This is a genomic window from Pseudoalteromonas sp. SCSIO_11900, assembly GCF_000576475.1.
Classification (GTDB): Bacteria; Pseudomonadota; Gammaproteobacteria; order Enterobacterales; family Alteromonadaceae; genus Pseudoalteromonas; species Pseudoalteromonas tetraodonis.
Genome location: NZ_KK070023.1, coordinates 578592 through 625920 on the forward strand (window position 1 = coordinate 578592; position 47329 = coordinate 625920).

Annotated in this window: 37 protein-coding genes, 5 rRNA genes and 1 pseudogene (2 of these 43 only partly in view); 17 read left to right on the plus strand and 26 right to left on the minus strand. The window is 43.5% G+C overall.

From position 1 onward, the window contains the following. The 5 genes from accC to cutA form a co-directional block, all read right to left on the minus strand. Positions 1-81 carry the start of an acetyl-CoA carboxylase biotin carboxylase subunit gene (accC, locus tag BG00_RS02665; RefSeq protein ID WP_010391679.1) on the minus strand. 1260 nt of this gene lie to the left of the window's left edge, so 81 of the gene's 1341 nt are visible here — the first part of the coding sequence; the start codon lies at positions 79-81; its stop codon lies beyond the left edge, outside the window. A gap of 26 nt (positions 82-107) precedes the next feature. After that, positions 108-578 (minus strand): acetyl-CoA carboxylase biotin carboxyl carrier protein, encoded by a 471-nt coding sequence (gene accB / locus BG00_RS02670; RefSeq protein ID WP_036980374.1) that lies wholly within the window; start codon positions 576-578, stop codon positions 108-110. A 33-nt stretch (positions 579-611) separates the two neighbouring features. Then, on the minus strand, positions 612-1064 hold the full coding sequence (aroQ, locus tag BG00_RS02675; protein ID WP_036980376.1) for a type II 3-dehydroquinate dehydratase: 453 nt from the start codon (positions 1062-1064) through the stop codon (positions 612-614). A 229-nt stretch (positions 1065-1293) separates the two neighbouring features. Then, positions 1294-3099, minus strand: coding sequence for a protein-disulfide reductase DsbD (locus BG00_RS02680; protein ID WP_036980379.1), 1806 nt, complete (start codon positions 3097-3099; stop codon positions 1294-1296). After that, complete coding sequence (cutA, locus tag BG00_RS02685; RefSeq protein WP_036980381.1) at positions 3099-3419, minus strand: divalent-cation tolerance protein CutA; 321 nt, start codon at positions 3417-3419, stop codon at positions 3099-3101. Before cutA ends, BG00_RS02680 begins: the two co-directional genes overlap by 1 nt. A gap of 240 nt (positions 3420-3659) precedes the next feature. On the opposite strand from cutA, the gene BG00_RS02690 reads away from it, so the two are divergent. The 4 genes from BG00_RS02690 (at position 3660) to rnk (ending at position 6826) form a co-directional block, all read left to right on the plus strand. Continuing rightward, positions 3660-4139 carry an FxsA family protein gene (locus tag BG00_RS02690; protein WP_036980385.1) on the plus strand — a complete coding sequence of 160 codons (480 nt, stop codon included), beginning with the start codon at positions 3660-3662 and terminating at the stop codon, positions 4137-4139. A gap of 109 nt (positions 4140-4248) precedes the next feature. Further along, positions 4249-4536 carry a co-chaperone GroES gene (locus tag BG00_RS02695; RefSeq protein WP_036980388.1) on the plus strand — a complete coding sequence of 96 codons (288 nt, stop codon included), beginning with the start codon at positions 4249-4251 and terminating at the stop codon, positions 4534-4536. 48 nt (positions 4537-4584) lie between these two features. Further along, positions 4585-6234, plus strand: a complete 1650-nt coding sequence (gene groL / locus BG00_RS02700; protein WP_036980391.1) for a chaperonin GroEL — start codon at positions 4585-4587, stop codon at positions 6232-6234. Between the two features lie 178 nt (positions 6235-6412). Then, positions 6413-6826, plus strand: a complete 414-nt coding sequence (rnk, locus tag BG00_RS02705; RefSeq protein ID WP_036980394.1) for a nucleoside diphosphate kinase regulator — start codon at positions 6413-6415, stop codon at positions 6824-6826. Positions 6827-6907: 81 nt separating this feature from the next. Here rnk and BG00_RS02710 read toward each other — a convergent pair whose 3' ends face one another. From BG00_RS02710 to rph, 10 genes and pseudogenes are all read right to left on the minus strand, one after another. Next, positions 6908-8173, minus strand: a complete 1266-nt coding sequence (locus tag BG00_RS02710; protein WP_445322873.1) for a methyl-accepting chemotaxis protein — start codon at positions 8171-8173, stop codon at positions 6908-6910. Positions 8174-8290: 117 nt separating this feature from the next. Next, a pseudogene (locus tag BG00_RS18520) lies at positions 8291-8437 on the minus strand (PDC sensor domain-containing protein); the annotation flags it as partial. Between the two features lie 173 nt (positions 8438-8610). Then, positions 8611-8820: a hypothetical protein gene (locus BG00_RS17955; RefSeq protein WP_253861348.1), complete on the minus strand. Its 210-nt coding sequence runs from the start codon at positions 8818-8820 to the stop codon at positions 8611-8613. Between the two features lie 118 nt (positions 8821-8938). Beyond that, complete coding sequence (locus tag BG00_RS02715) at positions 8939-10441, minus strand: bifunctional ADP-dependent NAD(P)H-hydrate dehydratase/NAD(P)H-hydrate epimerase (RefSeq protein WP_036980397.1); 1503 nt, start codon at positions 10439-10441, stop codon at positions 8939-8941. Between the two features lie 416 nt (positions 10442-10857). Beyond that, positions 10858-10972, minus strand: a 5S ribosomal RNA gene (gene rrf / locus BG00_RS02720). A 132-nt stretch (positions 10973-11104) separates the two neighbouring features. Then, a 23S ribosomal RNA gene (locus tag BG00_RS02725) occupies positions 11105-13991 on the minus strand. Positions 13992-14285: 294 nt separating this feature from the next. Further along, positions 14286-15819 (minus strand): 16S ribosomal RNA (locus BG00_RS02730). Together the 16S, 23S and 5S rRNA genes form the textbook arrangement of a ribosomal RNA operon. 592 nt (positions 15820-16411) lie before the next feature. Continuing rightward, positions 16412-16543 (minus strand): diacylglycerol kinase, encoded by a 132-nt coding sequence (locus BG00_RS18400; protein WP_138687202.1) that lies wholly within the window; start codon positions 16541-16543, stop codon positions 16412-16414. Between the two features lie 106 nt (positions 16544-16649). Further along, a complete protein-coding gene (gene pyrE, locus BG00_RS02735) occupies positions 16650-17294 on the minus strand; it encodes an orotate phosphoribosyltransferase (protein ID WP_036980400.1) in 645 nt (214 codons plus the stop codon). Positions 17295-17308: 14 nt separating this feature from the next. Further along, on the minus strand, positions 17309-18022 hold the full coding sequence (gene rph / locus BG00_RS02740) for a ribonuclease PH (RefSeq protein WP_036980403.1): 714 nt from the start codon (positions 18020-18022) through the stop codon (positions 17309-17311). Between the two features lie 178 nt (positions 18023-18200). On the opposite strand from rph, the gene BG00_RS02745 reads away from it, so the two are divergent. From BG00_RS02745 to BG00_RS02755, 3 genes are all read left to right on the plus strand, one after another. After that, on the plus strand, positions 18201-19061 hold the full coding sequence (locus BG00_RS02745) for a YicC/YloC family endoribonuclease (RefSeq protein ID WP_036980406.1): 861 nt from the start codon (positions 18201-18203) through the stop codon (positions 19059-19061). A gap of 315 nt (positions 19062-19376) precedes the next feature. Continuing rightward, positions 19377-20627, plus strand: a complete 1251-nt coding sequence (locus BG00_RS02750; protein ID WP_036188597.1) for a tyrosine-type recombinase/integrase — start codon at positions 19377-19379, stop codon at positions 20625-20627. Further along, positions 20590-20973, plus strand: coding sequence for a hypothetical protein (locus BG00_RS02755; protein ID WP_253861349.1), 384 nt, complete (start codon positions 20590-20592; stop codon positions 20971-20973). The genes BG00_RS02750 and BG00_RS02755 overlap by 38 nt, the downstream gene beginning before the upstream one ends. Before the next feature lie 132 nt (positions 20974-21105). Here BG00_RS02755 and BG00_RS02760 read toward each other — a convergent pair whose 3' ends face one another. Together BG00_RS02760 and BG00_RS02765 are read right to left on the minus strand one after the other, a co-directional pair. Further along, positions 21106-21585 (minus strand): PIN domain-containing protein, encoded by a 480-nt coding sequence (locus BG00_RS02760; RefSeq protein ID WP_036188602.1) that lies wholly within the window; start codon positions 21583-21585, stop codon positions 21106-21108. After that, a complete protein-coding gene (locus BG00_RS02765) occupies positions 21586-22638 on the minus strand; it encodes a helix-turn-helix domain-containing protein (RefSeq protein ID WP_036188605.1) in 1053 nt (350 codons plus the stop codon). A gap of 543 nt (positions 22639-23181) precedes the next feature. Between BG00_RS02765 and BG00_RS02770 the strand changes: the two genes are divergently transcribed. Then, positions 23182-23880 (plus strand): hypothetical protein, encoded by a 699-nt coding sequence (locus tag BG00_RS02770; protein ID WP_445322850.1) that lies wholly within the window; start codon positions 23182-23184, stop codon positions 23878-23880. A gap of 138 nt (positions 23881-24018) precedes the next feature. Here BG00_RS02770 and BG00_RS02775 read toward each other — a convergent pair whose 3' ends face one another. The 6 genes from BG00_RS02775 to BG00_RS02800 all read right to left on the minus strand — a co-directional run bounded on the left by BG00_RS02775 (position 24019) and on the right by BG00_RS02800 (position 32244). Continuing rightward, complete coding sequence (locus tag BG00_RS02775; RefSeq protein WP_051498221.1) at positions 24019-24231, minus strand: hypothetical protein; 213 nt, start codon at positions 24229-24231, stop codon at positions 24019-24021. A gap of 84 nt (positions 24232-24315) precedes the next feature. Further along, on the minus strand, positions 24316-26952 hold the full coding sequence (locus BG00_RS02780; protein WP_036188608.1) for a restriction endonuclease-like protein: 2637 nt from the start codon (positions 26950-26952) through the stop codon (positions 24316-24318). 85 nt (positions 26953-27037) lie between these two features. Further along, positions 27038-28882, minus strand: coding sequence for an McrB family protein (locus BG00_RS02785; RefSeq protein WP_197027531.1), 1845 nt, complete (start codon positions 28880-28882; stop codon positions 27038-27040). 7 nt (positions 28883-28889) lie between these two features. After that, the gene (gene dcm, locus BG00_RS02790) at positions 28890-30194 is read right to left on the minus strand and encodes a DNA (cytosine-5-)-methyltransferase (protein ID WP_051498222.1); all 1305 of its coding nucleotides are present in this window, start codon (positions 30192-30194) and stop codon (positions 28890-28892) included. A gap of 78 nt (positions 30195-30272) precedes the next feature. Further along, positions 30273-32015 (minus strand): DUF927 domain-containing protein, encoded by a 1743-nt coding sequence (locus BG00_RS02795; protein ID WP_036188609.1) that lies wholly within the window; start codon positions 32013-32015, stop codon positions 30273-30275. After that, the gene (locus BG00_RS02800) at positions 32002-32244 is read right to left on the minus strand and encodes a helix-turn-helix transcriptional regulator (RefSeq protein ID WP_031214901.1); all 243 of its coding nucleotides are present in this window, start codon (positions 32242-32244) and stop codon (positions 32002-32004) included. The genes BG00_RS02795 and BG00_RS02800 overlap by 14 nt, the downstream gene beginning before the upstream one ends. Positions 32245-32637: 393 nt before the next feature. On the opposite strand from BG00_RS02800, the gene BG00_RS02805 reads away from it, so the two are divergent. From BG00_RS02805 to BG00_RS02830, 6 genes are all read left to right on the plus strand, one after another. Beyond that, positions 32638-33951: an ATP-binding protein gene (locus BG00_RS02805; RefSeq protein WP_036188612.1), complete on the plus strand. Its 1314-nt coding sequence runs from the start codon at positions 32638-32640 to the stop codon at positions 33949-33951. Positions 33952-34535: 584 nt separating this feature from the next. Further along, the gene (gmk, locus tag BG00_RS02810) at positions 34536-35156 is read left to right on the plus strand and encodes a guanylate kinase (RefSeq protein WP_036980411.1); all 621 of its coding nucleotides are present in this window, start codon (positions 34536-34538) and stop codon (positions 35154-35156) included. 125 nt (positions 35157-35281) lie between these two features. Further along, the gene (gene rpoZ / locus BG00_RS02815) at positions 35282-35557 is read left to right on the plus strand and encodes a DNA-directed RNA polymerase subunit omega (RefSeq protein WP_008108220.1); all 276 of its coding nucleotides are present in this window, start codon (positions 35282-35284) and stop codon (positions 35555-35557) included. 127 nt (positions 35558-35684) lie between these two features. Beyond that, positions 35685-37790 carry a bifunctional GTP diphosphokinase/guanosine-3',5'-bis pyrophosphate 3'-pyrophosphohydrolase gene (gene spoT / locus BG00_RS02820; RefSeq protein ID WP_036980413.1) on the plus strand — a complete coding sequence of 702 codons (2106 nt, stop codon included), beginning with the start codon at positions 35685-35687 and terminating at the stop codon, positions 37788-37790. A gap of 12 nt (positions 37791-37802) precedes the next feature. Beyond that, complete coding sequence (locus BG00_RS02825) at positions 37803-38195, plus strand: RidA family protein (RefSeq protein ID WP_013466064.1); 393 nt, start codon at positions 37803-37805, stop codon at positions 38193-38195. A gap of 147 nt (positions 38196-38342) precedes the next feature. Further along, positions 38343-39947 carry a DUF342 domain-containing protein gene (locus tag BG00_RS02830; RefSeq protein ID WP_036980415.1) on the plus strand — a complete coding sequence of 535 codons (1605 nt, stop codon included), beginning with the start codon at positions 38343-38345 and terminating at the stop codon, positions 39945-39947. Positions 39948-39980: 33 nt separating this feature from the next. Here BG00_RS02830 and asnA read toward each other — a convergent pair whose 3' ends face one another. Further along, positions 39981-40976 carry an aspartate--ammonia ligase gene (gene asnA, locus BG00_RS02835; protein WP_036980417.1) on the minus strand — a complete coding sequence of 332 codons (996 nt, stop codon included), beginning with the start codon at positions 40974-40976 and terminating at the stop codon, positions 39981-39983. Between the two features lie 185 nt (positions 40977-41161). Here asnA and asnC point away from each other — a divergent pair, with 185 nt between their 5' ends. Genes asnC through recG form a run of 3 tightly spaced genes read left to right on the plus strand, consistent with a single transcriptional unit; the run spans position 41162 to position 44487 of the window. Beyond that, positions 41162-41620, plus strand: a complete 459-nt coding sequence (gene asnC, locus BG00_RS02840; RefSeq protein WP_024601823.1) for a transcriptional regulator AsnC — start codon at positions 41162-41164, stop codon at positions 41618-41620. A 41-nt stretch (positions 41621-41661) separates the two neighbouring features. Continuing rightward, on the plus strand, positions 41662-42348 hold the full coding sequence (gene trmH, locus BG00_RS02845) for a tRNA (guanosine(18)-2'-O)-methyltransferase TrmH (RefSeq protein WP_036980419.1): 687 nt from the start codon (positions 41662-41664) through the stop codon (positions 42346-42348). A gap of 57 nt (positions 42349-42405) precedes the next feature. After that, positions 42406-44487: an ATP-dependent DNA helicase RecG gene (recG, locus tag BG00_RS02850; RefSeq protein ID WP_036980421.1), complete on the plus strand. Its 2082-nt coding sequence runs from the start codon at positions 42406-42408 to the stop codon at positions 44485-44487. A 615-nt stretch (positions 44488-45102) separates the two neighbouring features. Here the strand turns inward: recG and rrf (BG00_RS02855) are convergent. Next, positions 45103-45217 (minus strand): 5S ribosomal RNA (rrf, locus tag BG00_RS02855). A gap of 131 nt (positions 45218-45348) precedes the next feature. Continuing rightward, a 23S ribosomal RNA gene (locus BG00_RS02860) occupies positions 45349-47329 on the minus strand (it continues 905 nt past the right edge of the window).

Consider the following 47329-nt stretch of genomic DNA (forward strand, 5'->3'; position numbering starts at 1 on the left):
TTTGATCCCAAGCTCTTTGCAGGCGCGCAATATACGAAGTGCAATTTCACCTCGGTTTGCAATGACTACTTTATCTAACATGAGAGTTGGCCTTTTACGTTGCGCTATTATTCAATGATGAATAAAGGTTGATCAAATTCTACTGGCTCGCCGTTTTCTACTAAAATAGCTTTTACTGTACCGGCTTTATCTGACTCAATTTGGTTCATCATTTTCATTGCTTCAACGATACACAATGTGTCGCCAACTTTAACCTGTGAACCGACTTCAACATATGCTGGCGCTTCTGGAGAAGCTGCTGCGTAAAAAGAACCTACCATAGGAGATTTAACTTGGTGTCCTGTAGGACCTGCCGCTGGTGCTTCAGACTCTGCTACAGGTGCTGCTGGTGCTGCTGGTGCAGCCGCAGGAGCGGGTGTTGGAGCATATTGCTGTGGAGCAAATTGCGCGTACGCAGGACCGGCACTCATGTTGTTACGGTTAATACGTACTGATTCTTCACCTTCAGTGATTTCTAGTTCTGCAATACCTGATTCTTCTACTAATTCAATTAGTTTTTTGATCTTGCGAATATCCATAAACGACCCGCCTATTAGTTTGTTAGTTTAAATTTAGTTTGAGTTTTGCAATCGGCTCACCGCTGCATGTAAAGCAGCGTGATAGCCCATTGCACCTAATCCACAAATAACGCCTTGCGCCACATCAGAAAAATAAGAATGATGGCGAAACGTTTCACGTGCATGCACATTACTTAAGTGCACTTCAAAAAACGGAATATCAACGCTTAGCAATGCATCACGTAATGCGACGCTTGTGTGCGTAAATGCTGCAGGGTTAATAATGATGTAATCAACCGCTTGCCAAGCATCATGAATGCGTTCAATGAGCGCTTGCTCACTATTACTTTGAAAATGCGTTAGCGTCACATCTAAACTATTAGCAGCATTGTTTAAATCGCTCATAATATGCTCTAAAGAGTGTGAACCGTACTTATCGGGCTCACGCTTTCCTAGCATGTTTAAATTTGGGCCATTTATAACTAAAATCTTTAATTTTGCAGCCATAATACGCGATATATCCTATAAGTAATGAGTTAAGCGGTTACTAGCTAAGTTTTCACTAAAAAGTAAGCTGAAAAAAGTAAGATAGCAACAATTTCTCACGTTAACCAACTATTATAGTGATTTCGAAGTAAATAGCAGCAAAATACTGGTCTAATCTCTATTTCGGGAACAAATCTTGAGGGGTAATAATGGCACAACATTAACAATCATGTTGTGCCATATAGAATGGTCATTCAGCGCTGGCACGCACTGCAGCAAGGTGCTTAGCGAAATCACCCGCATTTAAAAAGCCAGTGACACGTTGTGCACTTAGCTCTTCACCTTGAGTATTAAAGAATAAAATACTCGGTAAACCAAACACTGAATATGCTTCCATTAGCTCAATTGTTTCATTATCGCTTTGAGTTAAGTCAATTTGCATCAGTTGATAATGGCTAAACTCACTTTGTACTTGCGGGTCGGGAAAGGTGTAATGCTCAAACTCTTTACACGCTACACACCAGTCGGCGTATAAGTCCACCATAACCATGCGCCCTTCGCTATTTGCTTGTGATACGGCTTGTTTAAGCTCGGCTAAATTGGCAACCTGTTTAAACTCATTGTTTTGCGAGGTTGTTTGTAAACTCACGGCTTGTGTTGGCCAAAAATAGTTTTTGGTTAAATTAAAGCCAGTAAGCAGCAATAAAACAGCCATAAACCACAATAAGGTTTTTAATTTACCTTGTGCTTGAGCGCTTTGCCAATAATGGAAATAAAGCGCTGTGGCGATAGCTAATAAGCCTGCCATAAGCATAATAATTTCAATATCTATAATGCGCTCTAGCAAAATAAGTGGCACAACTAACATAATAAAACCAAATAAGGTTTTGACTTGTTCCATCCAGCCGCCAGCTTTCGGTAATAGCTTACCTCCCGATGTACCTAATAATAATAGCGGTAGCCCCATACCTAAACTCAGTACGTAAAGTGTTAGCCCGCCTACTAGGTAATCGCCGCTTTGTGCCACAAATAATAATGCGGCTGATAAAGGCGCTGTAGTACAAGGAGATGCAATAAGCCCTGATAAAACCCCCATCAAGAACACCCCAATATAGTTACCGCCTTTTTGGTTGTTGCTCACTTGGGTTAGCTTGTTCATCATGCGGCTGGGTAACTTTATTTCGTACCAACCAAACATCGACATAGCCAGCAGTACAAACAATAAGCTAAAGCTAATTAATACATATGGATGCTGTAAATAGCCTTGCACTTGTCCGCCTAACGCAGCAACCACAAGCCCTAATGCTGCATAGGTAACCGCCATGCCTTGAATATAAACAAATGATAGGGCAAATGCTTTTTTAGTAGACAGGTTCTTTTGACCCGCAATTAAGCTAGATAAAATAGGGAACATCGGAAATACACACGGTGTAAATGCCAGACCCACACCCACGGCAAAGAAAATAGCTAAGTTAACCATTAAGCTTTGGCTAGCTAACTGCTCTGTAAATGTGAGCTCTTTATCAGGTGTTGATGCAGTTGCTGGTTTTTCTGCAGATTGGCTAAGTGCTGCAAATGCACTGCTTGCTGCGGTATTGTCATTAGTATCAGTTTCACTTGCCAGTACACTTAATGGAATGCTGATGATTTCAGGTGGATAACACAGCCCTGCTTTTGCACAGCCTTGATAACGCACCTTCACAACGCCATCTTCACTTACATTACTTAGTTTGCTGATAACGCTAAGAGAATTAAAAAACACCTCAGTTTTGCCAAAAAATTCATCTTCAATTATTTCACCAGCGCCCAACTCAGGCACGTCAATGCTGGCACCTTTGGCAATAATTTCTATTTTATCTTTATATAGGTAATAGTCATTAGCGATATCCCAACCAACAAATAACGTACTTCCTTGCTGGTCAAAATCAAATACAAACGCTTCATTTACCGGTAAAAATGTGTGCTGAGTCGGTTTTAGAAAATCATCAAGGGTATTTTGTGCCGCCCAAGCAGGCGCCATTAATACGCTTAATAAAAAAAATAAAATAAAGCGCATTAATGAAGCACCTCGTCCATCCAATTAAAGTAAGCCAAGTTACCCGTTGCTACATCAACAACTTGTATTTCTGGTACTTCGTAGCTGTGAAGATCTTTTAAGGTTAAAAATACATCGTTCATTTTGTCAGCCTTAGTTTTAATTAGCAGCTTTACTTCTGTTGCTTCAGCTACTTCACCTTCCCATATGTAAATAGAAGTCATGGCCGGTAAAATATTTACACAAGCGGCTAGTTTCTTTTCAATTAGCGCCATAGCCAATAAACGGGCTTCATCGTTATTTTTGCAAGTGGTAAAAATAAGTTTAAATTGCGTTGTCATAGTGAACCTTTACTTGTTTACGGGGGTCTAGCCCCATAGTAGCTGATAGCGGGTACAATGTGTAGACACGAACTCTGTCTACATTTTGGGTCTTTGCAGTAAATTGATTTAAACCCGCTACCGTTAACTCAACTAACATTAAAGTTTATTACTTACTCTTATTAGCTTGAAAATAGACCCGACAACCCTCACTTATATTTCATTAGCACCTTAATAAGTGTCATTTTTTTAGAGAGTCTTATGTTTAGAATTTTATTTTTGCTGTTTATCATCATCCCAATTATTGAAATTGCCTTGCTAATTCAGGTTAGTGACGTGATAGGTGGCTTCGCAACAATCGCTTTAGTGGTACTAACCGCGATTGTGGGTGCGAAAATGGTGAAACAGCAAGGAATGGGCGCACTACAAAACGTACAAGTGCAAATGGCTCAAGGACAAATGCCTGCTAAAGAATTATTTACCGGTATTTGCGTAATTATTGCAGGGGTACTTTTATTAACACCCGGCATTATGACAGATGTATTTGGCTTACTACTCCTTACCCCTGCTATTCGTAACAAATTAGCTGCAGGACTTGCTAGTCAAGCAACTGTAAGAATGAGCGCTAGCATGCATCAAACTGGCACTTCAGGGTTTTCACAAACTCACCAATCAATGTATCACGAGCAAAATGAAAACCGCCCTAAAACCATAGATGGTGAATACGAGCGAAAAGATTAAAAATTTATCATTTTTTCTCTTGGAATTTTTCACTCCACCCCCATTAATGAATGCAAATTAGAAAAGCTTTTTTCTGTACTGTTCAGAAACTGTTAGGAGAACTAAAAACATGAACATTCGTCCTTTACGAGATCGCGTAATCGTTAAGCGTCTAGAAGAAGAAACCAAGTCTGCTGGCGGTATTGTATTAACTGGCTCTGCAGCTGAAAAATCAACTCGCGGAGAAGTTATTGCTGTTGGCAATGGTCGCGTTCTAGATAACGGTGACGTTAGAGCTTTAGAAGTAAAAGCCGGTGACACTGTGTTATTTGGCTCATATGTTGAAAAAACTGAAAAGATCGAAGGTCAAGAGTACCTGATCATGCGTGAAGACAACATTTTAGGCATTGTAGGCTAACCCTACTTTTCGTTTAACAAACATTTAAGAATTTAGAGGAAATTAAAGATGGCAGCAAAAGAAGTACTTTTTGCAGGTGATGCACGCGCTAAAATGCTAACAGGCGTAAATATCCTAGCAAACGCAGTAAAAGTTACATTAGGTCCTAAAGGCCGTAACGTAGTACTAGATAAATCATTTGGCTCTCCAGTAATCACTAAAGATGGTGTATCTGTAGCGAAAGAAATCGAACTTGAAGACAAGTTTGAAAACATGGGTGCACAAATGGTAAAAGAAGTTGCATCTAAAGCAAATGATGCAGCGGGTGACGGTACGACTACCGCAACTGTACTTGCACAATCTATTGTAAACGAAGGTCTTAAAGCAGTTGCTGCAGGCATGAACCCAATGGATCTTAAGCGTGGTATTGATAAAGCAATTACCGCTGCAGTAGAAGAACTTAAAACGCTATCTGTACCATGTGCTGATACTAAAGCGATTGCACAAGTAGGTACTATTTCAGCTAACTCTGATAAAGAAATTGGCGATATCATTGCACAAGCAATGGAAAAAGTAGGCCGTAACACAGGTGTTATTACGGTTGAAGAAGGTCAATCACTAGAGAACGAACTAGATGTTGTAGAAGGCATGCAGTTTGACCGTGGTTACCTATCTCCGTACTTTATCAATAACGCTGAAAAAGGCGCGGTTGAGCTAGACAACCCATTCATTTTACTGGTAGATAAAAAAGTATCTAACATTCGTGAGCTACTACCTACATTAGAAGCTGTTGCTAAAGCAAGCAAGCCTCTGCTCATCATCGCAGAAGACCTAGAAGGCGAAGCACTTGCTACTTTAGTAGTTAACAACATGCGCGGTATTGTTAAAGTGTCTGCGGTTAAAGCACCTGGCTTTGGCGACCGTCGTAAAGCAATGCTACAAGATATTGCCGTATTAACTGGCGGTACTGTTATCTCTGAAGAAATCGGCTTAGAGCTTGAAAAAGCAACGATTGAAGACCTAGGTACAGCTAAGCGCGTAGTAATCACTAAAGATGATACAACTATCATTGATGGTGCGGGTGAAGAAGAAGGCATTAACGGCCGTGTTGCTCAAATCAAAGCACAAATTGAAGAAGCGACTTCAGACTACGATAAAGAAAAACTACAAGAGCGTATGGCTAAACTTGCCGGCGGTGTTGCAGTAATTAAAGTAGGTGCAGCGACTGAAATTGAAATGAAAGAGAAAAAAGACCGTGTTGAAGATGCATTACATGCAACTCGTGCAGCGGTTGAAGAAGGCGTAGTACCTGGTGGTGGTGTTGCTCTAGTACGTGCTGCTAGCAAGCTAGCTGAGCTACTTGGCGACAACGAAGACCAAAACCACGGTATTAAAGTTGCACTTCGTGCAATGGAAGCACCACTTCGTCAAATCGTAACTAACGCAGGTGATGAAGCATCTGTTGTTATTAACGCAGTTAAAGGCGGTGAAGGTAACTACGGTTACAACGCAGCCTCTGGCGAATACAATGACATGCTTGAAATGGGTATCCTAGATCCAACGAAAGTAACGCGCTCTGCACTACAATTTGCAGGTTCGATTGCGGGTCTAATGATCACCACCGAAGCAATGGTTGCTGAAATCCCTAAAGAAGAAGCTGCTGGTGCCCCTGATATGGGTGGCATGGGCGGAATGGGTGGTATGGGCGGCATGATGTAAACCGTCCCCTCACACACTTAGCTCAAATAAAAACCCAGCTTCGGCTGGGTTTTTAGCAATAGAGATAAAATAAATTCACTAAGGCACAATAAAATTATCTCAGTGTATTCCAATGCAACTGAGTTCCTGCAAGCTATACCCAGAGTAAATTTTATTTAACATGATTAAGGATATTAAGTTGAATACTAAACCTGAAATAATCATCTCATCACTGGATGCAGATCGATTGTATGCGCTAATGGAATCGTTACCTGCGAACAGTTTTGCGGGTGAAAAAGAACTTGAAGCAGAACTTGGTAGGGCTAACATCGTTGAGCCACACGAAGTTCCCTCAACCGTGGTAACCATGAATTCAACAGTGAACTTTGTTGTTGAATCTACAGGTGAGGAATTTACTTTAACGCTTGTTTACCCGAAGAATATTGACTCAAGTGGCAAAAAAATATCAATTTTAGCCCCTGTTGGTAGTGCATTACTTGGCCTTTCACAGGGAGATCAAATTGAATGGCCAAAGCCAGGCGGTGGGTTAATAACAGTAACTATTAAAGAGGTAACTTATCAACCAGAAAGAGCTGGCGAGCTTCATAGATAGACTTTTAAATCCTCACAATTTTAAATTAATAAACAAATTTATATAAAAAAATCCAAGCCTTGCTTGGATTTTTTTATTGAGTTACTGCTGACTAATGTCGTATAGCCTTTGTGCTTGACTATTAGAGGCTTTACTTACTTCTCTAAAATCTTCGGCATCGGCGGCATTTTGTCCTGATATTTCTCGGATCCGTTCCGCTAGTTTTTTAACATTGACGGTTACTTGAGCCTGTTCTTCAGTGGCTACGGCAATACTTGCTGAGCGCCCTTTAATGTCGTTAAATGCATCAACTATATTTTCATATTGCGTGCGTGTTGTATTTGAACGATCATTGACCACTTCTGAGAACTCTCGGCATTCTTGAATAACACAGACTCCTTTTGCAGCCGCTTGTTGTAACTGACTTATCATGGTTTCAATCTCACCAGCTGATTGTTGTGTTCTTTGTGCCAGTGTTCTAACTTCATCTGCAACGACCGCAAACCCCCTTCCAGAATCACCAGCACGAGCAGCCTCAATAGCAGCATTAAGCGCAAGCAAATTAGTTTGCTCAGAGATATTCATAATCACATCTAATACCGAACCAACCTGCTGTGAATCTTCAGATATTTGTGATATTGCATTGGACGACTCAGTTAGTTTATTGAACAACAGCTGGATAGATTCTGCGTTTTGTTCAATAACATTAAATCCAGAGTTTACAAGATCTGATGACTTAGCGGTAATATCTGCAACGCCACCAATATCTTCTGATGCCGATGAAGCCGCTATCGACATTTCATTGATAGCCGTGGCTAACAATTCATTTTCTTGCATTAGTTCATGTGCGCGTTGCTGACTATTACTACTCAAGTTATCAATAGATTCAGCATTGTTTTTTACTGAGGCCGCCTTTTCTTTAATCAGCCCAAGAATTTTAATAAGATGATCACCGTAATCATTAATAGCTTCGCAAAGATGACTCATTTCATCATCCCCCGATATTGGTAATTTAGAATCAGTTTGCCCTTGCATTAATGACCTAACTTGCGGCGAAGTCTGCTCTATTTGCTCAACTAATCGCTTACCAAAGACTAATAATGCCGATATAAATATAACAATGAGTACAATGAATGAACCATACAAATAGTATGTCAGCGTATTAGCTGCTTTTTTTGCAGTCGCTGTTGGAATTATCACGCCGGAGCGCCACTTTTGCTCCGGCAGTGAGAATGTCACTAGAATTGAGCTATCCCCCTTTATGACACCAGAACTAAACTCTGCTACGAGTCTATCTTCATTTTTCAAGGCGTTAACTAAAGGCTGTAAAGAGCTATCTTTACTCACAACTTGTGAAAAATTTAGCATGGCTAAATTCGTATCTCTAAATGCAGGAATAGAAACAAACTGCTGCGCACTATCAATAATAAAACTGTAGGTACCGGTTGCTTGATTTTCAGCAAGAAGTGACTTTTCAATATGAGAAAGCTCTATATCTAAAGTAGCGACTCCCCAAAACTGATTATTACGCTCAATTTTAACAGAGCAAGTTACCATAGGCACATTCGAGACTGCATCAATATAAGCCTCAGACCAAACACATACGCCTGGTTGAGCGTTAGCAGCACTTCTATACCAGCTTTCTTGTTAATATGGACTGCTATCAGCTTGGTTGTAGTCATCTAATAAAGTGTATTGACCATTATCGCCCTTAGCCCAAAACAAAGATGCCCTTTGTGCTTATGCATCTAACATATTTGGCTCTGGCCATATTCCACCACCGGCAATGCCTGAACCACTAGCAATTAACGGTGCCAAATTTTTAATAAATTGATCTTTATCAAGGGGAAGTGTTTGAGCAACAACAGATAAGCTTTAGTTAATCCTACACTTTTTCCTAAATCCTTAGCAAATGATTCACCTATTACTTTAGCCTGTAACTTAGCTGCAGAAATAGCTTCATTTTTTATAATTGGCGTTATTACCCATTGCATAATTACGGTTAATTCCCGCATACATTTTTTTCTGTATTAACATCTTTAACCTCAGTTACAATCAAACAGCGCTAACTAAGTATAAGAAGGTTAATGGATTTATCAAAAAAAGAACAAAATTAATATGAATGCTTTTATCTTATGGTTTTATAGTATTAATTAACCGCCTCACTATACAAAACAGATCGCTAGGTAGCATACCTCGCTCTCCATTTTTTTGCCCAGCAATATCACCCGCTTTAGCATGCAGTGTAACACCATAGCAAGTTGCCTCAGCACAATCTAACCCTTGAGCAAATAATGCCCCTACAATACCAGTAAGAACATCACCGCTACCGCCAACAGCAAGCGCAGGGCTTCCTTCTTCACAAACCCAAGTATGCTTACCATCGGCTATTAAAGTTCCTGCGCCTTTTAAAACACAAACTGCTGAGTAACGTTTAGCACATTGTTGAACATAGCTGAACCGATCAGACTCTATCTCCGCAGTCGTCACCTTTAATAATCGAGAGGCTTCGCCTGGATGCGGGGTAAGTACACACCGCGTGGGCATTTTCGGTGAAGCTTGTTTAGCGAGTAAATTAAGTGCATCAGCATCAATAACTAAAGGCATATTATTACGTGTACAATACTCAATGACTTGATTAAAGGTATTTTGCGCCCATTCGTCTTGTCCAAGGCCTGGGCCAATAACAGCACAGCTTGCCCACTCCAATGCATGTTGCAAGTTATTACCACTTACCATAAGCTCGGGTCGGCCAAAACTGACTGGCATAATTGAGCCTTCATGGGTATACACTCTGACCATTCCAGCACCAGCTCTAAGCGCTGCCTCGCTTGTTAACCTGATCGCACCTGCCGTTCCTTGATTCCCACCAATACACAGTAATTTTCCATAACTACCTTTATGACTATTCAAAGCACGTGGACCCAAGCCTTTAAAACTATTGATATTAATAAGCTTACCCGAAGGGCTTGCTAATTCTACGAATGACTCGCCAATAGCCAAGTCATCAAAGATAAGTTCACCAACATACTGTTTACCCGCAGCCGTTGTTAACCCTTGTTTTACCCCTACAAAAGTAATTGTTTTAGTGGCTTTAATTGCAATACCTAAAGGTTGGCCTGTATCAGCATTTATACCTGATGGCACATCAATACTGAGTATTGGTTTAGTGCTTTCATTCGCCGCTTTAATTATAGTGGCAACATTATCGCGTACCGTATTTTCAAGACCAGTGCCCAGTAATGCATCAATGATTACATCACACTCATCGAGTGCATCAGCGCTAAAGTTACAAATTTCACCACCGGCATCAATCCAGCGCTTTTGTGCTTTTGCAGCATCGCCGGTTAATTCTTTATTTTCATCTACGACACACACCACGACATGTCTATCGGCTCGCTTAATAAGGCTAGCCGTAATATAGCCATCTCCTGCGTTATTGCCACTCCCTACGAGTACTAGAGTCTGCTGTGCATTGAATGATTTCCAATTTAAAAATGCAGCATGCCCCGCTCTTTCCATTAGGGTAAACAGATCACAACCACTGGCTTTTGCAGCATTACCCTCATACTCTCTTATTTGCTGTGCTAAATATACGAATTGCTTAACGCTGGAAGATGAAGGTAATAACGACATGATAGGCTCTATAAAAATAAGTGTTGATTAAGTAGACTTTGGGCTCATTGGTTTTTTTTCAAGTAAGATCAGAAATGTATCAATCAGAATAAGGGCGCAACCCCCTTATTTGAGTATTTATTACCAATTTATACCAATTCGCTTAATTAAGCGGTCTATTTTGAGGCAGGAAAAACGGGGTAATCTGCAGACGTAAAAAAACCCGCTACATTACTGTAACGGGTTTCTCTTATTTGGAGCTTGGTGATGTCGTAGTGCCCACAGCGGTAGAGAGCCACATAGCAAATGTATAGAGTCGGCATTAGGCGCTTATTATTTTCCTTTTACCTGATGCCTTTTACCTTTCACCTGCGTTTTTACTTTCCTACAGACGTAAAAAAGCCCGACTATTGCTAGTCGGGCTTTCTCAATTTGGAGCCTGGTAATGTCCTACTTTCACATAGCAAATGCTACACTATCATCGGCGCTGTTTCGTTTCACTACTGAGTTCGGCATGGGGTCAGGTGGGTCCAAAACGCTATTGTCACCAAGCAAATATGGTGTAAGTTCGATTTAATCAAGCTTACTAAAATTTGGAATTCTGATAATAAAAGTTTTCAAGTATCTACTTTAGTTATATTAACTTCTTGCTTAAACTGTCGCATAAAACGCGTTTGGCGTTGTATGGTTAAGCCTCACGGGTAATTAGTACAGGTTAGCTTAATGGCTCACACCACTTCCACATCCTGCCTATCAACGTTGTCGTCTTCAACGGCCCTTCAGAGACTTTAAAAGTCTAGTGAGAACTCATCTCGAGGCCTGCTTCGCGCTTAGATGCTTTCAGCGCTTATCAGTTCCGAACGTAGCTACCGGGCAATGCCATTGGCATGACAACCCGAACACCAGCGGTTCGTTCACTCCGGTCCTCTCGTACTAGGAGCAACCCCTCTCAATTCTCAAACGCCCACGGCAGATAGGGACCGAACTGTCTCACGACGTTCTAAACCCAGCTCGCGTACCACTTTAAATGGCGAACAGCCATACCCTTGGGACCGACTTCAGCCCCAGGATGTGATGAGCCGACATCGAGGTGCCAAACACCGCCGTCGATATGAACTCTTGGGCGGTATCAGCCTGTTATCCCCGGAGTACCTTTTATCCGTTGAGCGATGGCCCTTCCATTCAGAACCACCGGATCACTATGACCTACTTTCGTACCTGCTCGACGTGTCTGTCTCGCAGTTAAGCTGGCTTCTACCATTACACTAACCGTACGATGTCCGACCGTACTTAGCCAACCTTCGTGCTCCTCCGTTACTCTTTGGGAGGAGACCGCCCCAGTCAAACTACCCACCAGGCACTGTCCGTAACCCCGATTCAGGGGCCAACGTTAGAACATCAAAACTACAAGGGTGGTATTTCAAGGACGACTCCACAAAAACTAGCGTCTCTGCTTCTAAGTCTCCCACCTATCCTACACATGTAGGTTCAATGTTCAGTGCCAAGCTGTAGTAAAGGTTCACGGGGTCTTTCCGTCTAGCCGCGGGTACACAGCATCTTCACTGCGATTTCAATTTCACTGAGTCTCGGGTGGAGACAGCGTGGCCATGGTTACACCATTCGTGCAGGTCGGAACTTACCCGACAAGGAATTTCGCTACCTTAGGACCGTTATAGTTACGGCCGCCGTTTACCGGGGCTTCGATCAAGAGCTTCTCCGAAGATAACCCCATCAATTAACCTTCCGGCACCGGGCAGGTGTCACACCGTATACGTCATCTTGCGATTTTGCACAGTGCTGTGTTTTTAATAAACAGTCCCAGCCACCTGGTCACTGCGGCTCCCGTCCGCTTAGAGAGCAAGTCTCATCACAGATAGGAGCGTACCTTCTCCCGAAGTTACGGTACGATTTTGCCTAGTTCCTTCACCCGAGTTCTCTCAAGCGCCTTAGTATTCTCTACCTGACCACCTGTGTCGGTTTGGGGTACGATTCGGTATAATCTGAAGCTTAGAGGCTTTTCCTGGAAGTATGGCATCAGCAACTTCATCACCTTGGTGACTCGTCTCGTGTCTCAGCCTAACAGCAACCCGGATTTACCTAAGTCACTAGCCTACACACTTTCACATGGACTACCATCGCCATGCTTGCTTAGCCTGCTCCGTCCCCCCATCGCAATTATACCAAGTACGGAAATATTAATCCGTTTCCCATCGACTACGCCTTTCGGCCTCGCCTTAGGGGTCGACTTACCCTACCCTGATTAACATGGGATAGGAACCCTTGGTCTTCCGGCGTGCGGGTTTTTCACCCGCATTATCGTTACTCATGTCAGCATTCGCACTTCTGATACCTCCAGCATGCCTCCCGGCACACCTTCAACGGCTTACAGAACGCTCCCCTACCACTCAAAATAAATTTTGAATCCGCAGCTTCGGTGCATAGTTTAGCCCCGTTACATCTTCCGCGCAGACCGACTCGACCAGTGAGCTATTACGCTTTCTTTAAAGGATGGCTGCTTCTAAGCCAACCTCCTGGCTGTCTGGGCCTTTCCACATCGTTTCCCACTTAACTATGACTTTGGGACCTTAGCTGGCGGTCTGGGTTGTTTCCCTCTTCACGACGGACGTTAGCACCCGCCGTGTGTCTCCCGGATAGTACTTTACGGTATTCGGAGTTTGCAAAGGGTTGGTAAGTCGGGATGACCCCCTAGCCTTAACAGTGCTCTACCCCCGTAAGTATTCGTCCGAGGCTCTACCTAAATAGATTTCGGGGAGAACCAGCTATCTCCCGGTTTGATTAGCCTTTCACTCCTAACCACAGGTCATCCCCTAACTTTTCAACGTTAGTGGGTTCGGTCCTCCAGTTGATGTTACTCAACCTTCAACCTGCCCATGGCTAGATCACCGGGTTTCGGGTCTATACCTTGCAACTATTCGCCCAGTTAAGACTCGGTTTCCCTACGGCTACCCTAATCGGTTAACCTCGCTACAAAATATAAGTCGCTGACCCATTATACAAAAGGTACGCAGTCACCCAACAAGTCTGCTCCTACTGCTTGTACGTACACGGTTTCAGGTTCTATTTCACTCCCCTCACAGGGGTTCTTTTCGCCTTTCCCTCACGGTACTGGTTCACTATCGGTCAGTTGGGAGTATTTAGCCTTAGATGATGGTCCACCTATATTCAGTCAAAGTTTCACGTGCTCCGACCTACTCGATTTCACTTAGAATGCGTTTTCATGTACGGGACTATCACCCTGTATCGTGGCACTTTCCAGAGCCTTCCATTAACACATAATAAGCTTAAGGGCTGTTCCGATTTCGCTCGCCGCTACTCTCGGAATCTCGGTTGATTTCTTTTCCTACGGGTACTTAGATGTTTCAGTTCTCCGCGTTCGCCTCGTTAACCTATGTATTCAGTTAACGATACCTGCAAGCAGGTGGGTTTCCCCATTCGGAAATCCTAGTCTCAAGTGCTTTTTACTAGCTTGACTAGGCTTATCGCAAGTTAATACGTCCTTCATCGCCTCCAACTGCCAAGGCATCCACCGTGTACGCTTAGTCACTTAACCATACAACCCAAACGGGTCTTTGTTTTGTGACAGTTTAACTTCGCCAGAAGTTAATATTGAATACTAAAGTAGATACCAATCAACAAACGAAACGTTCATTAAATGGCACTGAATGATACTGCTATCATTCTTTTTTACTTTTGAAAACTCTGTACAAATAACATTGTTATTCATACGAATTTTATTATCAGCTTTTCCAAATTTTTAAAGAGCATATTAATTAGTTAAGCCAGTGGCTTAGCTAACTAACAATCATCTGTGTGGACACTACGAACAAATAAGTTCTAAATCGTATAAGGAGGTGATCCAGCCCCAGGTTCCCCTAGGGCTACCTTGTTACGACTTCACCCCAGTCATGAATCACTCCGTGGTAAACGTCCTCCCGAGGGTTAGACTATCTACTTCTGGAGCAACCCACTCCCATGGTGTGACGGGCGGTGTGTACAAGGCCCGGGAACGTATTCACCGCGTCATTCTGATACGCGATTACTAGCGATTCCGACTTCATGGAGTCGAGTTGCAGACTCCAATCCGGACTACGACGCACTTTAAGTGATTCGCTTACTCTCGCGAGTTCGCAGCACTCTGTATGCGCCATTGTAGCACGTGTGTAGCCCTACACGTAAGGGCCATGATGACTTGACGTCGTCCCCACCTTCCTCCGGTTTATCACCGGCAGTCTCCTTAGAGTTCTCAGCATTACCTGCTAGCAACTAAGGATAGGGGTTGCGCTCGTTGCGGGACTTAACCCAACATCTCACAACACGAGCTGACGACAGCCATGCAGCACCTGTATCAGAGTTCCCGAAGGCACCAAACCATCTCTGGTAAGTTCTCTGTATGTCAAGTGTAGGTAAGGTTCTTCGCGTTGCATCGAATTAAACCACATGCTCCACCGCTTGTGCGGGCCCCCGTCAATTCATTTGAGTTTTAACCTTGCGGCCGTACTCCCCAGGCGGTCTACTTAATGCGTTAGCTTTGAAAAACAGAACCGAGGTTCCGAGCTTCTAGTAGACATCGTTTACGGCGTGGACTACCAGGGTATCTAATCCTGTTTGCTCCCCACGCTTTCGTACATGAGCGTCAGTGTTGACCCAGGTGGCTGCCTTCGCCATCGGTATTCCTTCAGATCTCTACGCATTTCACCGCTACACCTGAAATTCTACCACCCTCTATCACACTCTAGTTTGCCAGTTCGAAATGCAGTTCCCAGGTTGAGCCCGGGGCTTTCACATCTCGCTTAACAAACCGCCTGCGTACGCTTTACGCCCAGTAATTCCGATTAACGCTCGCACCCTCCGTATTACCGCGGCTGCTGGCACGGAGTTAGCCGGTGCTTCTTCTGTCAGTAACGTCACAGCTAGCAGGTATTAACTACTAACCTTTCCTCCTGACTGAAAGTGCTTTACAACCCGAAGGCCTTCTTCACACACGCGGCATGGCTGCATCAGGCTTGCGCCCATTGTGCAATATTCCCCACTGCTGCCTCCCGTAGGAGTCTGGGCCGTGTCTCAGTCCCAGTGTGGCTGATCATCCTCTCAAACCAGCTAGGGATCGTCGCCTTGGTGAGCCATTACCTCACCAACTAGCTAATCCCACTTGGGCCAATCTAAAGGCGAGAGCCGAAGCCCCCTTTGGTCCGTAGACATTATGCGGTATTAGCAGTCGTTTCCAACTGTTGTCCCCCACCTCAAGGCATGTTCCCAAGCATTACTCACCCGTCCGCCGCTCGTCATCTTCTAGCAAGCTAGAAATGTTACCGCTCGACTTGCATGTGTTAGGCCTGCCGCCAGCGTTCAATCTGAGCCATGATCAAACTCTTCAATTAAAAAGTTTTATGTCTTTCGACAGCTCAATGAATTCTGAATTTATTTAATATCTTTCGATATTGAATTGACTGTGCTGAATAATTACCAAAGTAACTATTCTGTTGGTCACTCAGTTTCTCTTTCGAGAAATCACATTGAGACTCTAAATTTGTTTGCCTCGTTACTTGCTCAATAAAGAACGAAGTAGCTTGGCTGTTAGAACTCAATCTGTACGAGTGCCCACACAGATGATTGCTTTATATTGTTAAAGAACGTTGCGATTAAAGCGTTTAACTTTATCTCGCTAGGGCTGCGCATATTACGCTTTCCTATTTTTTTGTCAACACTTAATTTTGTTAAACTTGAAAGTTTTTGAAACTAAGTTTTACTCGACTGACTGAGTAGCTCGTGCCTCGCTATGCGTTGGCGTTCCCCGTCTCAGTGGGGTCGCATTATAGGGAGATCCGAAAACAGATCAACCCTTTTTTGAAGAAAACTTAAAATAAATGACTGTTCGCTGGATATTTGAACGATAGATGCTAAAAACACAACATAACTATCAATTTATTAACAATAAACGCGGTATTTAAGCGTTTAACTGTGAGGTAGCCCTTAAATGTGTGAAAGAATGATCATCATGATCACCAATAGGAGAGTAACCGCTGCAGATCTTATATCTTTAGCTTGATCCGATGGAACATTAATCTCTGTACTTATACGATCTGCTAATGCTTTTATGGCTATAGTTGGATTTAATCACTCGACTATGAGAATTAACTCGCTTTAACTATTCGTGCGAGTTCTGCTAAATTTTAAACAAAATAAAGCCCCGCTTTTGCGAGGCTCTTACTTATGCTACACCGTATTGATCTCGGTATGCTTTTACTGCCGCTAAATGCTCATCCATGGTTCCTTGATTTTCAAGGTAACTGATTAGATCAGCCAATTTAACAATAGAAGTTACTTGAGTATTAAAATCACGCTCTACTTCTTGTATTGCTGAAAGCTCAGCTTTACCTTTTTCTTGGCGATCAAGTGCGATTAAAACACCACTTAAATCTGCGCCATTTTCAGCAATAATTTCCATAGATTCGCGAATTGCAGTACCTGCAGTGATCACATCATCAACTAGCATTATCTTACCTTTAAGCTCAGAACCTACTAAGCTGCCACCTTCACCGTGTGCTTTTTTCTCTTTACGGTTAAAGCAGTAAGGCACATCTTTGTTGTAATGATCAGCTAACGCAACTGCGGTAGTTGTTGCAATTGGAATACCTTTATAAGCGGGACCAAATAGTACATCATATTCAATTGCTGCATCTTCAAGTGCCGCTGCATAAAAACGGCCTAAACGCGCTAAATCACGTCCTGTATTAAAAAGGCCTGCATTAAAAAAGTATGGACTTGTTCGGCCAGATTTTAAGGTAAATTCACCAAACTTTAATACCTGCTTTTCTAAAGCAAATTCAATAAACTCTTTTTGATATTCTTTCATCGCTGATTACCTATTTATGCTAGTGCTTGTTTTTGTACATCTATAATTTCACGAATTGAGTGCTTAGCGAGTGTAAGTAGCTCATCAAGTTCGTCAAACGAGAAAGGCTCGCCTTCAGCAGTCCCTTGTACTTCAATAATTTTACCTGTTTCAGTTAAAATTACATTCATATCGGTTTCAGCAGCTGAGTCTTCAAGGTATTCTAAATCGCTAATCGCTTGGCCTTTATATATACCAACTGAAATAGCCGCGATCATATGCTTAAGTGGATTTGAATTAATCATCCCTTTTGCACGCATGTAAGTAAGTGCATCAACGAGTGCGACACATGCACCACTAATTGATGCTGTACGTGTACCGCCATCAGCTTGAATAACATCACAATCGATAGTAATGGTGTTTTCACCTAACGCTTTTAAATCAACCGCGGCACGAAGTGCACGTGCGATTAAGCGTTGAATTTCCATAGTACGACCGCCCTGCTTACCGCGCGATGCTTCACGGCCATTACGAGTATGTGTTGAACGAGGTAACATACCGTATTCAGCCGTAACCCAACCTTTACCTTGGCCTTTCATAAAGCGTGGTACACCAGCTTCAACAGTTGCTGTACACAAAACTTTAGTATTTCCAAACTCTACTAATACTGAACCTTCAGCATGCATAGTGTAATTACGTGTGAATGTAACCGGTCTAATTTGATTAGGTGTTCTTTCGCTTGGACGCATTAACGATCCCCTTAATTCTGAATTTGCCACATTATAAGTCGATGTGGTGCCAGATGCCATGTTCATTTACATAATTAACTGCATCAGAAAAGCACATTTCAGAAAATTTACGCTAGAGGTTAAAAGCTGATTCGGTATAATCAGTCAACTTTGTATTTAAAAATGTAGGAAATCATCCATGATCCACAGCATGACAGCTTATGCGCGCCGCGAAATTAAAGGCGAATGGGGCACTGGCACGTGGGAAATTCGTTCAGTAAACCAACGTTACCTTGAAACATTTATTCGTGCACCAGAGCAATTTCGTGGCATGGAGCCCGTTATTCGCGAGCGTCTGCGTAAGCACTTACAGCGTGGTAAGGTAGAGGTCTTCTTAAAATTTGTCGCAAATCCCGCACATGTTGGTGAATTATCAATTAATCAGTCGCTGGCGGAGCAGTTAATTAATAGTGCTAAGTGGGTTCAGCAACAAAGCAGTGGTGACATTAACCCTGTGGATATTTTACGTTGGCCTGGTGTTATGGAAGCACAAGAAATTGATATGGATAGTGTAAATACGGCACTCATTACTGGCCTTGACCAAGTAATTGAAGACTTTAAATCTGCACGTGGTGATGAAGGTGCAAACCTTGAAGAAATGATAGCTACACGATTAACCGCTATTTTAGAACAAGTTGATATCGTTGAAGCACACATGCCAGAAATTACTAAATGGCAACGTGAAAAGTTAGTACAAAAACTTGAAGATTTAACAACAAATATTGATGAGTCACGCCTTGAGCAAGAACTGATTTACCTTGCACAAAAGCAAGATGTTGCTGAAGAGCTAGATCGTTTAAAGTCGCACGTTAAAGAAACACGCAAAATCCTGAGTAAAGGTGGTGCTTGTGGTCGTCGTTTAGATTTTATGATGCAAGAGTTTAATCGTGAAGCAAACACCCTCGCCTCTAAGTCAATCAACAGTGAAATCACCAATGCAGCGGTAGAGCTAAAAGTATTGATTGAGCAAATGCGTGAGCAAATTCAAAATATCGAATAGTTTTTTCACCCGTCCAAGAATGTCTTAGAAGCCCTGTTATTTGCTTGTAAATACAGGGCTTTTTTATTTTTCCCGTCCAAATCGGTTTATAGATGTCCGTTACCAACTACCTGTTTAGTGGTGGGCAGAATGGTGGGCAGCCCCCTCATTTTTGCTCAATAAGCATTTTGCGGTGAGCAAATTGGTGGGCAGTAAGTTACCCAATTTTCGCATTTAACTCGCCACCACAACAGGTTAGCTGCTGATTCAATAAGCAAATCGGTGGTGGGCAGCCATTATTGCCCCCTCCATTATTTCAGCAACTATGGAGTAAACATGGGAAAACTCACAGCAAAACAGGTTATTGCATACAGCAAAGCCGACCCCAAAAAATATTCAGATGGTGAAGGTCTATATTTTTGCGTCCGCAAACAAGGCTCGCCTTACTGGATGATCCGCTACACCACAGCCAAAGGACGACGAGAAGCAACCTTGGGGCAATTTCCTTTAATGTCGTTGGCAGACGCTCGAATTGCCGCCGCATACTTTCGAAAGGAAGTACGTGACGGCATAGATCCTCTTCTAGAAAAACAGAAAATCGAGTTACCTGACATTGAAACCGTGGATCAACTGTTCCATGACTGGTATCGAACCGATCTTAGTCGACGACTTAAGCATCCCAAGATTCCGTATCGGGTTTACACCAAAGACATAAGCCCAGTCATTGGCATTAAGTGTATTGCTGAGGTGACCGCACGTGACGTGCGGGAGGTGCTAGAGCGCATTCGAGAAAGTAACCGCCCTACCATTGCCAACGATACCTTGATGTACATGAAGCAGCTATTTCGGCATGCGATAAAGCTCGACTTAACGCTGAACAACCCAGCCGCAGCATTTACCGTAGACGATGCCGGTGGCGTGGAGTCCAGTAAAGACAGGATGCTTAGCAAAGAGGAAATTCACTACGCCTTTAGCGTGTTTCATTCCCATATCAATAGCTTTGGCCGCGACAACTACCTCGCTTGCTGCCTGTTTTTGGTATTGGGTGTACGCAAAAGCGAACTGTGCGAAGCCATGTGGCGTGAAATGGATTTAACCACAGGCGTGTGGGATCTGCCCAAAGAACGCAGCAAAACCGGCGTGCCAATCAGCATTCCCTTACCACGCCAAGCCATTGCTTGGTTTAACGAGTTGCAAGTCCGCGCTTGTGGCTCGCCTTATGTTTTCCCAGCCAGACGAGCAAGCCATCGTCCACATATGGGGCCAGATACGCTAAACCGTGCCATTTCTAAACTCTTTGGTCGCGAGCCTGGGCGCAAAAAACAGCCTCCCAATAAAATGGGCAAACTTGAACACTTCACCGTACACGATTTGCGCCGCACCTTTCGCAGCCTTGCCGCCTCTTTGGGTATTGCAGGCAACGTAGCCGAACGCTGTCTTAACCATAAGCTAAAAGGCGTTGAGGGTATCTACGACCGCCACGATTACTTTGAAGAGCGCCGAATTGCCCATCAAACCGTGGCTGATGTGGTTGAACCATTGGTGAACTTTGAGCCCGCTTCACAACACCACACAGGAGGGCGCTAACATGCAATTTATGATGCGACTCGCCCCCATTACCTTTCCAATAGCCATGCTGGCAGGCCTTGGTTGGTGTATTGGCATTGCCTTACTCGAACAACCTCATGGTATAGGCTACGCACTTACTCGGTATTGCCTGATGGTATTCGTAGTACTCGCTCCTTGGCTGACGCTAAAACTCACGTTCTACGTGATTGTCAGTTTAGGACGCAAACTGGGGCTCATCCCGATCCCGCCTGCACGCCCAACGCATAGCCTAGGTTATGAAGAATCACTCTATTGGTTCAGAGTATTGGCCTTCTTCGATGGCAAACGCAGCCGCATGCCGAAAAGGCCTATCAGGCGAAACTAACAAGCCCCCATTTGCTCACTTACCGTGGGCAGTTGGGACAATGGGGCAACACTTGATATGCCGAGCTTTAGAGGGTGAATAAGAGGAATTTGAACCGCCCCAAGGAATGGGGCAATCGGGGCTATGCAAAGTTTATAATTGGGTTAAACGCTGCTTTGCAAGCGCCCAAGGTAAGCGACGACCAGCTTTTGCCATTTTATCGTAGGCAGCTTGAGCTTCTTCAACTGACAATACACCATGGGTGACGAGCTGCTCAACAACCCATAGCGTACCTTGAACTAATATCGCTTCTTTTTCAGCCGCCTTCCTAAGCGCCATATCCCCAGTTAGCAATGGACACTGTTCTTGTTTCGCCAACGCAAGTGCAAAGCAATCGTTCATGCTAGGGCCAGCATACTTTTGCCTCAGTTCAAATGAGTACATCATAGACTCAGGGCTTAACTCTCCCAACAACAACCCTAACTCGAGTAAATAGCCATGTTGATTGCTTAGCTCCTCGTGGAATAACACATCTGGAACTTTGAACTGGTAAGGCAAATTGAAAAAGACGCCTAATAATTGGCCTTCTTCGAGATCAATGAGGATATTGGCATCACTGATCAACAAATACATTTAAACAGCCTCAGCCAACATTTGGCGTTGCTTATGCAATGCCATCACTGACATCTGTAACAGCTCAGCGGCTTTGGATTCACTAACAATTCCCTCTGCCAATGCACGATAAACCAACTGCTCAAACAATAATGTTTGCTCTTGTGGATAAGGATTCCCAGGCTCTTGCTTACGCCAACCGTTTTTTGAGAACTGTATAAATATTTGGCGTTTTTTCTCTTCGGTGATCACACCAAGGTCGGCACTGCGATACAAACAAGCTGCCATGCTTAAGCCATATTCGTGTTTCAGGAAATATAGCTCTTTGGGGTCTACGTTCGAACGTCGCTCTCCTAGATGCTGAAAAAGGCCAACTTCGGGCAGTAAAAACGCAGAAGCAAAGCGGTTGCAGGCCATCTCTTCGTCAAGGGATTCATCGAGTAAGCCATGTAAAACAAGGTGGCCAAGTTCATGCGCCAATGTAAACCGCTGGCGGCAACCAGGCCAATGAGAAGACACAACAACAATTGGCTGCCCTGATATTTTGGCTTGTAACCCATCAAATTTATCGGCTTGGGGTACGTTACTGACAATCACCAAAATACCTTTAGACTCAAGCAAGTCGATTAAGTCTGGCAATGGATTCATACCTAACTGCCAATCAGTACGGACTTTGGCGGCAACCTGCTCTACTGCGTCTAAAGTGCTTACAACAGGAACGTCGGGCTGGTAGTTAAAACTCGCTATCGGGAAGTTTGGCCATACATTTTTAAGTGATAACCAGCGTTCGGCTTGGTCAACCACATCAGACTCAATCTTCTTTAGCAACTTAGCTGAAGCTGAGGCTTTTTTACGATACTCCACCTCACCCAAAGTCACCTGTGCTGGGCGAAAGAAGTATTCAGTACGAACCGACAAAGCCGTCGCCAATTTAAGTAAAACTCCCGACGAAGGCATACTCTGGTCGTGCTCGTATTTTTTAACCATGTTGGCACTAATACCAACTTGCTCACCCAAGGCCTGCATCGACAGGCCAGCGGCTGCACGGGCTCGTTTTATGCGCTCTCCAATCATACAGACCTCTGGTTTATGAAAACTAAAATTATTTTAAAAATATAAACCAAGTTGGCGTTTTTGTCGATTGGTTTTACAGGGCAATCATTCGCGTGTTCGCGCACACACTTCCCCATGCCTTTACCCCCATACGCCAAAACCACTATCCGTTTGGCTTTTGGATCGAAACGCCAAACAGGGAAATTAGCCCATTCACTGTTTGGCTTCTCGATTGAAATCCAACGCTGCTAAGCCTTGCCAGTACTGGCTCAAAGCAAGGTTTGGCACTTTTTGTACCCTAAACCAACCTCGGCATCAAAGTACAAACCGTTTGATTTTTTAAACCCAGAATGCAAACGATCGTTTGGCGTCTCGATTTTTTTGCATGGGCTAAATGCCGTCAAACAGCGCTGTATTGGACTATGTATATCAAACAGTTAGCCGCGCACAGGTCATCATAAAAAACCGATTTGACTGGTTAGTTTGATGGCCATTTCTTTCATCTAATTCACCACTGAGTCTGCACCCGACCACTGAAAATAGACGGCATGACGAACCAACAAGGTGATAAGTGACGTGTTATGGGCAAGTGCTAACGATTGGGATAGAGAATGGATACAGCAGGTGGTCGCTTTACTGGTTGGGCATGGCGCGTTTACCCTCTACCCAGCATTAAGCCAGTGCGATAATGCCGCCGAACGTTTAACCCGCTGGTTGACCTATCAGTTACCGCGCGTTAAACAAGCGCATCCAGGCTGCCCCATTCACCAATGGCTGAATAGCATTGGCGCGCAAGTGATCGTAGAAAAATGGCAGAGCCCCGAGCAATGGCCAAACCTGTATTGGCTACCTTTACCTGAGGTTGAAGGCCACGCGCAAGGCGGGTTGGTTTTGTTACCGGCACATTTGTTACCGGTATATGCGGATTACACGAGCAAAACCAACACATTGAAAGCAAACACACCGGCCAACGCCTGTATCTTTTGGTGCGCTGCACCTTTGTCTAAAACAGGAAAGCGCGCTACCTTGCACCCCAAACAGCAAAACCGCGGCTTTTGCCTGCCCTGCTCGCCAGAGCAAGTGGGCAAATCATGTACGGGGTTATTACTGAGAGGTTTTAGAAAGGAGAGCCAAAAACGAAACGGCAACGTGATCAGCCACAAGATAAACCTAGCTCTACTGCACCACCTTTGTGGGCCGGAGAGTGATGTGTGGTTGAAAGCGAATTTTGGTGCCATAACTCATTACGGTACCAAAAATTAGAAGCCTGAAAAAAGAGTAACCCCTCACAGGGCGCTGATCTAACGGGTAGCGAGAGGGGTGTTGTTGGTGCAATTTTAATATCAAAAGCGCCAAATAGCTCGATATCATTTGATGTCGCTTTTTAATTGGCAGTATGTATCAGACTGTTTTAAACACCTGCTTTTTAAAGGCATTCATGGCGAGCTTGTTAAAACGAGCTTCATCTGCACCTACCTGTTCACTGTTACAATAATCACACATTGAATACTGGCTTTCAATTTGGCCTTGTTGCCCCAAATGCACAACCGTAATCTTTTCAGTATACAGGATGAGTTGACCCATCTCACAAATTGAACAGGTTCGAGTATTCATCACATATCCTCCCACTGCATTGGCTAACAGCTAGAAAACGAGGCTGTCATTCTCTTAACCTTCTGCATAATTAATAACACTCGCTCACACCATTGCCGCTTCGTACACTTTTTCAACCTCGGTAAACTTAGTGACGCTCTCTAGGCGAGTTAAGGTTGTGAGTTTCATCGAGTTTTTCATTGGGCGATGTGGCACATTGGTCACTGGCGTTTGCAGTGATAGCGGTTTGCCAAGCTCAAATAAATAATACAAATCAGCAGAACCTGACTTCTTACCCGCTTGATCTTCGGTAATGGCGTAGCGTGGTAATACGGTGACTCGTTTAACCGGCCAAAGTTTGTCAATTTGCTTGGATGAACTTTGAGTGTCTGAGGTAGACGCCAACGCTAAATAGCGAATTTCCTCGGCAATATGCTGCTTAAATTTCTGTAAAAACGTGCTTTGCGGCAGGTGATACCACCGCGCTGTGCCTTGCTCAAATTGTTCAAAGTAGCCATTATCACGGCCACGCTGCCCACCTAATGCCACTGTCATCGTCAAATCAGGGTACAGTACTTGACGCATGCCGTAATACGGTATGCGTGCGGCTTCTTGTACGTAAAGCCTTTCCGCCATGCCAGCCACAGGATACATGGCCTCATTGCCTTGCCCTGTTTGTGCATTCGGCGCTGTGCCAATTTGCGTTTGCAAAAACTCTAACAACCACTGGTGACCGGAATAACGGCTCTTAGTCTGGGTTGATTCAGTTTGACTAAGTTCGTTTTGGCTAGGCCCATTTTGGCTAGGTAAGAGGGCAAATGCGCCAATACCCACTTCTTCTATCGCAGCTGCGTAGGGGTTGGGTGTTGTGGCTTGATCAAAAAAACCTGGGTATAAAGCAAACGCACCAAAAACTGGGCGGCTTTTTTTAGCAGGTTGTCCTTCGATTTTACTGGATGGTGACTCAGACAAGCGCGGCTCTGATAGACGAATCAAGGCATCCCGATAACGGTGCATTTGGTTAATGGCATCGTCTGGTACGTAATCGGTACTTTCGATATCTTCATTGCTGTCATCAAAGCGGTTTTTCTCGGTTTTAATACGGTACTTGGCATCAAATAGCCAAATAAACTGCTTTTCTTCTGATGAGTCTGCTTTTGTTAAATGGGCGCTTTTGGGCAGTGTCACTTCCAACACAATATCCGGCTTTTGGTTAACCAAATAAGACCGAATTACACCGTCTTTATTGAATACAGGCTCGTGTGCTAGCCTTGCAGTGACACCATCGCTACGTTTAAAACGAAAGGCGCCTTTCAAGCCATCTTCTTTAAATCTGTACTCAAAAAAATCATTTTGTTTTAGCTCTGCCGCCCCGTTTTCAACCAATTCAAAGCCGAGATCCTGCTCTAAAATCTGCTTCAAACACAAAAAGCACCATACTTCGTAAATCTCGGCCACTGATTTCATTGAAATGCTCGACTGATTGCCAAACATATCTAAATAAAATTTCAGCTCCTGCCAAATACGATATACCGCGCTGTAACCGGTTTTTTGCTGTAGCACTAACGACTCACGGTTTAACCCTGTGTATGCACCCACCTCTTTTAAAAAACTTTGGCCCAACACTTTTTGCAGCGGTTGTTGCCAACTATGCAGCTCATTTAAAAATGAATCCGACAACCGTTGCCGCTCTGGTGCTTGGTTACTTTGTCTAAGCTTTTGTTCAAACTCCGCTAATTGCCGCTTGCTTTTACTCACCGCCATTTTAATAAAGCGGTTTTCTGGGGTATCGACACTCAGTTGCTTTTTTTCGACTGCATAGCGCTTATCGTACTGGCCATTCGCAAAGTCTTGCTTAACTTTCTCGGCTAACTTATTTGGCAGGCGGCCTTTTAATTTGGCCGCTTTAATATTGGCTACCGTCGGTTGCAAACGGCTATGAGGGGCTGCACAAATCACTTTTAAGCCTTGCTCAAAACGCTCCCGTAACGCGGCAAAATTAGCCAACCACATCAGTGGAAAATGCCCGCGTTGCTGGCTGGTCGCTGCATCTTGCTCGGTTTTTTCGACCAAACTAAAGCGCCAAAGAGGGTAAACTTTGTCGATGGCTTGGTACATGGCGGGCAAGTCTTGGTGAAGTGCCATTTTGGTTGGCAGCACTTCAAAGGCTATGTGCTGAGTCTGTGTTTTACCATTGTGCTCAAAGGTAAGTGGCAAACGTAACCAGCCCACATCATTACCGGTATTAATGGTGCCGGTTAAACGTGCGGGCACCACGCCCCTTGCGGTTTTTACTTCGGGAGCAAAACGAAATGCCTCATTCACGTTTTGGCTTCGGTGAGTTAGCCGCGCATGGGTTACTTCACTAAAAAATACCCACTCAAACTGGTACTGAGTATTCTCAAAAAACAAGGGAGAATTTAATGTCAGCTCAGCGTGTTTCGCTAAGCCATTGGCAACAAGGTCACTTTCGGCTAAGTCACTTTCATCTAACCCACTTTGTACTAAACTACTTTGTACTAAACTACTTTGTACGAAAGCATCTGCAACAAGCCCTTGCGGTTCAATCGCATTGCTCAGCTGCGCTGCTGGCGCAAAGCGCAATTCGTAGCTAGGTTGTGCATGATTAGCGCTCGCCCTATGCGCCATTGTATTCTGGTACACACGCAACCGCTGGCTAATATCATTCGCCCAGACCGAAAACTCAAAGTCAGGGGTTTGTAATCGTATTAACTCCGGCATTCCCTACCACTCCTTACACCATCACTGTACGGGTTCTGCTTATAGGTTTCATTCATTGCAGAAGGCATCAAACAGCACCGACTCATTAAGGCCAGAAACTGGTAAAGGTCGCACTGGCTAATCGCTCGCTCATCCACTGCAACTTCGCTTTTGAACGGCAAGGTATACGCAGTACTTTTTCCTCTTCAGTAGCACCATCGGCCACGATTTTCTCGCGATACAAGTCAGGGCGTTGATTGGCTTCGTCTGCGTCAGACGCTAACCAAATAGGGGCAAACTGGTCTGCCAACACAGTATCAAGTTCAACCAACAAAGCCTTTCCATCAGATGTAGTCAGTTTGTCGGTATCGCCTTCGATACGCGGCAGAACCTTACACATCATAAAGTCGTCCCATACAGCTTTTAGAGTTAGGTCATCTTGTGGTTGGCTACTAGCAACCGCGAGAAGAAGTTCATTGAGCGCACGAAATGCCAATTCAAACGGGGTATTTTTTAGCACGGCATTAACGGCCGATAAAAACGCAACGGTTTTTGTGCCATCCGCATCAAAGGTATTGTCTAAGTCTGCTTTGCTGGCGTTTGACCAAATAGGATAGCTAAGGCGTTTATTGCAACTTGTCGGAGTTCCAAAATCAGCAAACTCATCAAAGTTATTCGGGAAAAACGCACCAAAATCAAAGCTCAGCGCTCGGTCAATCACTTTGCGCGAAAAGCCGTGAGTGGTTTCATCCATATTCACTGTGCCTGCAACAAGCAGGTTAAACGGAATACCTAAACCATATTGGCAAATATGTGCCCACAGCTCATCGTATTGCGCGTCATCAAAACCTAGCGCTTCGCGCAGCTTTTCTTTATCAGCGACTTCTTTAATGGTGGCGGGTTTTAATAGGGCATCACAACTGTAGGTAAAGCTATTACCTGTCCAACACCATTCGCGGGTTTCCAGTACCGATAAATAATCAGCAAAATATTGCTCAACAGGGGCTAGGTTCATTTCATCCAAACACAGCCAGTAAGGCAGCACCTTATCTAACGCATCACGTTCACCGGCCACAACTAAGCGCTTGCCTTGGTCTTCGTTCTCTTGCACTTCAACGGTTAAGTCGCTATCAGCAATGGCACGCCAAGCTGTGGCGATAAACTGCAATACATCGGTAGTGATGTATTCAGCAGCACCATTTAGGCGTGAAATATAACCCAGCAAATCGCTCGGCTCATGCCAATCGGGGCGTACTGAGGTTAAACAATAGGTTTCAGCAAACTGCTTTGATGTTTTTGCTTGCTCACGCACAAAGCGGGTTTTACCTGTGCCTGAGATACCTGCGAGAAGGAGGAAGGGTTTGGACAATCCCGTTTTAACTAAACTAAAAGGCTGACCAGATTTATTACTCAAATACAGCTTTATTGATATAGGTTTCTGGCTAGGCTTAACGATGAGAGCTGTTACACCATATGATTTTAAAATATCTACGACAGCCCCAAGCTCATCTTGCTGTTTCTCTATACCACCACAAGTCAAAAAAGCAAATCTAGTTTTTCCGCTTCTTCTTTTTCCGAATCGTTTTAAAACTGTTTGCCATTCGTTAATACTTGAACTAGTACACTCAAACTCCTCATTTGAATATGAAATTTTAAAAATACCATTCTCAAGATCTTTTTTGGCACCTAAAACAGAAATATCACTCAACTCAACGAAAACACTAAGCACATCATCTTCTGATATATATCTTTGCTTCTTACTATAATTGTTTAAAACGGTATCCTTGATGTAATTTCTTGAAAGTTTTTCCCCAGCAATTCTAATTAGTTCAGGATCATTTTCCAATTCATCTTGGAATTTACCAGACCTGGCTGAATCAAGCCCCATATAACCAACTTCATCGGCTTTCGAAAAAATATAAGAAAAAACCTCATCCCTATTTCCTTTCATATATTGATCAATCCTGTTTTAATAAAAATTCTTTGATTGATGTTGCCACCTCATATGACAACATAGGTGGGACTGCATTACCTATTTGCATAACATTTGAAGTAGCAGAATGAGGAAAAACAAAAGAGTCGGGGAACGTCTGTAGACGAGCACACTCCCTGATCGTTAGCCTTCTATCTAATTCATAATGAAATTGGACTCTAGACTTAGCGTTTGCCCTAATTGTGTATGATGGTTCATCTGCTTTGCAGTGCTCATCACCTTGCCCATTGCCTTTCTTGGCTTTTGATGCCTTGAAATACTGGCTTTGATTAGGAATGGTCTCATCAATAACTTTTTCCAAATCTTCGATTGCCCATTTTGTTCCGCGATGCATACCAACAAATTTTGGTTCTGGTTTTAGTGGCTCGCCTTCAAGATCATTTCTGGTACAAACAAAAAACAGCCTTCTACGGCTTTGCGGCACACCATAATCCGGAGCAAAAAGATCCCAAACTTGGACTTTATAACCTTGCTCGCTAAAATCATTAACTATAGTTTCTAGCACAGCACCTTTTTGCATTCGAGCTAAATTAGGAACATTTTCAGCGCATACAATTTTAGGTTTGTGATGTTGCATATATTTAACTAGAACTTTGTATAGCTGCCCCCTGTCAGAACTAAGACCTCTTTTAGGGCCACAAGAACTAAAGTCTTGGCATGGAAAACCACCTATTAACACATCAGCACTTGGAAAATCATTAACAAGCTCTTCAGATAACTCCACTTGGCTAATAGGTATATCTAAATTCTTCTTTATTGTTTCTACGCACTTTTCATCTTTCTCATAAGCAGCCAGGGTTGAGAATGGTTGACTTTCAAAGTATTTATCTTTGTATTTAAAGCCTCCTTCAAATCCCATATCTAGCCCACCAACACCTGTAAACATTGAGACCAAAGTAAATTTATTTTCTAACAAATCTTTTTTTCCACCACTAAAACTCAAATCACATAATATATTGAAATTACTATACTTAATCTTCGGCCTAATACTTTTCCCAAAGCTCTCAATATTAATGAGCCCATGTTTCTCCAACGTTTTAATAGTTCGAGAAAGATTACTTACTGCTCGCCCAGTTAATTCAGATAGCTCTGTAATATTTTCTGGTTTTTTATCTGCAATAATCTTTAGCAAATGCTGATTTTCTTCAGATAGAACCGATGCAATTGATTTAAGGGAGTCAAACCAAACATCTACTTGGTTTGTGGAACTTGGAGTTTGACCTTTAATACCAATAATACAGCTAGTCACGTCTATACCCACCTCTGACACAAAACACCCTTAATACTAGATAAATAAACAAATCGTATGTTATCAGTTAATGATAAGACGTCAACTGTAATTCTGGCGCTAATCATCTAAGATACTGCCTTTTACGCAGTACATTCGTGGGCGAGTGTTGTCAGGTAGGCTGACTTTTCGCTGTGGCCGGTTGCCATCGGGGATTAGGTAACCTGCGGCCATCAGTGCTTTGGCGGCGCGATCTGGGCTGAGGCCTTCGGTGGCTTCACGCCAGCCAGTTGGGTAAAACAGGTAGAGGGTTTGTGGGCCGGTGACATCTATCCACCCTGCTCGTTGGCGTACTTGGCTGCTGTAACCAATTTGTTTAGGCGTAAAGCGGCTTTCGCCATGTTGCTCAATAAAGCTGCGCACTTGGCGAATGGCTTGTTGATCTTCATTGGCGGCTACACCACCGCGAGCAAGTATCCATTGGTTAAGCTGGCTTAAACAGGCGGCTTCGACACTTTGGGCTGGCCAATCGAGCACTTTGGCTTGAATGGCTAACAGGCCTGCGCTAGCCAGTAAGGCAAACTTTTCGGCTACTCGGCGCACTTGGCCGTCAGCCTCGGTTGGTAAGCTAGCTAAAAAACGTTGGCGTACGTTTTGAAAAACGGGTCGCACCTGCGCGCTGTGCTGCGTTAAATACCGTAACCAGTCCAAGGCCAAGCAGCCGTAATGTTGGCGACTTTGCTGTTTTAGGTGATCGGCTAAATCGGCGGCGTTGATACCATGACTCTGGTTAAACACGCCCATTTGCGCGCCGGCATCGGCACTGAGATCAATCACTCGCACTTGCTGGCCAGCTTTTACGCGCTTGCCGATACCGGCAAGATGGCTTTCAAGCGTCACTTCGCCAGTGGATAAAAACACCAAGCGCCAACGGGCGGGTAAGCGCATTTCACCGTATTTGCCTGCACGGGTTTTACCTTGGCCATTGGCAAGCATGTAAGCGACATCACCTGCCTCTTTTGGGTCAACTTCGCCCATTTCATCGAGCGCCAGCAAGGCATCGTTATGCGCTAATGCTGTGCCTTCTAAACCGTTGGCCGTGGCACGCCAACTGTGGCGCAGTTGATTAGGTTCGCCCCACACCGATAATGCCGGATACAGCGCTGCGGTTTTACCAGTACTGCTGGCACCATAGAGGTGTAAACCAAAACCATCCACCCCACACAAGTGCAACAAAGGCGCAGCCAGTGCAGCACAAACGCCAACGATTAATAGCGGGTTATCCAGACAATAACGGCCAACGTGCTGCCGCCAACTGTCGCTACTGCCTTGTTGAATAAAGCCTTCTATCGGGTGCATGGTTTGCAGCACCATGCGCGGGTTGTTGCTGTGTTCGCTTGGGTAAAAGGTGAGGCGCGGATGCACATAAGCGTGGTGATGCCAGCCAATACAGTTTACGCTAATGGCCTTTTGCGTGGCCAGCTCGCCCATTTGTTGAATAAACAACGAGAGCAACTGCCGCGCTTTGACACTGTTACTCAGCCGCATGCCTCGGCTGAGTAGGATTCGACGGTACTCGCTGCCGTCTCCGGCTAAGAGTTCTGCGGGCATGGCCCAATAGCGATGGCGATTGTCATCGTCTAACCAGTGCAATAAATAGCCGTAGTTGTCCCCTTGTGGATCGCGGGTGCGGGCAGCCACTTGCAGCCAAGAGCAGATTTTAACTGGGCTATCTTGCCCTGCCGGTTGCATCACCAGCCAGTTTTGCGCGTTATAGGCAAAACCAGCCGGTAACGTTGGCATGTTGTTATTTATCTCATTGGCAGGTAACGGGGTTGATACTGATGGTTTATCCACGGCCATAAGCAGCACCGATACGGCGGGTTTCAATCCACTGGTCGATATCGCTTTCTAACCAGCCCACGGCACGCGCACCAATACGAATGGATCGCGGAAATTCACCGCTGGCCATCAGGGCATAAATGGTACTGCGGCCAAAGCCTGTTTTTGCCTTTACCTCGGGCAAGCGCAAAATCCGCTGCTGACGCGCTGGGTGTACTGAGTTTGTGGGTGATTGTGTGGTTGGGTTCATCGTTTGCTTCCTCACTGATCTGTTAAGTTCAGTTAGGAGTTTGCCAGTACTAAACGGACGCAGTAGGCAGATAAATGCCCGGATCGTGCAGCTTTCTGAGGGTACAAGTAGCTACTTGCCCCAGAATTTACATAATGCCCCAAGTCATAAATACCCTGTGGGCAGGGCTAGTGTGTGCCTAAGTGGCGTGAACTAAGGCTTTGCCCAGACTGCCCCAAAAGCCCAAGGGATGAGTGCCAAAAGCTTTATCAAAAAGGGAGAGTCTTGCTCAATTAGAACGCCACAACACTTTTACGCGCATAAAAATGTAAAATATCACACTTTTCTGCGCGTAAAAGTGTAGACTGAGTTATACTACAGGCAGTTAACAGTCTAAATTGGCGGGAAATGACAATGCAGCGCAACTTACTCAACGCCCTAATAGCATGGAAAAGTCAACCTGTGCGCAAGCCATTATTGATCGATGGCGCAAGACAAACAGGTAAAACCTATCTACTGCAAGAGTTGTTTGGGAATACCTTTGCCAACATCCTTCGTATCGACTTCCTTGAAAACCCAGCATACAAAGAAGCGTTCGATGGCTCGTTGTCACCTGACGAGCTAGTAATGAACATTGAGTTGTTAACCAACCAAGCGTTCAATCCAGACACCGACTTGCTGATATTAGATGAAATTGGCGAATGTGAACGAGCCGTAACTTCGCTGAAGTATTTTGCCGAAAAAGCACCGTCCTATTTTGTCGCAGCCAGCGGTTCAAATATTGGTTTGCTCAACACCTTCCCTGTGGGCAAGGTAGAACAATACAATTTACGACCACTGACCTTCCAAGAATTTATTTACGCATCCAACGAGCAAGCACTGATCAAAGCATTTGATAGTCAAGCAAGCACACCGGCGGTGCACACTAAATTGATGGATAAACTAACCGACTATTTTTTTACCGGTGGTATGCCGGAAGCCGTTTCTGCTTGGTATCAGTTTAAGGATTCAAGCATTCTAGAGCGTGTTGAAAAAGTCACAAAAATTCATGCCGATTTAGTTGAAGGTTATCGCCGCGATTTCGGTAAGTACGCGGGCAAGGTCGATGCCACACTGATTGAATCGGTGTTTAATAGCATTCCAGCCCAGCTATCACTTGTCAGCGATGAGTCAGTTAAACGCTTTAAATTTAAGCATGTGCATGAGCGTAAATCTCGTTATAGCGATTTTGAAACCGCGATCCATTGGCTTAACTGCTGCCGCTTAGCTTTGCCAAACTACCCTATTGAAGGATTACCTAAATCTCCGTTGGCGGCCTATAAAAAAGACAATATGGTTAAACTATTTCTGTTTGATGTGGGCCTGCTCAATCATATGCTGGGCAGCAGTTATAAAGAGATTAAGCAACAAAACTATGAATACAAAGGCTATGTGGCTGAAAACTTTGTGCAACAAGAGCTCACAGCTATTGGCGTTGACCCAAGCTATTCATGGAATGACGCCCGCGCCGAAATCGAATTTATTTTGGCGACCGATGAAGGCGATATCATCCCTGTGGAAGTCAAAAGTGGTAAACGTACAAGAGCAAAATCGTTGGCATCCTACGTTGAAAAATGTACTCCAAATAAAACCTTTAAGTTAACGGGTACACAAGGCTCTTCAGCGTTAGAACAAACCAATATCGTGATGCCTTTGTATTTCACGCAGTATTTACCAAAGAGGTGGTAAAAGCGCGTTGCCTAGCCCCGAAGGTCTACACAAAGTTACCTTAGGGATAACAATTTGTAGACCTGATGCTTACCATTCGACACTCAGTCTTATCTCTCTTGGATACCATAGTATCCATATTGAGCTTATTTCTATTAAAATGGACATCATAATGTCCATTTCAGGCTAAGTGAGCTTTCTGCTGACTCATTACTATCGCGTAGAACTAGTGAAAAAATGGCAAAGCTATGTTGACGGAAATCGTGCTCGATAAAGCCCTTCAAAACTGCTATGTTTTAGCTCTAACAGCAGCATAAAAACGACACTGTTTTTCCATTGCTAACCACTAAGATTTAGTAAAAGCCATAGGCAAGTGGTGGGCAGTTTGGTGGGCAAACAGGCATTTTTGAACGGTTTCTTTTCGGTAACTTATTGATTTTTTGAGGGTCTAGACCGCTACTCAATGAGCAAATTCAGAACATTGAGTAACTTTTTTTGGCTTTACCACTCACTTGAGCATAATTAGCTAAATAAAGTACAATATAATAATTGAAGGCTTGAGCTGTTTATAGTTCGAGCCTGTTTATTTTTAGATAGAGAAAATAATGGCACACTCTCGCGGAAACTTATTTATTTTATCTGCGCCTTCTGGGGCGGGTAAATCGAGCTTAATAAATGCATTACTAAAAAAGCATGCTGATATGAAAGTATCGGTATCGCACACTACCCGCGCACCGCGCCCTGGTGAAAACGATGCAGAACACTACCATTTTGTATCGGTTGATGAGTTTAAGGCACTAATTGCCAAAGATGACTTTTTTGAATGGGCGCAAGTATTTGATAATTATTACGGTACTTCTAAACAAGCCATTGAATCACAGTTAGCCGCTGGCATTGATGTGTTTTTAGATATTGATTGGCAAGGCGCTCGCCAAGTTCGAAAAATAATGGATGACGTAAAAACTATCTTTATTTTACCGCCGTCAAAGCAAGAGTTAGAGCAACGTTTAAATAACCGTGGCCAAGATTCAGCTGAAATTATTGCCGGGCGTATGGCACAAGCTCAATCAGAAACCTCTCATTACGATGAGTATGACTTTGTTGTTGTGAATGATGATTTTGATACTGCTTTAAGTGAGATAGAAAGTGTTGTTATTGCACAGCGATTAACGCTAAAAGCGCAAACCACGCGTCATCAAACTTTAATTAATGAGCTACTTAAATAATCTAAATTATGATTAATTTTCGGTTCATGCCTTAAAATAGATAAAAATTAACCACTGGCTATTGGCGAAACTTGCTGCGTGCAGTAAACTACGCCTTTGCTTTTAAATTATTTTGGAGTGCTAAGATGGCTCGCGTAACAGTTGAAGATGCAGTAGATGCAATTGGTAATCGTTTTGACTTAATTTTAGTTGCGGCCCGTCGTGCCCGCCAAATTGCTGTTGGTGGTAAAGATCCACTGGTAGATCCTGAGAACGATAAGCCAACAGTTGTTGCTTTACGTGAAATCGAACTTGGTTTAGTTGATAATTCTTCAATGGATGTTATTGACCGTGAAGAACAACAACACCAAGAAGCGGCAGAACTAGCTGCTGTTGCTGCCATTGTTGGTGGCAACCAATAATCAACCGCCCGGTTTGATTTAGCTAACGGCATAGTATTTCAACTATAGCCGTTGGCAATCCTTTGTTTTCATCGTATATTCGTAACTTATCCTAACTTATTTGCTTCACGAGAACATTGGAGTGTGAATGTATCTTTTTGAAGGTCTTAAAAAGAAAATCTCAAAATACTTGCCAGCAGACGATGTTGAGCTAGTTCAAAAATCTTATGTGGTAGCCCGAGAGGCCCATGAAGGTCAAACTCGCTCAAGTGGCGAACCTTATATTACTCACCCCGTTGAAGTCACTCAAATATTAGCTAGCATGCACCTTGACCATGAAACGCTCATGGCAGCATTGATGCACGATGTGATTGAAGATACTGATTTTAGCCAACAGGATTTAGCTGAAATATTTGGTGAAACGGTGGCTGAACTCGTTGAAGGTGTGAGCAAGCTTGATAAGTTAAGCTTTAAAGATAAAAAAGAGTTTCAAGCTGAAAACTATCGAAAAATGATTATGGCAATGACCCAAGATATTCGGGTTATTTTAATCAAGTTGGCTGATAGAACGCATAACATGCGAACATTAGGCGCACTTCGCCCTGATAAACGTCGCCGTATTGCTCGCGAAACTCTAGAAATTTATGCGCCGATTGCTAATCGTTTAGGTATTCACGATATAAAAAATGAGCTAGAAGACTTAGGTTTTCAAGCGCTGTATCCAATGCGTCATCGTGCACTTAAATCGCAAGTGGCTAAAGCGCGTGGAAATCGTAAAGAAGTTATTTCAAATATTCAAACAGAAATTGAAGCACGCCTTGAAGAGTCAGGCATAAAGGCCACCGTATCAGGCCGTGAAAAGCATCTATACAGTATTTATAAAAAAATGCTTAATAAAGAGTTACTGTTTAACGAGGTCATGGATATTTACGCTTTTCGTATTGCGGTGGACTCTATGGACACCTGTTATCGCGTACTTGGTGTAGCTCATAACTTATATAAGCCAATTGAAACCCGCTTTAAAGATTATATTGCTGTACCAAAAACTAATGGCTATCAATCACTTCATACTTCTTTGGTTGGCCCGCATGGTATTCCTGTTGAAATTCAAATCCGTACTCACGATATGGATCACATGGCAGACAAAGGAGTCGCGGCTCACTGGATGTATAAAAAGTCTGGCGACAATGCGGGCCACACTGCGCAGCAGCGTGCTCGCCAATGGATGCAAAGCTTACTAGAGTTACAGCAAAGTGCGGGATCATCATTTGAGTTTGTTGAAAACGTTAAAACCGAACTCTTCCCTGAAGAAATTTACGTGTTTACTCCTGATGGTCGCATCGTTGAACTGCCAATGGGCGCGACTGCGGTCGATTTTGCTTATGCCGTTCATACTGATGTTGGTAATACTTGTGTTGGCGCACGCGTTAATCGTAAGCCTTACCCTTTAAGTAAAGCCATTGATACTGGGCAAACAATAGAAATTATTACTAGCTCAGGCGCTCATCCTAACGCAACATGGCTTAACTTTATTGTTACTGGTAAAGCGCGACTGGGCGTACGTAACTACCTTAAAAGCCAACAGCATGAAGAAGCATTATTATTAGGTCGTCGCTTACTTGATTCAGCCCTAGGTGAGAACAAGTTTGATAACCTGCCAGCTGAAAATATTACGCGAGTGCTTGAGGAGCATGAACTCTCTTCAACCTTAGAGCTACTTGTAGAAATTGGCTCAGGTAATTTAATGAGCATGCTGATTGCCAAACGCTTATTACAAAACGATAACGATGACTTAAACGATATTGCTAAACGTGCAAAAGCAACCATTATTGGCACTGAAGGTATGTTAGTTAATTATTCTAAATGTTGTCGTCCAGTGCCTGGAGACGCCATTACAGCCCATGTCAGCCAGGGTAAAGGTTTAACGGTTCATCGCCAAGAGTGTAAGAACATTCGTGGCTGGGAAAATGATCGTTCGAAATACCTTGTCGTAAAATGGGATGATAATCCAGAAAAAGAATACATTGCGGCTTTACGGGTAGAAATTATTAACCACCAAGGTGCGCTGGCTAAATTAACCAATGTGGTCGCAACGACACAGGCCAATATTGTAGAAATAGCTACCGATGAAAAAGAAAGTAATTTATACGTGATAGACTTAGGGATAACAGTTAAAAACCGTATCCACGTCGCTAATATCATGCGTCGTATACGTGTGATGCCGGATGTACAAAAAGTCTATCGTAAAAAATAAAATAGGAACATCATGAATAAAGCATTTATATCAACGGATAAAGCACCTGCAGCGATTGGCACATACAGCCAAGCAGTGAAAGTGGGTACAGCGGTTTATTTATCTGGCCAAATTCCACTTGTCCCTGAAACAATGGACGTTATATCTGAAGACTTTAGCGAGCAAACACACCAAGTATTTAAAAATATTTGTGCGGTTTGTGAAGAAGCTGGCGGCACCATTCAAGATTTAGTAAAAGTAAATATTTACCTTACTGATCTTTCAAATTTTGCCATTGTTAACGAAGTAATGAGCCAATATTTTAAACAGCCTTATCCTGCTCGCGCTGCTATTGGCGTTCGTGCACTACCTAAAGGTGTACAAGTAGAAATAGACGGCATTATGGAACTTCCTTCAACAAACTAACCTCTATAAGCTATGAGCGCCGCTCATAGCTTTTATTCCAATCTGTAACTACACTTTGATGAATTCTTGACTCAAAACTAAAATTCTAGCACTCTGTAATCACATTATTTAATTAAACCTTACTTTAGTAGTAGAAAAGGATGACTTGTGTTTAAGCTTGCTAAAAATGGCAATGTATTGCTCGATACGAGTAAATCTGCACCCGCCAGTGCTGCTTTTATCATTGAAGCAATTGAACAATCGCCTTACAGCGAGTGTGAAATCAATCATGACGCCATAAATAACTATTTCAGCAGTGCAACACCTGAACGTATATTAGTTGTTGCAACACGTCGTGATGCCACCTTAAGCGTGAAGATAAGTGATGATAAAATGCTAGCCACGGGCACGCTCACTCTTGCTAAAGGGGGAGCAACACTGAGTTTTGATGAAGCTAAAAAAGAATTAGTTAAAGCGCACGTTGCGAGAGGTTATAAGCAAGCATTTTTAGAGCAACTTTTACAAAAGCAATCTGAGCTCCCATCTGGCTCCATAGTCAGTGGTCCACTCGCCAAAGGGCGCTTACCTATAGACGGTAAACCAACTAAATTTAACGCAATGGTTCAAACACTTAAAGATCGTCTCAAAGCCCCTAAATTAAAAGAAGATGGCAGTGTAGATATGCGCGACTTTGGTAAGTTAGCAAGTGTAAAACCAGGTGAGTTACTAATACAGCAACAACCCGCTACACCAGGCCAAGAAGGGTTTACCGTGTTAGGCGATGTATTACCTGCAAAACCCGGACAGGTTCATACTCTAATTGCAGGTGAGGGCACTGAAATCTCAAAAAATAATCCGATGGAATTACTCTCTACGATTGCTGGCGTGCCGGTTGAAATAAATAATGGCATGCGTGTTGACGATATTTTTACTGTCAACGATGTGTCGGTAAAAACAGGGCATATCGATTTTGAAGGCAGTGTGATAGTGAGTAAAAATGTAGAGCCAGGTATGCGTATTAATGCAACGGGCGACATTACCGTTTTTGGTACGGTTGAATCTGGCGAATTAACCGCAGGAGGCGATATAACTGTAAAACAAGGGGTAATTGGCCATCAAAAGCCTGAAGATAAATCACTGTCTTGTAAAATAATATGCGCAGGCGATTTCCATGCATCACACTCTCAATATTGTTACATTGAAGCTAAAAACATTCTGCTTGACCGTCAAGCTAGCCACAGCTCAATGAAAGCAAAGAGTACAATACAAATTGGTCAATCCGAGTTGTCTAAAGGAAAGCTATTTGGGGGTGAAATTCTAGATGCCACTAAACTGATTGCCGGCGAGATAGGTAATGAATCTGGCGCTAAAATGGTAATTAATTTAGCGGCTTCAGCCAATGAAATGACTAAAGAGATTGATAAATCTTTTAGTGAACTAACAGCAACAAATGAACAAGTTGATAGTTTACAAGCGGCTTTAGAAAAAGCAGATTTAATTAAAGATGCAGATAAAAAAAATGAACTCATAAATAAAATTGGCACCACGCAGCTACACCTTAGTCAGCAAGCAGCACAATTAGAAAAGCAAGTAGCAGGTTTAGAGCAAAAACTGAATACGTTACTCGATGAAGCCATGTTAACTGTGAATGGCGTTTTACATTCGGGTGTAGAGATCCATATCTTCAATAAACTGCTTAAAACGACACGTAACTTCCCACCGAGTAGTGTTAAGTTAGAAAATAACAAAATAGAAATTGAATTTAAAACTTAATAATAAGGGGCTGTTAGTAACAGCCCCAACTTTTTATAGTAAACCGTCTACACTTGTATAGGTTTGCGCTGGCCACACACCTACCTGCACTTGCCCTATATGTTGTTTTTGTAATAACAGCATCGCTAAACGAGATTGACCAATACCACCGCCAATTGTCTGTGGAAGCTTACTTTCTAGTAATGCCTTATGCCAGTCAAACTCTAAACGGTCTTCATCTCCCGTAATACTTAATTGAGTTTGCAATACTTCAGGGCTTACACGAATTCCCATCGATGAGATTTCGAAAGCGTCTTCAAGCACTGGGTTCCATACTAAAATATCACCATTTAATCCCATGTACTGCTCGCATGTCGGGGTTGACCAATCGTCGTAATCTGGCGCTCTCACATCATGAATTTTGCCATCACTCAATGCTCCCCCAATACCAATTAAAAATACAGCGCCATATTCTTGAGTAATCGCCTTTTCACGCTGCTTGGCTGTGAAATCTGGGTACATTTTACGTAATGCTTCACTATGTACAAAAGTAATCTCTGTAGGTAAAAATGGTGTTAAACCAAAGCTGTCACTAACATATTTCTCAGTGGCTTTAATACCTTGGTAAATAGTTTCAACCGTTTGCTTCAAAGTAGATAAACAACGCTGCGTACTTTCACAAATAACTTGTTCCCAGTCCCACTGATCAACATACACAGAATGGATTGGGCTTAGTGAATCTTCATCAGGTCGCAACGCTTTCATTTGTGTGTAAATTCCTTCACCTTTAGAGAAACCATACTCACCCAAGGTTTTTCGTTTCCACTTTGCTAACGAATGCACAACTTCGTAACGGCTATCTGTAATGGCTTTAACATTCACCGCAACAGCGTTCTCGTGTCCACTTAAGTTATCCTGAGTACCGTCACCTACCTTAGCTAAAATAGGTGCCTGCACCTCAATTAAGCCTAATTTTTGCTCTAATTGCTGTGAAAAAAACTGTTTAACTTTACTTATTTGCTGCTGCTGCTGCACATAGTGTGAACTCATAATAATTGGCCTCATTCCCAGTTATTGTATTGGCGACTCAGCGCTTAGTAGCGCTTCAATATGGTTATCGTAACAATTAAATGGTTTAATTCAATAACCCATAACAAAAATAGCTTTAAGATATTAAAACCATTAAATAAATGGTATAAAAACAACAAATACAATAATACAAAGCAGCTAAACCTATGGAAAATTATCAAATCGATAATCTAGACAAACAGATTCTGCATGCATTAATGGATAATGCACGTACACCCTATGCTGAATTAGCAAAGCGTTTCGGTGTCAGTGCAGGAACAATTCATGTGCGGATTGAAAAAATGAAACAAGCGGGGATCATTACAGGTACCCAATTAACCATTAGTACCAAACAGCTTGGCTACGATGTATGTTGTTTTATCGGCATTAATTTAAATAATGCCAGAGACTACCCACAAACTCTGATTAAGCTTGAATCATTAGAAGAGGTTGTTGAAGCATATTACACCACCGGTAATTACAGTATTTTTATTAAAGTAATGACTCGCTCGATCGATCATCTACAAGATGTATTGATCAATAAAATACAAGCAATAGAAGCTATTCAGTCAACCGAAACCCTGATCTCATTACAAAACCCGATTAGCCGAACAGTGGTGCCTTAAGGTGAAAAATCTCGTATAATCTGCCGAAAAAGAGGACCCCCATGCAGCAAACTCGTTTTCAAAGAATTGAAAGTGTACTTTCACGTCGTCAAACCGATCTTACCGTGTGTTTAGAAGACGTACATAAACACCATAACTTATCTGCCATAGTCAGAACGGCCGATGCTGTTGGTTGCCATCATGTGCATGCAGTCTGGCCAGAAAAGCAAAAGTGGCTAACCAATAATACCTCAGGTGGCAGTAAGAACTGGTTAAACACACACCTTCACAGGAACATAGATGATGCTGCAGCCAGTATCCGTGCTCATAACCCCGATGTACAAATTTTGGCAACTCATTTAAGTGAAGATGCCGTCGATTTTAGAGAAATTGATTACACTAAACCCACTGCAATTATTGTCGGCCAAGAAAAAACGGGGATCTCAGAAAAAGCGCTCGAATATGCAGATCAAAACATTATTATTCCAATGCAAGGCATGGTGCAATCATTAAATGTATCCGTTGCAGCAGCATTAATCTTATTCGAAGCACAACGTCAACGTGAGTTAGCTGGATTATATAATAGAAATATGCTGAGTGAAGAAATAAAACACCCAATGTATTTTGAAGGCTGCCACCCAATTATTGCAAGGCAGTGTAAGCAAAAGAACTTACCTTATCCCGCACTTGATGAGCATGGCGAAATCGTTGCGGATGAACAATTTTGGCAGACATTAAAACATACTTGATGCATATACAGTGTATAAGTACACTTAACTCACTAAATAACAATAATTGAGCCTACTTTGTCTAAACCTAGCTTAAGCCAATACCCAATCACAGAACTTAAAGGCGTAGGCCCTAAAATGGCTGAACGACTTTTAAAGCTAGGCATTACCACAGTGCAAGATATGCTTTTTCATTTACCGCTAAGGTATGAAGACAGAACGCGTATTTATGCTATTAGTGAGCTTACCGCACATAGCCATGTAACGGTTCAAGCAACCATTGAAACAAGCCAAATTACCTTTGGTAAAAGGCGTATGCTGGTTTGCCAAATAAATGATGGGACAGGTAGGTTAACTCTACGATTTTTTAATTTTACCGCAGCACAAAAAAACGCATTTAGCGCGGGTAAAATAATTCGCTGTTTTGGCGAAATACGTCGCGGACGTGTTGGCTTTGAAATGAGTCACCCTGAATACAGTATTAGCGACACTTTTGAACAGCAACCAACGTCATCAACACTTACGCCAGTCTATTCAACAACCGAGGGGTTAAAGCAACTCTCTATCAGGGCGTTGAGTGAACAGGCAATAGAATTGCTTCAAAAATACGCAGTAGAAGAGCTACTACCTCAACAATGGCAACCATCGCAACTACCGTTAAGTGATGCGTTATTGCTATTGCATCGCCCCCCTAATGATGTTGATATCATTGCGCTTGAACAAGGGACTCACCCAGCACAACAACGGCTCGTTTTTGAAGAGTTGTTAGCTCAAAATCTCAGCCTCTTAAAAGTAAGAGAGCAAGGACAACAAGTTAAAGCTATTGCCCTTGAGCCCACTAATCCATTAGAAGCACAATTTCTAGCACAATTACCCTTTGCGCCAACCAATGCACAAAGCCGTGTAGTATCAGAAATTAAAACAGACATGCAACACGCTTACCCTATGATGCGACTTGTCCAAGGGGATGTAGGCTCTGGTAAAACATTAGTCGCAGCCCTGAGCGCTTTAACTGCGATAGCACAAGGCTATCAGGTCGCATTAATGGCGCCAACAGAGATATTATCAGAGCAACACGGAATCAACTTTTCCAACTGGTTTGAAAGCCTTGGAATAACGGTTGCTTGGCTAGGCGGTAAAACAAAAGGAAAAGAGCGAGTTAATACCCTTGCTATGATCGCCTCCGGTGAAGCGCAGATGATTGTGGGTACCCATGCTTTATTTCAAGATGAAGTAAAATTTAACAATCTCGTACTTATCATTATTGATGAGCAACATCGCTTTGGGGTTCATCAACGTTTATCACTGCGTGAAAAAGGGCGCTTTGGTGATTGTTACCCACATCAACTAGTAATGACAGCAACACCTATACCACGTACGCTCGCGATGACTGCTTATGCAGATTTAGAAACCTCAGTGATCGACGAATTACCACCAGGGCGAACTCCTATTACCACTGTTGCCATCCCTGATACCCGCAGAGATGACATCATTAGTCGAGTGAAACTTGCCTGTAATGAACAAGGTCGACAAGTTTACTGGGTATGTACTCTTATAGACGAGTCTGAAGTATTACAATGCCAAGCAGCTGAAGACAGCGCTTTACAATTAAAAGAAGCCTTACCTGAACTTAATATTGGTTTAGTCCATGGGAGAATGAAAGCCACTGAAAAGCAAGCCATTATGAGTGAGTTTAAAACGGGGAACATTCATGTACTTGTCGCAACAACCGTAATCGAGGTCGGTGTTGATGTCCCCAATGCGAGCCTAATTATCATTGAAAACCCAGAGCGCTTAGGTTTAGCACAGCTTCACCAATTACGAGGCCGTGTAGGACGTGGAGCAACCGCATCGCATTGCGTTCTTTTATACCATGCACCACTTTCTCATACTGCACAGAAGCGATTAGGAGTACTGCGCGACAGTAACGATGGCTTTGTTATAGCAGAACGTGATTTAGAAATACGCGGCCCAGGTGAAGTACTTGGAACTAAACAAACCGGTTTAGCCGAATTCAAAATCGCTGATTTAACACGCGATAAACAAACACTCAATCAAGTAAGGCCCATCGCACAACAAATGCTTAAGCAATATCCTCAGCATATAGACCCACTTATTCACCGCTGGTTAGGTAATAAATCAAACTACGCACAAGCATAGTCGGTTTTTAAACTTTACTTTTCACTTCATCATCCAGACTTATACCAATTCGCTTAATTAAGCGGTCTATTTTGAGGCAGGAAAAACGGGTTGATAGCTAGGCAAAAAATCCGCTATTAAGTTGTTCTAAATGAGAATTTTTTAACACAGATAGCGACTCGTTTAGCCCCGCAAAATGATTGAGTATTATTGCGGATTGGTATTACCCCAAACGAATATATTTTCATAATGCCTTTATTCTCAGGCCTTCTATTGCAAGGTATCGTAGTGTCGTCCACAGCGTTAGAGTAGTCTTTAGGCGCTTATTCTTTTACTTTTACCTGATGCCTTTTACCTTTCAGCTGCATTTTCACTTTATTCCAGACGTAAAAAAGCCCGACTATTGCTAGTCGGGCTTTCTCTTATTTGGAGTCGGTGCGCTACTTCGTAGCGACAACGCAGTAGAGTGTCGTGGTGCCCACAGCGGTAGAGAGCCACATAGCAAATATATAGAGTCGGCATTAGGCGCTTATTATTTTCCTTTTACCTGATGCCTTTTACCTTTCACCTGCGCTTTTACTTTCCTGCATACGTAAAAAAGCCCGACTATTGCTAGTCGGGCTTTCTCAATTTGGAGCCTGGTAATGTCCTACTTTCACATAGCAAATGCTACACTATCATCGGCGCTGTTTCGTTTCACTACTGAGTTCGGCATGGGGTCAGGTGGGTCCAAAACGCTATTGTCACCAAGCAAATATGGTGTAAGTTCGATTTAATCGAGCTTACTAAAATTTGGAATTCTGATAATAAAAGTCTTCAAGTATCTACTTTAGTCTATTAACTTCTTGCTTAAACTGTCACATAAAACGCGTTTGGCGTTGTATGGTTAAGCCTCACGGGTAATTAGTACAAGTTAGCTTAATGGCTCACACCACTTCCACATCTTGCCTATCAACGTTGTCGTCTTCAACGGCCCTTCAGAGACTTTAAAAGTCTAGTGAGAACTCATCTCGAGGCCTGCTTCGCGCTTAGATGCTTTCAGCGCTTATCAGTTCCGAACGTAGCTACCGGGCAATGCCATTGGCATGACAACCCGAACACCAGCGGTTCGTTCACTCCGGTCCTCTCGTACTAGGAGCAACCCCTCTCAATTCTCAAACGCCCACGGCAGATAGGGACCGAACTGTCTCACGACGTTCTAAACCCAGCTCGCGTACCACTTTAAATGGCGAACAGCCATACCCTTGGGACCGACTTCAGCCCCAGGATGTGATGAGCCGACATCGAGGTGCCAAACACCGCCGTCGATATGAACTCTTGGGCGGTATCAGCCTGTTATCCCCGGAGTACCTTTTATCCGTTGAGCGATGGCCCTTCCATTCAGAACCACCGGATCACTATGACCTACTTTCGTACCTGCTCGACGTGTCTGTCTCGCAGTTAAGCTGGCTTCTACCATTACACTAACCGTACGATGTCCGACCGTACTTAGCCAACCTTCGTGCTCCTCCGTTACTCTTTGGGAGGAGACCGCCCCAGTCAAACTACCCACCAGGCACTGTCCGTAACCCCGATTCAGGGGCCAACGTTAGAACATCAAAACTACAAGGGTGGTATTTCAAGGACGACTCCACAAAAACTAGCGTCTCTGCTTCTAAGTCTCCCACCTATCCTACACATGTAGGTTCAATGTTCAGTGCCAAGCTGTAGTAAAGGTTCACGGGGTCTTTCCGTCTAGCCGCGGGTACACAGCATCTTCACTGCGATTTCAATTTCACTGAGTCTCGGGTGGAGACAGCGTGGCCATGGTTACACCATTCGTGCAGGTCGGAACTTACCCGACAAGGAATTTCGCTACCTTAGGACCGTTATAGTTACGGCCGCCGTTTACCGGGGCTTCGATCAAGAGCTTCTCCGAAGATAACCCCATCAATTAACCTTCCGGCACCGGGCAGGTGTCACACCGTATACGTCATCTTGCGATTTTGCACAGTGCTGTGTTTTTAATAAACAGTCCCAGCCACCTGGTCACTGCGGCTCCCGTCCGCTTAGAGAGCAAGTCTCATCACAGATAGGAGCGTACCTTCTCCCGAAGTTACGGTACGATTTTGCCTAGTTCCTTCACCCGAGTTCTCTCAAGCGCCTTAGTATTCTCTACCTGACCACCTGTGTCGGTTTGGGGTACGATTCGGTATAATCTGAAGCTTAGAGGCTTTTCCTGGAAGTATGGCATCAGCAACTTCATCACCTTGGTGACTCGTCTCGTGTCTCAGCCTAACAGCAACCCGGATTTACCTAAGTCACTAGCCTACACACTTTCACATGGACTACCATCGCCATGCTTGCTTAGCCTGCTCCGTCCCCCCATCGCAATTATACCAAGTACGGAAATATTAATCCGTTTCCCATCGACTACGCCTTTCGGCCTCGCCTTAGGGGTCGACTTACCCTACCCTGATTAACATGGGATAGGAACCCTTGGTCTTCCGGCGTGCGGGTTTTTCACCCGCATTATCGTTACTCATGTCAGCATTCGCACTTCTGATACCTCCAGCATGCCTCCCGGCACACCTTCAACGGCTTACAGAACGCTCCCCTACCACTCAAACAAAGTTTGAATCCGCAGCTTCGGTGCATAGTTTAGCCCCGTTACATCTTCCGCGCAGACCGACTCGACCAGTGAGCTATTACGCTTTCTTTAAAGGATGGCTGCTTCTAAGCCAACCTCCTGGCTGTCTGGGCCTTTCCACATCGTTTCCCACTTAACTATGACTTTGGGACCTTAGCTGGCGGTCTGGGTTGTTTCCCTCTTCACGACGGACGTTAGCACCCGCCGTGTGTCTCCCGGATAGTACTTTACGGT

Bases quoted from the DNA above. Each gene is read 5' to 3' on its own strand.
- aroQ (WP_036980376.1), bottom strand. From the start codon at position 1,064: ATGGCTGCAAAATTAAAGATTTTAGTTATAAATGGCCCAAATTTAAAC.
- cutA (WP_036980381.1), bottom strand. From the start codon at position 3,419: ATGACAACGCAATTTAAACTTATTTTTACCACTTGCAAAAATAACGAT.
- BG00_RS02750 (WP_036188597.1), top strand. From the start codon at position 19,377: ATGGGAAAACTCACAGCAAAACAGGTTATTGCATACAGCAAAGCCGAC.
- accB (WP_036980374.1), bottom strand. From the start codon at position 578: ATGGATATTCGCAAGATCAAAAAACTAATTGAATTAGTAGAAGAATCA.
- BG00_RS02795 (WP_036188609.1), bottom strand. From the start codon at position 32,015: ATGGCCGTGGATAAACCATCAGTATCAACCCCGTTACCTGCCAATGAG.
- BG00_RS02785 (WP_197027531.1), bottom strand. From the start codon at position 28,882: ATGAAAGGAAATAGGGATGAGGTTTTTTCTTATATTTTTTCGAAAGCC.
- asnA (WP_036980417.1), bottom strand. From the start codon at position 40,976: ATGAGTTCACACTATGTGCAGCAGCAGCAGCAAATAAGTAAAGTTAAA.
- BG00_RS02690 (WP_036980385.1), top strand. From the start codon at position 3,660: ATGTTTAGAATTTTATTTTTGCTGTTTATCATCATCCCAATTATTGAA.
- BG00_RS02765 (WP_036188605.1), bottom strand. From the start codon at position 22,638: ATGATTGGAGAGCGCATAAAACGAGCCCGTGCAGCCGCTGGCCTGTCG.
- BG00_RS02710 (WP_445322873.1), bottom strand. From the start codon at position 8,173: ATGCTAAATTTTTCACAAGTTGTGAGTAAAGATAGCTCTTTACAGCCT.
- rpoZ (WP_008108220.1), top strand. From the start codon at position 35,282: ATGGCTCGCGTAACAGTTGAAGATGCAGTAGATGCAATTGGTAATCGT.
- BG00_RS02775 (WP_051498221.1), bottom strand. From the start codon at position 24,231: ATGAATACTCGAACCTGTTCAATTTGTGAGATGGGTCAACTCATCCTG.
- groL (WP_036980391.1), top strand. From the start codon at position 4,585: ATGGCAGCAAAAGAAGTACTTTTTGCAGGTGATGCACGCGCTAAAATG.
- BG00_RS02825 (WP_013466064.1), top strand. From the start codon at position 37,803: ATGAATAAAGCATTTATATCAACGGATAAAGCACCTGCAGCGATTGGC.
- pyrE (WP_036980400.1), bottom strand. From the start codon at position 17,294: ATGAAAGAATATCAAAAAGAGTTTATTGAATTTGCTTTAGAAAAGCAG.
- BG00_RS02745 (WP_036980406.1), top strand. From the start codon at position 18,201: ATGATCCACAGCATGACAGCTTATGCGCGCCGCGAAATTAAAGGCGAA.
- trmH (WP_036980419.1), top strand. From the start codon at position 41,662: ATGCAGCAAACTCGTTTTCAAAGAATTGAAAGTGTACTTTCACGTCGT.
- BG00_RS02680 (WP_036980379.1), bottom strand. From the start codon at position 3,099: ATGCGCTTTATTTTATTTTTTTTATTAAGCGTATTAATGGCGCCTGCT.
- BG00_RS02805 (WP_036188612.1), top strand. From the start codon at position 32,638: ATGCAGCGCAACTTACTCAACGCCCTAATAGCATGGAAAAGTCAACCT.
- asnC (WP_024601823.1), top strand. From the start codon at position 41,162: ATGGAAAATTATCAAATCGATAATCTAGACAAACAGATTCTGCATGCA.
- rph (WP_036980403.1), bottom strand. From the start codon at position 18,022: ATGCGTCCAAGCGAAAGAACACCTAATCAAATTAGACCGGTTACATTC.
- BG00_RS02800 (WP_031214901.1), bottom strand. From the start codon at position 32,244: ATGAACCCAACCACACAATCACCCACAAACTCAGTACACCCAGCGCGT.
- gmk (WP_036980411.1), top strand. From the start codon at position 34,536: ATGGCACACTCTCGCGGAAACTTATTTATTTTATCTGCGCCTTCTGGG.
- BG00_RS17955 (WP_253861348.1), bottom strand. From the start codon at position 8,820: ATGCGGGAATTAACCGTAATTATGCAATGGGTAATAACGCCAATTATA.
- BG00_RS02780 (WP_036188608.1), bottom strand. From the start codon at position 26,952: ATGCCGGAGTTAATACGATTACAAACCCCTGACTTTGAGTTTTCGGTC.
- BG00_RS02695 (WP_036980388.1), top strand. From the start codon at position 4,249: ATGAACATTCGTCCTTTACGAGATCGCGTAATCGTTAAGCGTCTAGAA.
- spoT (WP_036980413.1), top strand. From the start codon at position 35,685: ATGTATCTTTTTGAAGGTCTTAAAAAGAAAATCTCAAAATACTTGCCA.
- BG00_RS02760 (WP_036188602.1), bottom strand. From the start codon at position 21,585: ATGTATTTGTTGATCAGTGATGCCAATATCCTCATTGATCTCGAAGAA.
- BG00_RS02715 (WP_036980397.1), bottom strand. From the start codon at position 10,441: ATGTCGTTATTACCTTCATCTTCCAGCGTTAAGCAATTCGTATATTTA.